Source organism: Halopseudomonas sp. 4NH20-0008 (genome assembly GCF_057548395.1).
Genome location: NZ_BAAJMD010000005.1, coordinates 115,343 through 171,359, shown reverse-complemented (window position 1 = coordinate 171,359; position 56,017 = coordinate 115,343). Strand labels below are relative to the sequence as shown.

The following is a 56,017-nucleotide window of genomic DNA, read 5'->3' as shown; positions in this document are numbered from 1 at the left end:
CTCGCCGCGCACAATCGGTGGCAAGTGCTGGCGCTTGAGCTCCTCGGAGCCAAACTTGAGAATCGCCGGGCCGATCATCCACACGCCAAAACTCGACAGGGCCGGCCGCGCACGCAGGCGCGCCAGCTCTTCACGCAAGACCTTGTGCTCGGCGGAACTCAGGCCGCCACCGCCGTATTCAACCGGCCAGTCCGGCGCCGTCCAGCCCTTGTCGGCCATGCGCTGCAACCAGAGTTTCTGGTCCTCACTCTGAAACTGAAAGCCGCGACCGCCCCAGCACTGATCGCCTTCGCTGGTCATCGGGGCACGCATGCTCTGCGGGCAGTTCTCTTCCAACCAGGCACGGGTCTGCTGGCGGAACGCATCCAGATCGGTCACGGGAGTATCTCCTCAGTTGAGCGGGTAAAGCGTCACAATACGCCGGCGCACGCCGCATGGCAGCGCCTTTGATTAACGGAATGATGATTCATTCAATATGCTAATGGAAATCCGGCGCCTGAATTGCCCGGAGTTATGAGCAAATTTATCTGCCGGCCATCCGGGGCTGTCACGTATCCCCCTGTGCATGGCCGTTCAGGCCACTATGCAGTAACCCTGGGTTGGCTATGATGATGCTCTTTCCCAGTCTCCCGTGGATAGATCAATGCACGCAAACAGGCCCGCGTCTGACCCGCTAGACGTACTGATCATAGGCGCCGGTTTTGGCGGACTGGGGCTGGGGATTCGACTGGATAAAGCCGGTATCAGCGATTTTCTGATCCTTGATAAAGGCCGTGACGTCGGGGGTACCTGGCGTGACAATCACTACCCCGGCGCCGCCTGCGATGTGCCCTCGCACCTCTACTCCTTCTCCTTCGAACCCAAGGCCGACTGGCACTGCCGCTACGCTGGGCAAGCCGAGATCCTTGAGTACATGCAGCATTGCGTACGCAAGTATCAGCTCGCTACCCGGCTGCGCCTGGGTCGCGAAGTCAGCCGTGCCGAGTTTGATGCGGCCAGCGGTCTCTGGCAGGTCAGTTGCAGCAACGGCGAGACGCTCAGCGCCCGCTGCCTGGTCAGTGCCTGCGGCCAGCTCAACCGGCCAATCTACCCACAGATTGATGGCCGTGACAGCTTCGCCGGACCGGCCTTTCACTCAGCCTGCTGGCAGCATGAGGTTGATCTGCAGGGCAAGCGCGTTGCGGTGATTGGCACCGGCGCCTCAGCCATCCAGTTCGTGCCGCCGGTCGCCGAGCAGGCCGCCGAGCTACTGTTATTCCAGCGCAGTGCCGCCTATGTCATCAGCAAGGATGACGCGCCCTACAGCCCCCAAAACCAACGCCTGTTCCAGCGCCTGCCACTACTCTTGAAGCTGAGTCGCAGCTGGCATTATCTGACCCACGAAATCCGCGCGCTGGCCTTTATCCGTTTTCCCGGCCTGATGAAGCTGCTGGAAAAAGGCTTTCACGCCCACCTGCGCAAGGGTGTCAGCAACCCGGAAAAACGCCGACTGTTGCTACCTGACTACCCGATGGGCTGCAAACGCATGCTGATCAGTGACGACTTCTATCCGGCCATCGATCAGGACAAGGTCCAGCTGGTGACCGAGCCGATTAGCCGCATTACTGCCGAGGGCATCGAGACCGCGTCAGGACAATGCCACCACGTCGATGTGATCATTTACGGCACTGGTTTTGCAGCCAGCGATTTTCTTGCGCCCATGCAGATTATCGGCCTGCATGGCAGTGAACTGAATCAGGCCTGGCAATCCGGCGCCGAGGCCTACAAGGGCATCAGCGTCAGTGGCTTCCCGAATCTGTTTCTGCTCTATGGCCCCAATACCAACCTGGGCCATAACTCGATCATTTATATGCTGGAGAGTCAGTTCAACTACGTGATTGACTGCATCGACCGACTGCAACGCCATGGCCTGCGTTATATGGATGTCAAATCCGCACGGCAGGACAGCTATAACCAAGGGCTGCAAAAAGCCCTGGGCAAGACCATCTGGAGTCGCGGCTGTCACAGCTGGTACCAGACCGCCGAGGGCAAGCACACCAATAACTGGCCCGGTTACACCTTCAGTTACCGGCACCTGACCCGTCACCCGACATGGACTGATTATGACTTCACAGGCTGATTACACTGCCCCGGACCCAGGCCAGGGACTGCTGCGCGGATTGCTGCGCTTTTTCATGAAGTGGCTGTTCCGCGGACTGATTCGCCCCGCCGTACCGATTGCTGTGCAACGCCTGGTGATTCGCCTGCTGACCGCCGCCATGCCGGTCAGTCGTGGCGTCAGCCGTACACGGGAGATCATCGCTGGACAGCACTGCGAATGGCATCGTCCGCATGCTGGCGGTCAGGGACGGGTCATGCTCTACCTGCACGGCGGCGCCTATCTGATTGGTTCGCCCGCCACCCACCGCTTGCTGTGCGCCAAGCTGGCCAGTCTGACGCAGATGGATGTCTGCGTGATTGACTACCGTCTTGCGCCGGAACACCGCCTGCCAGCCCCGCGAGAAGATGCGGTAGCGGCCTACCAGGCGCTACTGCAGCGCGGCTATGCTCCGGCCAGCATAGTGATCGCCGGCGACTCGGCCGGTGCGCACCTGACCCTGATCACCGCGCTCGAGCTCAAGGCCCGGCAACTGCCGCTGCCCGCTGCCCTGGTGTGTTTCTCGCCGGTCGTGGACTTTACTGCGGAGCACCTGAACAACCCGGTTGCCGGTGATCCGTTGTTGAACATGAGCTGGATAGAGCAGGCCGCCGACCTGGTTTGCGAACCCGGCATGAACCGCCGCGATCCGATGCTATCGCCGATCAATGCCGACCTGAGCGGCCTGCCACCCCTGTTGATCCAGGTGGCCGAAGAAGAACTGCTGCTGAATGACAGCCTGCGCTTTGCCGAGGCTGCCAGAGCAGCCGGAGTCAGGGTCCAGCTGGAGTTTTTTCCACGTCTCTGGCACGTCTTTCAGGCCAACACCGGCCTGCTGAAAATGGCCGATCTGGCCCTGCAACGGGTCGCCAACTTCACTGCACTGCACCTGCCTGCCACGCCTGTAGATGCGGCTCCAGCAACGCCGCCAGTGGCAGGCACACCCCAAGTCGAGTAAAGCTCCAGTAATGCCCTTCCAGCACCCGGTTGACCAGAATGGTCGCGGGTGCCGGTTGCAGGCTGCCAAGTCGTGCCAGCACGTCAGGTACCAGTGTCTGGACCTGAGCATGCAGCCCACTGGCGGCAAAATCCCACTGCGCTGCAGGCTGAATCAGTGGTCCCAACAAGTCCTGTAACTGACGATACAACGCCCATGGCACAGGCGTGCCCGGCTGACGCAGACCCAGGGCTTGAAAGCCATCTTCCAGCTGCTCCGCACTGCCCGCCTGCAAAGCGCGATAGCACTGGCTATAGGCCGCCAGCAGATCAGCACCCATGGATTGCATGCAGCCAAAATCATAGGCAATCAGCTGCCCCTGGGGTGTGTAGGCAAAATTGCCGGCATGTGGATCAGCGTGCAACTCACCGAATTCAAAGGCCTGACGGCACAACCAGTGCACAAGCGTCTGAGCCAACTGCTCGCGCAGTGCCGGCGATGCATCGGCGACCTTTGCAAAGGGCAGGCCCGGCAGGTAACTCAGCGCCAGCACACCGGGGCGGCAGAGCGCCGGCAGGGGCTCAGGCACCAGCACCCGATCACAGCCCTTGAAGTGCAGATGATAACGCTGCAGTCGTCGCATTTCCGCCGCATAGTCCAGCTCCTCGGCAACACTGCGAGCCAACTGGGCATGCACTGCCTCCAGTTGAGCGGCAGGCGCACGAAACAGACGGCCGAGCGGCAACAGACGCCGCAGCTGCTTGAGATCAGCCGCGCAGATGGCAGCAATGCCCGGATACTGGATTTTCAATACCAGATCCCGCCCCTCAGCGCTGACGGCACGGTGAACCTGACCCAGCGATGCGGCGGCAAAGGGTTCAGCCTCGATGTGCTGAAAATAAACGCCCAGGTCAGGACCATAAACCGCCTTGAGCTGCCCTTCTATGTCACTGAATGCCATTGCCGGTACGCGATTTTGCAGGCTCGCCAGGGCGTTGATGATCGGCGCAGGCAGAACGCCCTGCCACTGCGAAGCCATTTGCCCGAGCTTGAGCACAGGTCCTTTCATCTGCCCCAGAACCTCGGTCAGCAAATCACCAACAGGTTGCCAGTCGATGCCGGCACGGCCATGCAGCAGACGCTGCCCCAGCACGCCACCGGCAATACGGGTAGCCGTGGTGGAGAGGCGGATGAAACGACCCAGCGATGACGAGGATGGCGCTTTCAAAGGCAAATTCCACAAGAGGAAAGTTTGTCAGTGTGGTGCGCGGCCTGCCCAGGCAGCAAGCACCTTAAGGTAAGCAAAGATAACCCGCTCGGCGGGTTGGCGTGGAAAAGGTCGCAGGATGGTCGACGCACGCGCATACTTGTTGCGCATCCTCTTTAGCCAGACAATGCAGGCTCCGCATGTCCAACTTACAGCAGCTACGCCACTTCGTCGCCCTCGCCGAGCAAGGTCACTTTGCCCGTGCAGCGGAAACCGTCAACCTCAGTCAGCCCGCGCTGAGTCGCAGCATTCAAGCGCTGGAGGCCAGCCTTGATTGCAAGCTGCTGGATCGCCATACCCGCGGCATCAGCCTGACCGCACACGGCCAGTTGGTGCTGGAACATGCCCAGCGTCTGTTGGCCGGCAGCCGCGCACTGAAAAATGCCGTCAGCCAACTGGGCAACCTTCAGGCGGGGGAACTGCGACTCGGCGCCGGCCCCTATCCCGCAGCCCGCTTGGTGCCAGCCGCTTTGGGACAACTGGCCACTGATTATCCGGGGATTCGAGTCGCACTGTTGATTGATAACTGGCGCGATTTGCGCGCACGCCTATTGGCTGACGACATTGAGTTGTTTGTGGCCGATATCCGTGACTTTGTCGATGACCCACTACTCAACATAGAGCCGCTGGGCGTGCATCACGGCGTCATTTTTTGCCGCCCCGATCACCCGCTGACAGCGCTGACTGCAATCACATCCAGCGACCTCTGGGCCTACCCTCTGGCCGCAACTCAGATGCCTGAAGAGGTCGCCGAGGAGTTCAAGTCATTCAGCGGTAGAGAGAGTCCGGTGAGTATTCAGTGTGACAACTTCATGGTGCTCAAAGCACTGGTCGCGCAAAGCGATGTACTCAGCACCGCACCCTGGGATGTGGTTGCACATGAGGTCAATGCTGGTCGCCTGAGTGTTCTGACGTTAAGTGACAACAGTTTCAGACAACACTCGGCCTATGGGCTGGTCAGCCGTGCCGACCATAGTCTGTCACCAGCCGCGCAGGCCATGCGCCAGGTAATACTGCAGATCGATCAGCACCACAATTTTGCCCCGCCAGAACAGGATGTCGGGCAGGGCTGACGCCATGGATTTTAACGCGCGTCGATTGCTTCAAGATCCCGCATCAGGCGCTCAACCTCAGCCTGAATCTCGGCATCCGACATTTGTTCGATGTCTGGCTGTGGGGCACTCGGCATCGTGGACGCAAACAGATCGTCCAGCTCGTCAACCGCCACGGGATTGCCGTTGATCTCCAGTTGACCCTCGGCATACACCAGGTCGGTGCGCAGATCGTCGCCTTCTACACGGGCCAGTTTGCTGGCCTGGGCCATGTCTTCCAGCATGTCGATCAACACCTCGGCTTCCATGGCCAGTTCGTCACTGCTCAGCCCAGGCTGGAACAGCCCTTTATAGGACACCAGATCCCGGAGCATGGGCTTGGACAACTTCAGTTGCCCATCAACCCGCGCAATGATCTGACGCAGCAAGGTTTCATCTTCCAGCTCGAAGGACTCGGGTGCCGCCAGCTCAAATGCCAGACTCAGCCGGCTTTCACCATTGGCCGTTCGCACGTCAAGGGACTCCAACGCCAAACGGGGTTTGCCCGCAAGCAGTTGCGCCACAACAACTTGCATCTCATCCATGTGATCGTCGATATCAGCGTCGGTCTGGACCGAGGTCATGACCTGATTGTAGAAACGATTCAGCTCGGCCACCGCTTTGCCGTCAAGGCGAGAAAAGCGCCAGGCACTGCTCATTGAGCCCAGTGTCTGGCCGGCATAATTGACTGAACCCAGGTCAAAATCCATTTCGCTGGTCAGTTGCCCGTCCTGCTCAAGGAGCGTGTCACTCGAGCTTAGCGCCAGAACTTCCAGGGTCTTTTTGTTGCTCGCGGTAAAGGCCATACGCGCCAGATCAAGCTGGCTTGAACCCAGATAAAGGCCATCGGCGTTCTGCGTGCGATCCATATTGATGACCAGATCATTCATGCTCATCTGAACCGACAGCAGGCCATCCAGCTTCAGCGTCAGTGCCTCCATATTCCCGGACAGGACAATTTTTTCGCCCAGCTTGTCGGTACTCAGGTTGGCATTGAAGCCAGAAAAGGTCATGTCCAGATCTTCGTCCTGCAGTGTCATGGGCACCAGCGTCAATTGCGCATCAATGTGCTGGTCATAGCCCATGACACTGGTCATGTTCATAGGTGAGTGTCCACCCGTGGCATTGAACAGACCGCCCAGAACTTCACTGTCTTTCATGCTGGTCTGGCTGTAAGCCATGACCGGCATGAACTGCAAGCGACTCAAGCGTGACAGCGGAAAGGGACCATGTTCGATGCGGTCGGACAGCGCCAGCAAAAGGGTCTCGTCACCCTCGTCGTCAACGACAATGCGGTATTCCGCCTGGCTACTGAACAGGCCGCGCTCAAAGTGGGACAGCTCCATGCGCAGCTCACCATCCGGGAACAGCTCGAGGAACTTCTCGTTGGTGCGCTGCAGCGCTTCGGTCAACGCTCCTTCCACTCGACTGCCGGTATACCACGCGCCTGCAGTGCCCGCTGCCAGTAGCGCTACCAAGGCGGAGGCCGCAATCCCTGTCTTGTTCATCTTGTCGAAATCCTTGATCAAATCCACGTTAAAGAAGCCGAACTTTAGGCTATTCAACTGCAGCTGTCAGCCCTGAGACCGGACAATGACCCTGCATTCCTCCGACTTATCCACGCCAGTCAGCGGTTGCAGCCGATCAGCGACCGGCCCATGCTTACGCTCTATTCCGTTTACGCAGCCAGGAACAGCCAAGACCATGAGCGCCCCAAGTCACTTCGAATGCCACTTAACCCCGCGCTATACCGATCTCGACACCTGGCGACACGTCAACAACTCGCGCATCTATCAACTGCATCAAGAGGCGCGAATCCTGGCGCAGATTGACCTGCTCGGCAAGGACGCCTGGTTTTCTGACACAGTGCGTCTCAGACCCCTGCGCAGCATTACCCAATACCGCCAGGTCAGTTGGTACGGCAGCGATCTGACTGCTCGCCTAACCTATCTGGGCTGCGATCAGCATAGTTATCGGGTACGCAATGAGCTGTATCAGAACAGCGAGCTGGTGGGCACCCAGGACTGCCTGATTGGCGGCTACGAAAACGGCCAGCGGGTTGAGCTGCCTCAGGCAACGCATGAACTGATACAACAGCTAAGTGGCGAAAGTCCCGAGCCGCTGCCTGAAGCCCGCTACTTGAGCCTGCTGGATAGGGTAGAAGGGTTTCCGGTGCATCAGCAGCTGACACCGCGCTATGCCGACCTGGATGCCGATAGCCAGCGCAGTGAGGCGGCGCTGGCGCGCTATATTGAACAGGCCCGCTTTGGCGGCATCCGTCAGCTTGACCTGCAGGGTCTGGGCATACTGATTGCCTCAGCCGATATCAGCTTTGCGCATTTTCAGCCGGGCTGGCCGCCGGTTGATCTGGCGTCGGGCATCAGCCATATCGGTAATACGTCCTTTGTGTTTACCGCCTGTGTGCGCGCCAAGGGCGAGGTGCAGGCCGCTGCCAACAGCGTGATGGTGGTGATTGATCAACAAAGCGGACGCCCCGCGCCGATCCCTGCGCAACTACGTGAGTCTCTGCAGACCTGGCATATCGGCAGCGCCTGAGCGAACTAGGTATCCCTCTGTCAATCGGCGTCGCGCATCACCTTAAGCTCCGAATCAGCCTGGGCAAAACCATGCTCAAGCTTGGTCTTGAGCAACAGATCGGTGCGTGAGTCGGCATGGTGCAAGGCCTCATCCATGCTGATCTCACCCGCCTCCAGCAGCATGTACAGGTGCTGATCAAAGGTTTGCAGACCCAGCTCGCGGCTACGCCCCATGGCTGAGCGTATCTCACCCAATTCATCTCGTGCGATCAGATCGACGATATAGGGCGTGCGCAACAGCAGCTCTACTGCTGGCAATCGTTTCTTGCGCGTGCCACGCAACAATCGCTGACCAACCACCGCAGCCAGGTTCATGGAAATATCACCCAGCACCTGCTGGCGACTGTCCTTGGGAAACAGATTGATCATCCGCTCAATCGCCTGCACGGTATTGGTTGCATGCAGGGTAGCCAGTACCAGGTGACCGGTTTCACTGTAGTGCAGCGCATGCTGCATGGTTTCGCGATCACGGATTTCACCAATCATGATGACATCCGGCGACTCGCGGAGCACATTGCGCAGGGCCTCGGCAAAACTGAAGGTGTCCAGTCCGACCTCACGCTGATTGACGATCGACAGCTTGTGTTGATGCAGAAACTCCACAGGCTCTTCAATGCAGATGATATGCCCGGTCTGGTGGGTATTGCGGTAGTCAATCATGGACGCCAGGGTGGTTGACTTGCCGGAGCCGGCAGCGCCGATCACCAACACCAACCCGCGGTCGAGCATCACCAGCTCACGCAGTTTCAACGGCAAGCCGAGCGCTTCAATGCCAGGAATCACGTTATTGATATGACGGATGACCATGGCCACCTCGCCACGCTGGTAAAACACATTGATCCTGAAACGACCGGCGCCGGGGATACCGATACCCAGATTCATCTCCAGCGTGCGCTCGAACTCGGCAATCTGTTTCTGGTTCATCAACTGATAGGCCAGTTGCTTGACCATGCCACTTTCAAGCGGCAAGCCATCCAGCGCAACCACCTCACCATCGCGTTTCAGATTGACCGGCGCACCGACACTGAAATACAGATCCGAGCCAGACTGCTCAACCATGGCATGCAAGAAACTGAAAACATCCATAAGGATCCTTGTTATTTTTCCAAAACAAACACAGCTAACAGCAACCACTATAGCTGCGTACAGCCATCAGGCAGACGGCTTATTGTGACCAGGTAATTGGCTTCAGCTGCCATGTCTAACCAAGGCCCGTGTTTACTGCGTCCTAGCCCATATGGGCGATAGTTCTTTTCAGCCTTTTTAGTCCTAATCAAGTAAAGGTTGCGTGCATGCCGTTGGCAGCAACCACCTATAACAACAAGGCTTTCGTCAGCCTGCTGCACTGATTCAGGGACGGTCATGGGCTCCAAACGCGCACTGGTGGTAGACGACTCCCGCTCTGCCCGACTGGTACTAAAACGTCTGCTGCGGGAACACGGCATCGTTGTTGATGAGGCGGTTTCAGCCGAGGATGCGCTGGAATACCTGCTGTACAACAAACCCCACGCCATCTTCATGGACCATATGATGCCCGGCATCGATGGTCTGGAGGCCGTGCGCATTATCAAGAGCGACCCCGATACCGCCTTGATCCCGATCATGATGTATACCTCGCGCGACGGCGGCGAAGTCTATCTGAGCCAGGCCCGCGCTTTGGGTGCCGTGGGCGTACTGCCCAAGGAAATGAAGTCCGTTGACCTGTTGGCCGTCCTCAACTCGCTGCATTTGCTGGACGACCCCAGCTCCGCCATCAGCACAGCCAGCAGCCCCGCTGCCGAGCCGGTCATGGCCGAAGCGGAGCCGCTATCGGCCTCGCGGGAAATTGAAGCGCTGGCCCGTGATGCCGCCGATGAGGCCATGATCCGGCTGCTCAAGCCGCACCTTGACCAGCAAACGCAAAAACTCCGCGCCAGCATGGTCTCCGAACTGCGCACCATGGCCGACCAACTGAACAATATTGACCTGCGCCCAGCGCCCAGGCGCTGGCCAAGCCTGCTCGGTGGTGCATTGCTGGGCATGCTGCTGAGTCTTGGCTTGTACAATCTGCTGCTGGCTGACAACGGCGCCGCTGCGGGTCCAGGCGCCGTGATGGACAGCCCGACAGCTGATAGCCCACTCAATCGCCAGCTACAAGATGCGTTGGCACAGCAACGCAGCAGAACGGACAGTGAGAAGAACGCACTTCTGCGTGCGCTGGAATGGTCGCTGAGCCGTCAGGGGCAGTTCGGGTTTGCTGACGTGCCCTTCAATGACCAGAAGTTGAACGAGCTCACAGCACTGATTCAATCGCTGCACCAGGGCGGCTTTCAGGGTCGTATCCAGCTCACCGCGCACACGGGGCAATTCTGTCTGGTGCAGGATGAGCGTGGCAGCATGACCCTGGCCCCCGACGCCCTTCCAGCGGCCGACTGTGAAGTTATCAGCAGTGAGCTGGAGCGTCTGCAGCGCAGTGGCGCCCAGGAAACCCTGGCTTTTGCCAACTTTGCCAAGCGTCAGCCAGTGGTCGAGGGCAGCCGCATTCGCCTGGTGATCAACCCACCCCAGGATAACCGGCCGCAGGTGGACTATCCGCAGATCGACCGCTTCCTCACGGCTGGCGAGTGGAACGCCATTGCCCGGCAGAACCAGCGTATTGAAGTACGCCTGACACCCTGAGCCCTGCCCGCACTCGCTTCTACTCACCCAAGAGAGGCTGACGCTAGCCACGTGTGGTAGCTACGTACCATAACCGGCGAACCTGATTGCCTGCGTGACTGCGTGCAGCCTATGCTGTTGTGAAAAAATCCTGTTCCCGAACTCAGCGCAAGCCGTCCAAGCTGCCGCCGGTCTGGCAAGAACGGGAAAGCACAAGCACTCAGACTGCCACATGGAACAGCAATGACTGACAGCGCCGTCGCTACCTTGACCAACACCCTGAACAAGGACTGCTTTTGCATCAGCCTGGATCAGCAGGCTCTCCGCAGCGCAATCGAGTCCGGAGTAGGGCAACCTGATCTGTTCGAGCTGCTGCAGACACGTTGCCCAACCCTGTTTGCCAGCCGCCCGGTGTTTGTCTCAGACACCCACATGGCTCGCATGCAGGAATTGATCACGGCGATTGAATCGGTGCTGGCCATGCCGGCCTATCAACAGCACGTGCTGGCTAAAGCACCGGCTATCGCCCGCCATCCCAGCACCGCATCCGGGGTCTTCATGGGCTATGACTTCCATGTCACGGAGAGCGGTTTCGGGCTGATCGAAATCAACACCAATGCCGGCGGTGCCATGCTCAATACCCTATTGGCCCGCGCGCAACGGGCCTGCTGCATGGAAGTAGAAGGTCTGATACCGCCTCCGGCACTGGCCGAGGCCATGGAGCAGGCTATTGTTGCCATGTTCCGCCAGGAATGGGCGCAATCCGGCCACAGCCTGCCACTGCGCAGCATCGCGATAGTCGATAGCGCGCCGCAGGAACAATACCTCTATGGTGAGTTTCTGCTGTTCCAGCAACTGTTCGAAGCGCACGGCATTCGCAGTGTAATTACCGATCCAGCCGAGCTGACGCTGCGCGGCCAGCGTCTGATGCACGCCGATCTGGAGATTGACCTGGTCTATAACCGGCTGACTGATTTCCTGCTCGATGACCCGGCCCATGCGGTATTGCGTAGTGCCTATCTGGACGACCAGGTGGTGCTGTCGCCCAACCCGCGCGCCCATGCGCTCTATGCCAACAAGCATAATCTGGTGCTGCTCAGCCAGGCAGAGACGCTGACCGAGCTCGGTGTCCCTGACAGTACACAGGCCATCTTGCTGGCAGGCATTCCACGCACCCGCCAGGTCACTACCGCCAACTCAGACGCGCTATGGCAGGCACGCAAGGGGCTTTTTTTCAAACCCAGCGCAGGCTACGGCGGGCGCGCAACCTACCGTGGCGACAAGCTGACCCACAGGGTCTGGCAGGATATTCTGGCTGGCGACTACGTCGCCCAGGCACTGGTAGCACCCGGACAGAGGGCGCTATCAGCCGGACCTGATGGTCCAATACTCAAGTTCGACCTGCGCAACTACGTCTATCAAGGTCAGGTACAGTGGGTCGCAGCCCGCCTGTATCAGGGTCAAACCACCAACTTTCGCACGCCCGGAGGTGGTTTTGCGCCGGTCTATCAGGCCAGCAGCAACAGCGTCGGCTGCATGCCGCTGGCCTGACAGATGACGAGCTGTCTTACTCGGCCTTTTCCAGCGCGGTCACCACATAACTGCCGTCCTCATTTTCGGCCCGAAAGCGGACCTGATCACCGGCCGCCAGCCCCTTCAGATCCACACCCTCGGCCAGGCGAAACACCATGGTCATGGGGGGCATCTTCAGATTATCGATCGGCCCGTGGCGCAGGGTGACGCGCTGACCGGCCTGATCAATCCGCCGCAACTCGCCCTCGCTCATGGCCACCGGGCTGTCTGCCAGGGCAGAAACCGCGGTAATCAGACTCAACACACAGACTGCGAATAACTTTTTCATTTTCTGCTTCCTTGGATCATTGGTTGGAAAGAGGCTGAGCGTCCACCTGCACACTGCCCAGCATGCCGGCTTGAAAGTGCCCCGGCAGCAGACAGGCAAATTCAAAACGCCCGGCCCGATTGAAGGTCCAGAGCATGCTCTGGGTCTGACCCGGTTCCACATGCGCCATATAGGGTTCGTCGTGCTCCATGCCGGGGTATTTCGCCATCATGGCCGCGTGCGCCTCCAGCTCCTGCGCCGTACCCAGCACCAGTTCGTGGCGCATTTGCCCCTCGTTGATGATCACCAGTCGCAGTGTTTCCCCTTCTTCAGCCTCGATATAGTCAGGACTGAAGCGCATGTCATCGCCCATGCGAATGACCAGCTCACGGTCAACCCGATCCTCCTCAGCACCTATGCCCCAGGGCTTCTGCTCCGCTGGCAAGGCAGCCCGCTCACTGTTGTCGGCGGCGCCATGGCCCCAGGCGCTTAGAGATAGCGCGCCCAATGCCAGCGCAAAACCCAGCGCTGAAATCGATTTCTTATGCATCATATTTCTCTCCTGCAATCAGTGACCGGCATGGCCGCCAGGTTTGCGCACCTGTACTTCCACCGCAGGTGTGCCTGTTGCTGTCTCGGACTTGAAACGTGCCGGCTCAGCCAATGGTCCGGTCCATTCGAAGGCCTGGGTTCCGGGAGGCTGCCGGTACCAGCCGGGGTCGCTGTAATCCCCCGTCGGCTGGTTTTCCCTGACCTTGAGCATGGTGAACATGCCGCCCATTTCCACCGATCCGAAGGGGCCGTCACCGGTCATCATCGGCACCGTATTGTCCGGCAGCGGCATCTGCATTTCGGCCATATCGGCCATGCCGCGCTCACCCATCACCATGTAGTCGGGAATCAGATTGCTGATCTGGGTGACGACCTTGCGATGATCCACACCGACCATGGTCGGCACGTCATGCCCCATGGCGTTCATGGTGTGATGACTCTTGTGGCAATGCAGCGCCCAGTCCCCCGGCTCGCTGGCAATGAACTCGATCTGGCGCATCTGTCCGACTGCGACATCGGTGGTGACCTCCGGCCAGCGCGCGCTCCGAGGTACCGGCCCACCATCGGTGCCGGTCACTTCAAACTCGTGACCGTGCAGATGAATCGGGTGATTGGTCATGGTCAGGTTGCCGACCCGAATCCGCACCTTGTCATCCTTGCGTGCCACCAGCGGATCAATGCCGGGGAAAATCCGGCTGTTGAACGACCAGATATTGAAGTCGAGCATCTCCATGATCTTCGGCGTGTAGCTGCCCGGCTCGACGTCATAGGCGTTGAGCAGAAAACAGTAATCGCGGTCCACTTCATCGATATTCGGGTGGGCTTGCCGCGGATGGGTGACCCAGAAGCCCATCATGCCCATGGCCATCTGCACCATTTCATCGGCATGCGGGTGATACATGAAGGTACCAGGGCGCTTGGCCTCGAATTCGTAGACATAGGTCTTGCCCACCGGGATCGCCCGCTGGTTAAGTCCCGCAACACCATCCATACCGTTGGGCAGACGCTGGCCGTGCCAGTGAATACTGGTGTGTTCCGGCAGCTTGTTGGTAACGAACACCCGTACGCGGTCACCTTCCACCACTTCAATGGTCGGACCCGGCGACTGGCCGTTGTAGCCCCACAGATGGGCGTTGAATCCGGGCGCCATTTCCCGCACTACCGGTTCGGCCACCAGATGGAACTCCTTGACGCCGTTGTTCATGCGCCAGGGCAGCGTCCAGCCATTCAGGGTGACTACCGGCTTGTAAGGTCTACCGTTGGACGGCTCAAGCGGCGGCAAGGTGTTCGGGCTGGTCTGGATAACCGGCTCGGGCAGCCCGGCCATGGCCACACGGCTGACCGATGAAGCCGCCACCGCCGCGCTGATCGCACCCGCCCCCATAACAAAATCACGACGTGAAACCATGTTCAATGTCCTCCGGCGGGGGCAGCAGATGGGTTGGTAGCCGCGCTGATTTGACTCGCTTCAACCGGACCGAAGCGCACCAGATCCAGCTCGGATTGGGCAACCCAGAAATCACGCTGGGCCTGCAGATAGCGATTTACTGTTTGCACCTGTTCACGTGCGTCGGCGAGCAGATCAAAGACGCCAATAAACATGCCGTTGTAGCGCAGCAGGTTTTCTTCGCTGATGCGCTTGCGCAGGGGCACTATTTCGTCACGGTAATGGGCGGCGACATCCCAGGCACTGCGGTAACTCAGGTAGCGCTCACGCACCTGTGAGCGGGCATTGATCGCCACCTCGGCGGTGCGCTGCAGTTGCTGCTGGTAACGTGCTTCGTTGCCGGCCATGCGTGCACCGCTCCAATCAAACAGCGGCAACTCGACACTGAGTTCAACACCACGCTGCACCGGCTCCTCGTTGGAACTGTTGTTGCTCAGACCCAACTCCAGCACATTGATAAAGCGCGTCGCGCGACCCAGCTGCAGATTGCTAGCCAGCCTCTCGCTTGCCAGCTTCGCAGCCTGTACATCGAGACGGCTGGCCATGGCCTGTTGTTCGATATCCGGTTGATCCAGCGGATGATGTGGCAGATCCGGCAGCCGCTTGGGCAATATCAGCGCCGTCTGCTCACCCCAGAGCCCAAGCAGGCGGATCAGTTGCTCACGGCGCGCCATGAGGTCGCGGGTTGCCTGCAAATGCGCCAGTGCCGCCTCGGCATAAAAGCTCTGCTCACGGGCCTGTTGCAGGGCACTGTAATTGCCAACCTCGGCCATGCGCCGGGCCAACTCGGCGCTGGCTTCAGCGGCCTGCAATACCTGCTGGCTGTAATCCAGACTCTGCTGTGCGGCTACCGCCTGGTACCAGGCTATGCGGGTTTCCGTCGCCAGGCGCATGACCTCCAGACTGACCTCCTGCTGCACCTGCTCACTCTGACCCTCGGCCATGCGTCGAGTCAGAGGCAGCGCCAGCAGACTGGCCAGATTCAGGTGCAAGCCACGCTCCCACTCGACCTCGGAACCGCGGGTCGAGCGGCCGATAGAGAACCCCGGATTGGCCAGCCGACTGGCCTGCACCCGCTCGGCATCGGCAATACCCAGATCAAACAGGCGGGCCTGCAGTCCGGGATTATTCATCAGCGCAATATCCACTGCCGCGTCCAGCGTCAGTGGCGCCTGCAGCAGGGTGTCGATGCGCTCGCGCAACACCGCAGCCTGCTCTTCATCACGTACCCAGTGCAGCTGTTGCTGTCCAGTCAGCTCGGCACTCTGCTGCTGCACCTGATCAAGGCTGGCCTCCGGCGCCAGACTGGCACAGCCGGCCAATGTCAGCAGCAACAGGGGTGCCGTCATGCGCATGGGTAAACTCAATAGCCTATGCATGTAAGCCCCCTAGTGATGGTGGTGTGCAGGGGCTGCCGGCACATCGCTGCTCTCGGCGCCGTTACCATCAGCCTTCTGACTGGCCTCCCAGACCTCGGCAGCATAGGCCTGCCAGCCACCAATGCGCGCCACCGTATCGTTGGCTTCGCGCCAGTCAGCCGGGCTTTGTGGGGCGTAAGCCTGGTATTGGCGTAGCGGCGAGCTGTACTGAAGTGGCGGCACGGCCACCTGTGCAGACGGACTTGTCTGCGATTTGGGCAGTGAATTCGACTGGGCCTGTGCAGGCAAAGTCAGTGCGGCCAACAGGCCGAAAAGGGCATACTTTGGAAAGAACATGATCACCTCTGCGATCAGATCGGCATCAACCGATCAGGAACAGGTTCAGCTCGACAGGAGCCGTTGCAGATTCACAGAGTGTGGAGGCGGGGCGGTCGTTTAAGCGGTTCCGGGCTCTGCCCGGTAAAATCCTGGTAACCGACCAGCGCGCCAAGTACAGACGCTGGCACGGGCAGGCCCGGCAGACTATGGCTGGTCAGGGTACTAAGGGCATGGCAACTGCTGGCGCAGAGCGCACAGCCACTATGTGGCGAGTCGGAACGGGTATCAGATGCAGAAGCCTGTTCAACAGCATGGACGTGATTACCATGTTGCCCATGGTCGTGCTCAGCCTGGGGCTGATGGTGCTCTGCCGACCCGGTTGCACAGTTCACCGACAGCGCACCCGCAACCGCCTGGGCCGGGATGATCAGGATCATCAGCCAAAGCAGACAGGCACGAAACAGTGACTGGGTCATCGGGACTCGTCAGAGAATGGAGATGAAAAGACTATAGCGGCGGCGCCCTCGGATCACAACCGCAGGGCATGCGCCTGATAGGGATTCTGAACAAGTGATGACAGGGCATCGCGCCCGGTCATCCTTGAACTTAGCTGGCTCGAACAGGCAATCAGGCCTTATCGATACCGTCCTTCAGTTTGTTTTTGGCATCGCCCTTGAGGTTCTGCGCCTGGCCCTTGATTTTCTGCACAGCGCCTTCGGCTTCAAGCTGCTCGTTACCTATTGCTTGGCCAATTTTCTTCTTGCTCTCACCAACCACTTCGTTGGTTGTACCTTTGATCTTGTCTGTGGTGCTAGTCATGGTAAGCCTCCTGCTGACGATCGGGATTCGACCGGACAGTGGATTTGACTCGGCGCAACCAGTTAGGTTCAGACTGGGCTGAAAGCAGCTGGCAAGGGTGAGCAATCGGCCAAGCAGGGCAGGCCAAATCCAGCTGAACATCGCGCAACAAAAAAGGCCCGCATCGCTGCGGGCCTTTCGGGGTGTGGTGCCGGCACCAAGAGTCGAACTCGGGACCTACTGATTACAAGTCAGTTGCTCTACCAACTGAGCTATACCGGCATGGGCACGCATTATATAGCGCTGGCTCCGTCTGTAAAGCCACCCGGGGCATGAGATTGAAAAAAGGCGCATTTAGTCGCTTTGCAAGGGATTGATCGAGCTTGTGCACGAATGCTAGCGCAAGACTTGACAAAGACCATGCAAGCTCTTGTTTATGCTTAATTATCCACTTTGATTCATTTTTGATCGCAGGTCTGCAGGCCCTGTATTTCGTGGCATGCAGCCGCTTACCCCAAAAGCATCCACGTCTTTATGCACAGTAGTCGGGGATAACTTGAAACCGGGACTGCCTGTGGATAAGTCTGTGCGCAAGCCGTTCACAGGCTGGGTGTTAACGGTGCACTGTTGCGCTCGGCCAGCAGCAATAAATTCCGCGGCGTCAGGGCGCTGGGGCAAAAGGTGCCGAGTTGCACCTGGTAACCTGCCTGCTGCATGAACAGCGCGCGGTCGAGCAGCAACCAGATTTCCAGCGGACGCTGGAACAGGCCCTGCACCAGCTCGAGATTGCGCACCTCGGCCAGACGCTGCCAGCCATGCTTCTCCAGCACCTGCCAATCGGCCGGCTCGGGCAAGTGCAATTGATGATATGCAGCCAGATCCCGGCAGAACGCCGGCATACCCTGAGACAAAGCGCTTTCCGGTCGTGACGGTGTGGGCAGGTAGCTGTCCACACCGCGGGCTTCACGTTGCCACAGATCAAAGGCCAGACGCCAGGCCATCGACTGGTCGCGCAAGCGGCGACTGCGCTGTCCGGCGGTATGGGTACTCTGCAGAGGCAGACCCAGATCGTCGCGACTCAATTGCAGTTGTGCAGCGCGGCCCTCAGCTGAAAGCGGCTGGTAGTAACGAGTGGCGATGCGGTTATAGCAACAGGGGGACAGCGCTACTGCGGCACAGTCATGGGCCACAGCCTGCTGCAGCAGAGTCATATGCAGTTGCCCGCAGGCATGCAGGGCCAGCACGTGCTGGTCAGGCTGCAACACAGTCCAGGCTGACGGGTCGAGCACATCGGCTTGCAGATGCCGGGCATCGATGCCCAGGCCCTGACTGAGCGCCACACCCTGCTCACCCAGCAGTGGATCAATTTCCAGACAGGTCAGCGGTTGGCGGCCTTGCCAGGCCAGCACGCGGCCAAGATGGCCCTTGCCGGCACACCAGTCCAACCAGTGCTCCGGCTTGCTTTGCAACTGCGCCTGGGTCACCTGGGCAAAGCGCTGAACCTGTTGCCACTTGCGCCCCGGCATATGCCGTGAAAGCGCCTCGGGAAGACTGTCCGGCTCGCTAACACACCAGTCCGGCGTCCGGCTCAGGGCCTGGGCTTCAATGAGCAGACGGGCAAAGGGGTCGGGCGCGTCAAGCAGGTCCAGCCGGGTATGCGCCTGTTCGGCATGGGCCAGGCTCTGCTGGCGCAGCCAGTGCGCCAGCTGCGGCCAATCCTGCTCCCAGGGCAGTCTGTGCTCGACAAAGGGCCGGGCTCGCCAGACGCTGGCATGCTGCGCCAGCCAGCTGTCCAGCGCGGCAAAGCGCGCAGCAAGATCCATGATCAGCGCCTGCGGCTGGCCTCGATCTTGAGCCAGCGCTCGACCAGCTTGAATAGCTGGGTGAACACCAGGGTGATGACCAGATAGATCAGACCCGCGAGCAGGAAGAACATTTCGTACTGATAGGTCCGCGAGTTGATGGTGCGCACCACGCCCATCACGTCCATCAGGGTAACGGTGTAGATCACGGCACTGGCCTTGAGCATGAGGATCACTTCGTTACCATAGGCCGGCAAGCCAATGCGGATCGCCCTGGGCAGAATGATGTACTGCAACGCCTGACGCCTGGACATGCCCAGCGCCCGGGCGGCCTCGACTTCACCCGGTGGCACGGCCTGGATGGCACCGCGCAGAATCTCGGCGATATAGGCCGCGGTATGCAGCGTCATGGTAATCAGTGCGCACCAGTAGGGCTCGCGCAGATAGGGCCAGAACATACTCTCGCGCACCAGCTGAAACTGCGACAGGCCGTAGTAGACCAAAAAAAGCTGCAACAGCAAGGGCGTACCGCGGAAGAAGAAGATATAACTGAAGGGAACGGCACGGATATACCAGTGCCGCGAGGCTCGCGCCAATCCCAGCGGGATAGCCAGAATCAAACCAACGACCACGGCGATGGCAACAATCTGCAGCGTCAACAATGTCCCGTCCAGCAGATCAGGAGCCCAGCGTAACAGCAGCGCCCAGCGTTCTGCCCAGGTCATAGCTCGGTCCTCGTGAAGCCGCGATTGGCACGGCTTTCAAGCCACTGCAGGACAGCCATGATGATCACCGTCAGGCCCAGGTAGATCAGTGCGGCCATAAAGTAGAAGGTAAAGGGCTCCTTGGTGGCATTGGCTGCGACCTGAGCCTTACGCATGATTTCTTCCAGAGTGATAAGTGATACCAGCGCGGTATCCTTGAGCAGAATCAGGTACAAATTACCCAGACCAGGCAATGCCACTCGCCAGAGTTGTGGCAGGGTGATGCGCCAGAAAATGCGCATGGGCGACATGCCCAGCGCCAGTCCGGCCTCACGTTGTCCGGGTGCAATCGACAATAGCGCACCACGGAATACCTCGGCGGCATAGGCACCAAAACACAGCGCCAGGGCGATGGTGCCGGCGATAAAGGGTGACAGCGTCAGATAGGGGTTGCCGAAGAAGTTACCGATCCAGTTCATGGTCGAGACGGTGCCGAAGTAGGCCATCAGCACCCAGAGGGTCTCGGGGATGCCGCGCACCACCGAGGTGTAAAACCCGCCCATGCCACGCAACAGCAGGTTGTTGGAGGTCCGCGCGGTAGCACCGAGCAGTCCGAACAGCAAACCCAGGGCGACCGAGGCCAGGGACAGACGCAGGGTCATCCAGGTGCCTTCGATCAGAGCCGGGCCGAATCCGTGTAAATCAAGCATGGGTGCGTATCAGTTCCGGGCCCCGCACGGGGCCCGGCCAGTCAGGTCAATAGATGCTGAAGGGGAAGTACTTGGCGTTGATCTCGGCATAGGTGCCGTCATCAATAATGGCCTGCAGCGCTTCATTCAGACGTGTGCGCAGCGGGTCACCCTTGCGTACCGCAATACCGATCTTGTCGTTGTCGAATACCGGCTCGCCCTTGAACTCGAAGTTGGCGCCCGCTTCGCTCTGCAGCCATTCGTACTGCACGAAGTTGTCAGCCAGCACGCCGTCGATACGGCCGGCGTTCATATCCAGATAGGCGTTTTCCTGGGTGTCGTAAAGACGAATGTTGACCACATCACCCATATTGTCTTCCAGCCACTGACCGGCGATGGTCGCGCGCTGGGCGCCAATGGTCTTGCCCTGCAGACTGGCTTCATCAACCGGAAACTCCACCGACTTGGGCGCCACAAACTGCAGCTTGTTGGTGTAGTAGGGCTCGGTGAAGTCGACTGCCTGCTGGCGCTCTTCGGTGATCGACATGGAGGCCACAAGGAAATCAAAGCGGCGGGTATTCAGGGCCGGGATAATGCCGTCCCAGTCGGAGGTCACCACCGTGCACTCGACCTCCATCTTTTCGCACAGAGCATGGGCGATATCCAGATCGAAACCGACTACCTCACCACTGCTGTCGATCAGGTTGAAGGGGGGATAGGCGCCTTCGGTACCAATGCGCAGGGTTTCTGCCATGACTGCGGTACTGAACAACATGACGCCGGCAGTTGCCAGCAAAACCTGTTTGTAGCTTTTCATGGGTACTGCTCCTCAATTATGACTGGACATGAATTGTCTGCAGCGTTCTGACTTGGCATGCTCGAAAACCTGCTCCGGGGTACCGATTTCTTCAACCTGGCCCTGGTGCAGAAAAACCACTTCGCTCGACACCTGACGGGCAAAGCCCATTTCATGGGTAACCAACAGCATAGTACGTCCCTCCTCGGCCAGCGCACGAATGACGCTGAGCACCTCATTGACCATTTCCGGGTCAAGGGCCGAGGTGGGCTCATCAAAGAGGATGACCCGTGGCTGCATGGCCAGGGTGCGGGCGATGGCTGCGCGTTGCTGCTGACCACCGGACAGCTGCGCCGGGAAGGCATGGCGCTTGTCGGCAATGCCAACCTTTTCCAGAAACAGTTCGGCAGCGCCAACGGCGTCGGCCTTGGACTGGCCAAGCACCCGGCGCGGCGCCTCGATGATATTGTCGAGGATGCTCATGTGCGGCCACAGGTTGAAACTCTGGAATACAAAGCCCACCCGGGTGCGCAGGCGATTGATCTGCTTGCTGTCAGCGCCGACCAGAGCACCATCACGACCGGGCTTGAGTTTCATTTCTTCACCGGCAACGATGATCTGTCCGGCGTGCGGGTTTTCCAGCAGGTTGATGCAGCGCAGCAGGGTGCTTTTACCCGAACCCGAGGAGCCTAGAATGGAGATCACGTCGCCATCGCGAGCGACCAGATCGACGCCCTTGAGGACGTCGAGATCGCCATAACGTTTGTGCAGATTACGCACTTCAAGAGCCGGTGGTGTCACGTATCGTTGTCCATTCAGCATCGGGTGTTGGGAGGCGCCGATCGGGGCCGGCGGTCAACAGATCCGTCTGTCATTGTCCTGCTATGCAGCAAAACTAGCACAGCTCATGCACATGACCAAGAACGCTGTGCCGGTCATGCCCTGAATTGAAGGCAAACTTCGTTCCACAATCCAGCATTGCAGCCAACGCCGGAGCAAAAAACAAAAAAGCCCGCTGACGAAGCCAGCAGGCTTTTGCAATGATGGTGCCCAGAGACGGAATCGAACCGCCGACACGGGGATTTTCAATCCCCTGCTCTACCAACTGAGCTATCTGGGCAACGGGGCGCTATTAAACGGTTTCAACTGCCGAGTGTCAAGCGCCACCGGAAAATATAATTGCGTGCTTTCAGCCGCTTACCGCACTTACTCGGCGGGCGGCACATAGCCCTCGGCCTGGGCGTATTCCTCACCGGCCAGGAACTTGTCCATCTCGCCCTGGATATAGCGACGATCCTCCGGGTCCATCATGTTCAGTCGACGTTCGTTGATCAGCATGGTCTGGTGCGCCTGCCACTCATCCCAGGCTTTTTTTGAAACCTCATCAAAGATCAACTGGCCCTTGGGCCCCGGATACGGCGGACGCTCCAGCCCCGGCAACGATTCTTTGTATTTGCGACAGATCACCATACGGGTCATGGGCTACTCCTGAACGTGGCTTTCAGAGGACAGATTCCAGCTGGGCCAGCAGCTTTTTGACCGGTGCTGCCAGTCCCAGACGGGAAGGTTGCCGCAGGTTATACCAGACCTGCCCCCGCTCGGCCACGCCGCAGGTCGCGGCAATGCGCAGCAGCTGTGGGCGAATATCCAGATGGAAATGACTGAAGGTGTGGCGCAGTGACGGCAACGCCTGACTGTGCTCAACCTGCCAGCCCTGACGTATCAGCCAGTCGGCCAGTTGCTGTTCATCCTCCAACTGCGGCGGGCACCAGAGCCCGCCCCACAGGCCGCTGTCGGGTCGTCGCTCAAGCCATACCGCCTGCTCGGCATTGACCAGCAACGGCATCAGGCACTGGCGTACCGGCAAGCTCTTGCGCGGCTTGGACTGAGGAAAGGCCCCTTGCTCACCCAGCAGTCGAGCCTGACAGCCCGCCTGTAATGGGCAGTCTGTACAGCGCGGCTTGCTGCGGGTGCACAGGGTGGCGCCAAGATCCATCATCGCCTGGGTGTAATGATTGACCCTGTGCTGCGGAGTATGACTCTCGGCCAAAGCCCATAGCCGTTCCTGCACCGGCTTGTTGCCAGGCCAGCCCGGCACGGCGTGATAGCGGGCCAACACGCGCTTGACGTTGCCATCCAGGATGGGCGCGCGCAGCCCCATGCTCAGGCTGGCAATGGCGCCTGCCGTCGAGCGGCCGATGCCGGGCAGATCGATCAATTGCGCCAGATCGCGTGGGAATTCGCCGTCATGTTCGGCCACGATGCGCTGGGCGGTCTTGTGCAGATTGCGGGCGCGCGAATAGTAGCCAAGGCCGGTCCACAGGTGCATCACCTCGTCTGCGTCGGCCGCAGCCAACGCACCGACATCGGGCAGGCGGCGCATGAACTGCTCGAAATAGGGGATGACCGAAGCAACCTGGGTCTGCTGCAGCATGATCTCCGACACCCATACCCGATAGGGCGTGATGTCCTGCTGCCAGGGCAGGTCCTTGCGGCCATGCCGGTCATACCAGCTCAATACGGCCGCAGAAAGCCCACCCTCACTCACCGGTTGAAGAGTCCGCGAATGGCATCCCGTACCTCCGGGGCCTGATCACCCAGCCGATCCTGAATCGCCTCTTCAACCTTGCGCTGGGCTTCGTTGCCGAGCAGTTGAGCGGCTATCTGACCGACGCCCTCGGTATCCACGCCACAACTGCTGGCGGCGTTATGCAGAAAGCCCTGGCAACGTACCGGCCACTCGATGTTGGCATAGCGCGGATTGACCTCGCAGGCCGGATCAGGCATCTCGGTCTTGTCACCCTGCAGCACCAGACCCAGACGGTAGTCCATGCGCTGGATCGGCAGATTTACCTCACCCCGCCCCTTCAGCGCGATACCTGGCAGAGCCGCTACCAGATCGTTATTGGCAATCTTGCCATCGGTAATCCGGAAGCTACCGCTGAGGCTCTGGAAGGGTGTGTTCTCCGCACCACGTGGCTCGGCCAGGGTTTTGCGGTTGGCCAGCGCAATCGCCTGGCAGACCTTTTGCTCCAGATTGGTACCCAGCAAGGCGCCATCTGCCACGTTGAAGTTGGCCGAACCATTCAGGCTGCTCATCCAACTGCGCATGCTGTTGCCGCCGGCCCGCACATCCAGATTGAAGTCCAGCCGTCCGCGCATTTGTTCCGCCATGTCATAGGCCTGCTGGACGGCCAGCGCATCGACGCCGGTCAATTGCTTGTTGGCACTGACACTGATCGGCGTTCTACGGGTATCGATATCGGCAGTGGCGTTAAAGCGTCCGCCGAACATGCCGCCCTCGAATCGGGTCAAACGAATCCGCCCGTTACGGGCATTCAACGCTGTCTTGAAGTTGCTGATAGTCTGCCCGGTCAAAATGACTTCCTGCAGCTCCAGGCTGCCGTCGACATCCAGAACGGACATCAGCTCCAGTGGCAATACCGGCTCGTCACTCCACTCTGGCGGCGGGGAATCCGACGTACTGCCGCCGCTGGGTACCGAGCTGGCAGCAGAGGCTTGTTCCGAAGGTGGCGGCAAGTAGTCATCCAGACTCAACTGATTACCCGTGAGTTCAAAGCGCAACGCCTGACGCTCGAAGTCAGCCAGCCCGAGACTACCGCCGAGCTCTGCACCGTCCAGCACCAGTCGCAATTTTTCCAGCATCAGGCTGCTCGCCGAGCCACTGATATCACCCGACAAAGCAAGCTTTTCCAGCGCCCGCGGGTTGGCGGTTTCAGGCATGGCCTGCCCCAACGAGGCGAGGAGTTCGCGCGCGTTGAATTCGGCCACATCAAGACGCCCGCTGAGCACCATGTCCTGATCCAATTGACTGGCGCGGATCTGCCCGGTGGCACGGAGGTCTGCAATCGACAGGCGCAACTCGCTAAGCTCGGCAACCTGGGCGCTCAGATCAAGCAGGCTGTCGCCCTGCAACTGCATGGACAGCGCGCGGCCGGCAAGGGGCTCTCCGCTGGCATCAACATTCAGATTGATGGCGTTCAACTGATAGCGCTTGAGATCCAGATCGAATTGCGCCACAGCCGACAGGTCGATGCGCACGCGCATGACCGGCTGTTCACTGCTGAGCAGACCCAGAAACGCCACATCCACTGCCTGGCCCTCAATCAGAGCGCCGGTCCTGAGATTGGCATCCTCGACCAGATAGCGCTGGCCACTGGCTTGATCCTCATAACTGATACGGGCGTTGGTCAGGCTGAAGCTATCAATCGCAAAGTCCAGTTCGGCGCTGCTATCAGGCTGATCAGGCGCTGGCTCGGCATCCTCTGCGCTGGCGACAGTCTCATCCCTGGCACCCAGATTCTCCCAATTACCCGCGCCCTCGGCATCACGAACCAGATTGAGGCTGACGCTGTCGAGAATCACATCACTCATGCGCAATTGCCGACGCAGCAACGGCAGGACCTCGACACCCAGGCCCAGACTGCCGACTTCAGCCAAAGGCTGATCCGGCGTATCCAGCGGCGCGATGCTGACGTCCTTGAGTTCAATACCGAGCCAGGGGAAGAGTGACCAGCCGATGTCGCCAGCCAGGGTCAGCTCGATATTGGCCTTGTCACGTGCAGCCTGTTGGATATCATCCTTGTAGTCGTTAGGGTCAAAGAGTCTGGTAAGGAAGAACAACACCCCCACCCCGAGCAGAACGACGCCGAAAACGACCAGACCGATCAGTTTGGCAAAGGCCTTCATGGATACTCCTTGTCATGGTTGGCAGCATGGCTAGCTGTTGTCTCAGGGTAAAGCCTCTGCAGCCGGCTCGCCACCCTGCTGGCCAGAGCCAGGCTGGCAGTCAGGCCAGGCGACTCAATACCGTAGAGGTTGATCAGGCCATGCACACCGTGGGTGCAGTGATCTTGGATGACGAAATCCTCTGGCGGTTCCCCGGGGCCACTGAGCTTGGCGCGGATACCGCTGTAGGCCGGCTGCAGTCGCGCCGTATCACAGGCCGGCCAGTAGCGGCTGATAGCCTCGGCAAAACGCTCGCTCAGATCCTCGTTGACGCGGTAATCGATGCGGTCGCAATAAGCCACATCCGGACCAAAACGCAACTGACCGGCCATATCCAGCGTGGCATGAACGCCCAGCCCGGCGTTACCCGGCTCGGGCATAGGGTAGACCAGATGCTGAAAGGGCGACTGTCCTGCATAACTGAAATACCGGCCCTGGCACAGGTGCAGAGGGGGAATACTGGCCGCGGGCAAACCTTCAATGCACTGGGCCAGTTGCTGGGCAAACATACCGGCGGCATTGATCAGATAACGGCAACTCAAGCTGAAAGGCGACCCCGCACTGGTGCCATGCAGCCGCAGATGATGGTCCCGGGTTTCAACCCGCTCGAGTCGAGTCTGACACAGCACTTGGCCGCCCTGCTGCTGCAGGGCGGCCTCGTAGGACTGCATGAGTCCGTGACTGTCGACAATACCGGTCAACGGCGAAAACAGTCCGGCCACTGCGCGCAGCTGCGGCTCCCTGTCCGCCACAGCCGCGGCGTCCAGCCATTCCAGGTCGACACCATTGGCCGCAGCGCGCTGCTGCAACTGCCTCAGGGCGGGCACTTCTTCTTCATTTACCGCGACGACCAACTTGCCGATTTGCCGATGTGCCACACCCTTGGCTGCGCACCAGGCATACAGCTGGTCGCGCCCGCTGCGGCACAGCTCGGCCTTGAGCGAGCCCGCGGGATAATAGATACCAGCGTGAATCACTTCACTGTTGCGGCTGGAAGCATGCTGGCCGGGCCAGCTTTCCTGCTCCAGCACCAGCACCGACTGACCCCTCGCTGCCAATTGGGCGGCGATGGCCAGGCCGACCAACCCGGCACCTGCCACCACGCTATCGATATCTGTCATCGGCCTTATCCATCAATGTTCCAGGTTATTCTGCCGCATATCACACTGATATACACAAGCCATCAGCCGGTTGTAGCCCCGGAGCCTGTGCTGCACGTATAATGCTCGCCCTTGATAGATTATTCAGCGGAGAACAGCCATGGCTGAGCGCAAGGCCAGCGTCGAGCGCAACACCCTGGAAACCCAGGTCAAAGTCGAGATCAATCTGGATGGCACCGGCCAATCAGACTTTGACATAGGTGTCCCTTTCCTTGAACACATGCTTGATCAGATTGCCCGCCACGGGCTGATTGACATGAGCATCAAGTCGCGCGGCGATCTGCACATTGACGACCATCACACCGTGGAGGATGTCGGCATCACCCTGGGCATGGCCTTTGCCAAAGCCATTGGTGACAAGAAGGGTATCCGCCGCTACGGCCACGCCTACGTCCCGCTGGATGAGGCGCTGTCACGCGTGGTCATCGACTTCTCCGGCCGGCCGGGTCTGCACATGAACCTGGAGTACACCCGCGCCAGCGTGGGGGGCTTTGACGTCGATCTGTTTGCCGAGTTCTTCCAGGGTTTCGTCAATCACTCGCAAACCACCCTGCACATCGACAATCTGAAAGGGGCCAACACCCACCACCAGATCGAGACGGTGTTCAAGGCCTTTGGCCGCGCCCTGCGCATGGCCGCCGAGGAAGACCCTCGTATGAGTGGCATGATGCCGTCGACCAAGGGCTGCCTGTAATCCATGCCAAACAGCCATGTAGCCGTTATTGACTATGGCATGGGCAACCTGCACTCGGTCGCCAAGGCGCTTGAGCATGCCGGCGCCCTGCGGGTCGATGTCACCAGTGATGCCAGTCTGATCATGGCCGCCGACCGAGTGGTATTACCCGGTGTCGGCGCCATTCGCGATTGCATCAGCGAATTGCGTCAACTGGGCCTGGATCAGGTGGTGCGCGAGGTAGTCGCCGAGAAACCGCTGCTGGGCATTTGCGTGGGCATGCAGATGCTGTTCGAGCGCAGCGCCGAGAACGGCGGTGTCAACGGCCTGGGATTGTTTCCCGGGCAAGTCGATTTTTTCGGCAACGAGCTATTTGAAGGCGAGGGTCCGGACGCCCTGCGCCTGAAGGTGCCGCACATGGGCTGGAACCAGGTCACCCAGACCGTCGACCACCCAATGTGGCATCGCATCAAACAGGATGAGCGCTTCTATTTTGTGCACAGCTTCCACGCTCAGCCTGGCCATAAAAGCCATGTAGCCGGACGCTGCCACTACGGCAAGGACTTTGCCGCCGCGGTCATTCAGGACAATATTTTCGCCACCCAGTTTCACCCGGAAAAAAGCCACACCAATGGCCTGCAACTGCTGCAGAACTTTCTGGCCTGGGATGGGCGCTGGTAAAGAACTCAGAGCGGCAAGCTGCAAGTTGCAAGTTGCAAGCCATTCCGCTTGAAGCTTGCGGCTTGGAACTTGAAGCTCTTTTTCCAAAGGAAAAAGTTATGCTGATTATCCCCGCTATCGACCTCAAAGACGGCGCCTGTGTCCGCTTGCGACAGGGCCTGATGGACGATGCCACGGTGTTTTCCGATGATCCGGTAGCCATGGCTGCCAAATGGGTTGAGGCTGGCTGTCGACGGCTGCACCTGGTTGATCTGAACGGCGCCTTCGAGGGCAAGCCGGTCAACGGCGATGCAGTTACTGCCATTGCCCGTCGCTATCCGCATCTGCCAATCCAGATCGGCGGCGGTATCCGTTCGCTGGAAACCATCGAGGAATATGTGCGTGCCGGGGTCAGTTACGTGATCATCGGCACCAAGGCGGTCAAACAGCCGGAGTTCGTCGGCGAAGCCTGCCGCGCCTTCCCCGGCAAAGTGATTGTTGGCCTGGACGCCAAGGACGGCTTTGTCGCCACCGACGGCTGGGCTGAAGTCAGCACTATCCAGGTCATTGATCTGGCCAAGCGTTTTGAAGCCGACGGCGTGTCTGCGATTGTCTATACCGACATCGCCAAGGACGGCATGATGCAGGGTTGTAACGTCGAGGCCACCGCTGCACTGGCCAATGCCACCTCGATCCCGGTCATCGCCTCAGGCGGCATTCATAACCTCGGCGACATCCAGACCCTGCTCAACGCCCGCGCGCCCGGCATCATCGGCGCCATCACCGGCCGCGCCATCTATGAAGGCACGCTGGATGTGGCAGAGGCGCAATCACTCTGTGATCGCGCAGCGGCAAGCAGCAAGCTTTAAGCCTCAAGCATTTACTTGCAGCTTGAAGCTGATCGCTTGCAGCTGCTTTCGGAGAAAGCCGATGTCCCTCGCTAAACGCATCATCCCCTGCCTAGACGTCGATAACGGCCGCGTGGTCAAGGGCGTGCAGTTTGAAAACATCCGTGATGCCGGTGACCCGGTTGAGGTCGCCCGGCGCTACAACGAGCAGGGTGCCGATGAGATTACCTTTCTGGATATCACCGCCAGTCACCAGGAGCGTGATACCACCCTGCATACCGTGGAGCGCATGGCCAGTGAGGTCTTTATTCCTCTGACCGTGGGCGGTGGCGTACGAACCATCCAGGATATTCGCAACCTGCTGAATGCCGGTGCAGACAAGGTGTCGATCAATACCGCCGCCGTCTTCAACCCGGAGTTTGTTGGCGAAGCGGCTGACCGCTTTGGCTCCCAGTGCATTGTTGTGGCGATTGATGCCAAGCGGGTCTCTTTGCCGGGCGAACCCGGGCGCTGGGAAATCTTCACCCACGGTGGTCGCAAACCGACCGGGCTGGACGCGGTCGTCTGGGCGAAGAAGATGGAAGATCTGGGTGCCGGCGAAATCCTCCTGACCAGCATGGATCAGGATGGCGTCAAGAGTGGCTACGACCTGGGCGTGACCCGCGCCATCAGCGACACCCTGCATATTCCGGTGATCGCCTCGGGCGGGGTCGGCAATCTGCAGCATCTGGCCGATGGTGTGCTGCAGGGCGGCGCTGATGCGGTGCTGGCGGCCAGCATCTTCCACTTTGGCGAATACAGCATTGCCGAGGCCAAGCAGTATATGGCCGAGCGCGGCATCGAGATGCGGCTGTAGTTTTACCCTGCCCGCTGTACTGCTTACTGCTGGTCCAGCAGACTCTGGACCGACACCACCCTGACCCCCTCCCGACTTTCCAGCTCTGGCAACATCTGCTCCAGGTAAGCCAGGGTTACGCTGTGCGGGTGCCCGATCAGCAGGGCAAATCCCTGCTCCCGCGCCAGCTTGAGGCCGCGCTTGAAGGCCATGTCTATGGCCTGCGGATCACGCTGGTTATCCAGAAACACATGCCGCGACAGATGCGGCACACCTGCCGCTTCGGCGGCAAAGGCAGCCTGGGTCTCGGCGCTGGTACGGCTATCGATAAAGAACAGCTCGCGCGCCCTCAGGCTCTGCATCAGCCAATCCATCTGCGGCCGCTGGCTGGTCAGCAGGCTGCCCATGTGATTATTCACCCCGGCAATCGGCTGCAGACTGTCCAGCGTCTGCTCCAGCGTCGCCTTGAAGGTCTCGGCATCCATATGGGCATATAAACCGCCCGGGCCGATCGACAGACCCGCGGCATTTTCCATCGGCAGGTGCAACATGGCCGGGCGTCCAGCAGCCTGGGCCTCGGCGGCCAACTGCGTGGCATAACGGGTATAGGGCAGAATCGCCAGGGTGACCGGCACCGGCAGGTCGAGCAGGCGCCGGCCGGCCACATACTGATGACCGATGTCGTCTATGACAATCGCCAGTTGCGCTCGCGGGTCGGCTAGCGCAGCGGGCTGCTCGGGTTCAGCCGTTTGCCAGCCGGCATGCTCCTGCTGCAGCCAGGTACTGCGACGCTGGTCGGCTTCGGGGCTGGCTGGCAGGTGTAAAGGAAGAATGGTGCTGCGATCGGTCTCGCTCTCAGGATCAACAACTGAAGGCGCCGAGTCAGGCTCGCCGCAAGCTGCCAGCATCAGCGCCAGCAGCCCGATGACAACCGCTTTCATTGCTGGTTGCGAGTGATATTCAAGCCCTTGAGCAGGTTGAGCGCCTGGTTGAGCTGGTAGTCGCTATCCTGTGGCCGCTCGACCCGCTCAACAGCACGCTGGGTGGGGGTCTCATTGCCGCTGCTATTGTTAAGATGGCCCTGCAGATCAGCCTCACGCACACCGGCCACCTCATCCTCACGGGTCAGACGGGCGCGCTCAACACGGATATCCGGGACAATACCCTGGGCCTGAATCGAGCGACCGTTCGGGGTGTAATACAGCGCCGTGGTCAATTTCAATGCACGGTCATTGTTCAGCGGCAACACGGTTTGCACCGAGCCCTTGCCAAAGCTGTCGGTGCCCATGATCACCGCTCGGCGCTGGTCCTGCAGGGCGCCAGCAACAATCTCCGAGGCCGAGGCCGAGCCGCCGTTGATCAACACCACCACTGGAATATCACCACTGGGGTTGTTACTACTGGCATTGAAACGCATCTCGGAGTTGGCCATGCGGCCCTGGGTGTAGACAATCAAGCCACCATCCAGAAAGCTGTCAGCCACTTCGACGGCAGCCTGCAACACGCCGCCCGGGTTATTGCGCAAGTCCAGCACTATCCCCTTGAGCGCGTCACCGGTGGACAGGCTGGCCAACGCACGACGCACTTCATCACCGCTGTTGTTCTGGAACTGGGTAACCCGCAGGTAGGCAAAGCCGGGCTCGAGGATTTCCGAACGCACGCTGGCAACGCGAATGACCGCGCGGCGCAGTTCCAGCTCAAAGGGACTGCCCGTGCCGCGTACCAGGGTAAGAATTACTGAGGTACCGATCTCACCGCGCATTTTTTCCACAGCATCCATGATGCTCATGCCTTTGACCGGCTGATCGTCAATCTTGATGATCAGGTCGCCGGCCTCGATGCCTGCACGAGCGGCCGGAGTGTCGTCAATTGGCGAGATCACCTTGATGAAGCCGTCCTCCTGGCCAATTTCGATGCCCAGTCCGCCAAACTGGCCACTGGTGCTGTCCTGCAGCCCCTGGAAGGCTTCCGGTTCGAGGTAAGCGGAATGTGGGTCCAGACCTTCGAGCATGCCGCGAATGGCATTCTCCAGCAGCACCGAGTCTTCCACCGGCTCGACATAGGCGTTGCGAATTCGCTCCAGCACCTCGGCAAAGGTACGCAGCTCATTCAGCGGCAGCGGTGCCTGCGGCTCAGACTCGGGGGTCTGGGCATGGGCTATACCGAGCATCAGGCTCAGGCAGACAGCAAACAAGGTACGCACAGCGGTCATCTAACTCTCCCGAGGATGGGCAGAACAGGGTTGTGTACCAGATAGTCTCACCCGGACAGCATACACCAGGCAACCGGGTCCAGGGCACGCCCCTGATGGCGGATACCGAAATACAGTGACGGCGTGGACAGGCCACCGCTGTTGCCGACGGTGGAGATGGCCTCACCGGGCTGCACCCAGGTGCCCACTTCCTTTAGCAGGGTCTGATTATGCCCGTAGAGGCTCAGATAGCCGCTGCCGTGATCAAGAATCAGCAGTAGACCGGAGCCGCGCAACCAATCGGCAAAGACCACACGCCCGCCGTGAATGGCATGCACCTGCGTGCCTTGGTCCGCCGCAATCAGCAGTCCATCCCATTTCAGGCGGGCATCCTCACCGCGCTGGCTGCCAAAACGCGCGGCAATGCGGCCGCGCACCGGCAGCGGCAACTTGCCACGCGCCTCGGCAAAGGGGCTGTTGGCGGCAGGCGTGGGGATACTGACAATGGCTTCGTCAATCGAGCGAATCAGACGTTCCAGGCCGGCGCGTTCAGCCTCGGCGGATTCCAGGCGCTGTGCCTGGGTGCGACTGCGGCCCTGCAATCCGGCGAGCAATCGCGTGCGTTCAGCCTGTTGCCCTTGCAGGCTTTCACGGGTGGTCGCCAGTCGCTCGCGCTGGCTCTGCAAAGCGGCCTGCTCTTCAATGATGCGCTGACTGGCCTGCCGGACCTGTTCAAGGGTGCTGTTATAGCTGTTGATCTCAGCCACCCGGGCCAGACTGACGTACTCGTAATAGCGCATCATGCGCGCCAGGCGAGCCGGGTCATCCTGATTCAGCAGCAACTTGAGATAGTCCTGCTGGCCACCCATGTGGGCAGCGCGCAGTTGCCGAGCAATCTGCTCCTGCTGACTGTCCAGTGCCGCCTGCAGGGTCTGCGCTTGATCACGCAAATCACGCAGACTGCTCTCACCCTCGCGAATGCGCTGCTCCAGCTCGTCGCTCTCGCGGCGCAGACGGCCAATCTCGCTTTCACTCTTCTTCAGATCAGCTTCAAGACTGCCCATCTCCTGCTGAAAGTCCTCAAGCATCTCTTTCAGGCGGTCGATTTCGGCCTGGGTCTGACGCAATTCGGCACGGGCCTCACGGGAATCGTTAGGCTCGGCAAGGGCATCACCAACGCCAGCGAACAACACCAGACCCGCCATGAACAGCGTGCCGAACCGTGACCGGATAATGTACTGCCGCTGTCCCTTGGGCATGGGTCAGGTCAATCCAGCAGCGTCGCGATGGAGCGACCCGACATGTCTGCCGGCTGCGGTAACCCGAGCAGGGTCAGCATGGTCGGCGCCACATCGGAGAGTATCCCGCCCTCCCGCAAACTGACGCGCCGCGGGCCAACATAGACAAAGGGCACAGGCTCACAGGTGTGGGCCGTATGGGCCTGCCCGGTGTGCGCGTCAGCCATCTGCTCGACGTTACCATGATCAGCGGTAATCAGTGCCTCGCCGCCGACTTTGGCGAGCGCCTCATTGACCCGGCGGATGCATTCATCCAGGCACTCCACAGCCTGCACCGCGGCCGAGAAAACCCCGGTATGACCCACCATATCGCCGTTGGCATAGTTGACGATGATCACGTCATAGCGTTGCTGCTCGATGGCCTCGACGATACGGTCGGTCACCTCGGGCGCACTCATCTGCGGCTGCAGATCGTAGGTGGCGACCTGGGGTGAGGGGATCAGAATGCGCTCTTCTCCGTCAAAGGGCTGCTCTCGGCCGCCGGAAAAGAAGAAGGTGACGTGGGCGTATTTTTCCGTTTCGGCAATACGTAACTGGGTCTTGCCCTGTTTAGCCAGGTATTCGCCCAGCACGTTGTTCAGCGAGGCCGGGGGGTAAGCGCAAGGGGCAGGGATATCAGCGGCATACTGGGTCAGCATGACAAAGCCCGAGAGTTGCGGCACCCGTTGACGGGCAAAACCGGCAAAGGCGGGTTCAACAAAGGCCCGGGTCAGCTCCCGGGCGCGATCAGCACGGAAGTTCATGAAGATCAGTGCATCACCATCGGCCATGGGCTGAAGTGCACCAACGCGGGTTGCCTTGACGAACTCATCGCTCTCACCACGTTCGTAGGCAGCCATCAGGCCGTCAATGGCATTCCCGGCGATATAGTCTGCGGTACCATCAACCAGCAGATTGTAAGCTGTTTCGACCCGATCCCAGCGATTATCACGGTCCATCGCAAAATAGCGGCCGATCAGACTGGCCGTGCGCCCGGCACCCAGGCGAGCATAGGCCTTGTCGAGCAGATGCAGGGACGCCTCGGCGCTCTTCGGCGGGGTATCGCGACCATCCAGAAAGGCATGGACGAGAATCGTCGAGGCACCGCGACGCACAGCCAGATCAACCATGGCCACCAGATGCTCTTCATGGCTGTGTACGCCGCCCGGAGAAACCAGACCCATGATATGCACGGCCTTGTCTGCCGCTACCGCGCGATCGACCGCCTGACAGATTTCCGGGTTGTGGTAAAAGTCGCCATCGGCAATGGCCTTGGTCACGCGGGTAAAATCCTGATAAACCACCCGGCCGGCGCCCAGATTCATGTGTCCGACTTCGGAGTTGCCCATCTGACCGTCGGGCAAGCCGACATCCATGCCCGAGCCGGACACCAGCGTACGGGGCGCCTTGGCCCAGAGTGCGTCCCAAACCGGCGTATTGGCTGCCATGATCGCATTGGACTCGGGCGACTCACTGTAACCAAAGCCGTCGAGGATCATCAGAACCAGTGGTTTGGGCGCTACTGTCATGGCGATAGACTCGTAAAGTAATAGGTGTTCGAGTGGCCTCGACCGGCACCGCAGCGCAGCCACCTGACGAAGCAGAATGAGAATTGGACCAGTTTACTGTGCCAATCCCCCGCTGTCATGCCGCGGGCAAACTGCAGCAATGGTTCTGCCACTGCGCCGGCCTGTGTATACTGGCGCACTTTATCGACCCGGAAGCACCAACATGCAGCGCATTTTAGACTTTTTTGGCCAACTGACCGAGTTTGTGGGCAACCACTATCTGTTGAGCATAGCCTTTCTGGTGGTACTGACCTTGCTGATCGTGACCGAAGGCCGCAAGGCCGGTCGGGCACTGAGCACCCAGCAGGCCACCAATCTGATCAATCGTGAAAACGCCATAGTGGTCGACCTGCGCCAGAAGAAAGACTTTTCGGCTGGTCACATCATCGATTCGATCAATATTCCCTTCGATGCCTTGACCAAAAGGATGTCCGAACTGGACAAGCACAAGGGCAAGCCACTATTGCTGATCTGTGCCAACGGCCAGCATTCCGGGCCCTGCGCCAAGCAATTGAAAGCCGCCGGGCATGACAACGTCAGTCGCCTGAATGGTGGCATCAGCAGCTGGCGTGCAGATAGCCTGCCTCTGGTGAAATGATATGCAAAACGTCCTCATGTACAGCAGCAATTACTGCCCTTTCTGCATCCGCGCCAAGCAGTTGCTGGTCAGCAAAGGCGTAGAGTTCAAGGACATCAGCGTTGACGGGCAACCCAAGGTTCGGGCGGAAATGTCCCGCCTGGCCGGCGGCGCCACCTCGGTTCCGCAAATCTGGATTGGCAGCACCCACGTTGGCGGCTGCGATCAACTCATGGCTCTGCAACGTGCAGGCAAGCTGGACGCCTTGCTCGCAGCCGATGCCGGCACCCCTTAACAAGACCACAACATACAAGGATCCCCAAGATGGCCGACGACAACCAGACCAACCCAGGCGCGAATGGTGCCCAAGGCGACCAGCCACAGGTACAGTTCAGCCTGCAGCGCATTTACGTCAAGGACCTGTCCTTTGAATCCCCCAAGTCCCCTGACATTTTCCAGACCCAGTGGAACCCGCAGGTCAATCTGGACCTGAACACCCGCCACACCCAATTGCAGGAAGGTATTCACGAAGTCGTACTGAGCCTGTCTGCCACCGTGACCAACGGCCAGGACGACGTCAGCTTCATTGCCGAGGTTCAGCAAGCCGGTATCTTCGCCATTAACGGGCTGGATGAGGCCGCTATGCGCCATACGCTCGGCGCTTTCTGCCCGAACATCCTGTTCCCCTACGCCCGCGAAGCCATCGACAACCTGGTATTGCGCGGCAGCTTCCCTCCCCTGATGCTGGCGCCGGTCAACTTTGACGCGCTGTATGCTCAAGCCGAACAGCGCCGCGCCCAGGAAGGCACTGCCCAGGCCTGAGTTGCAAAAAGCGCTAAGCCCTACTGGCGCTTGTTCTATAGCCTGCCGGCAACCGGCGGGCTATATGCCTTCTCTGTTACAACCCGCCAGCGGTCTTTGCTTGTCAGCCAGAGCCCGCATGCTCTAATGTAAACCGCTTGCTACCAGAACAGATGGACATACCATGGCCCTGCCCGCATCACGCCCTTTTTACCTGCTTGCTCTGATCACCTGTGCAGCGCTGATCGCCATCGCCCTGTATATGGAGCATGTACTGCTGCTTGAGCCCTGCCCGCTGTGTATTATCCAGCGCGTGCTGGTGATCGTACTGGGGCTGATTTGCCTGGCTGCCGTATTGCATAACCCCTTGGCATCCGCGGATCAGCCGCGTCGACTGGCCGCTCGCCTGTATGCTCTGGCCGTCACATTGACCGCCATGCTCGGTGGCGCGGTCGCCGGTCGTCAGGTATGGCTGCAGCATCAGCCGGCCGATCAGTTGCCCTCCTGCCTGCCCAGCCTCGACTACATGCTTGATGTTCTGCCCTTGCAAGACATGCTCAGCCTGCTGTTCAGCGGTACCGCTGACTGCGCCAAGGTTGAATGGACCTTTCTCGGATTGAGCATTGCCGAAGGTACTCTGCTGGCCTTTATCTGCTTCAGCGTTTTCGGCTTGATGCAACTACTCCGCAGCACAGATTAAAAAGAGGCCGTTCATGCGTATTCTATTGCTGGCACTGATTCTTACCCTGACCGCCTGTGCCACACCCGAGGTCGAGCACTACGCCAGCGAAACCCCGACGCTGCGCCTGCAGGACTACTTCAATGGCGATCTAGAAGCCTGGGGTATGTTCCAGAAGCGTAACGGCGAGGTAGTACGTCGTTTTCACGTGCGAATGACCGGCAGCTGGGAAGGTGACACTGGTGTTCTTGATGAGCACTTCACCTACTCTGACGGCACGACCGAGCGACGGGTCTGGACGCTGGTCCAGCAAGCCGACGGCAGTTGGCGCGGCACAGCAGACGATGTCGAAGGTGAAGCCTGGGGCCAGGTATCCGGTAACGCTTTCCACTGGCGCTATACCTTGCGCCTGCCGGTGGATGGAAAGACCTGGCTGGTGGACTTTGATGATTGGATGTTCCTGATCGATGACAAGGTCATGCTCAACCGTGCAGCCATGTCCAAATGGGGCATTGAACTGGGCCAGGTAACCTTGAACTTCTATAAGCCTTGATGCCCTGACCTTGCCTGGCCTATGCTGTCGATTAACGAGAAAAAGGGCCTGGCCAAGGCACGCCTAACCGCCCGACGGAAAGCAGAGGTGGATCATGCTGGAAAGTTGCACAACAGCCCAGGAACGGTGGGGCGGCGTACACAAACTGATTGATGCCTGGCTTGCCGAGCGCAAACAACTCATTATCGAATACGACCAGCTGCATGACCGTAACGCTCCTGATCAGCACCCTGATACCGCGCTCGCGTCCTTTTGTGATGTGCTGGTGGACTACATGTCCGCTGGTCATTTCGAGATTTATGAACAACTGGTCCGCGAAGCCGAAGACTTCAAGGATCAACGCGGTCTGGATCTGGCCAAGCAGCTCTATCCGAGAATTGAAACCATCACTGAGCAGGCCGTCGCCTTCAATGACCTTTATGCTGACACCCAGGCGGTGGCTGATGAAGCTCAGATGCAGGCCCGGCTCAATAGCCTTGGCGCGATGCTGCATGAACGCTTTGAGCTTGAAGACTGCCTGATAGAAGTGTTGCACAACGCCCATCGCGACCTGCTCAGTACCCCCTGACCCTTTTGGGAGCCGCATGTGAAAAGCAAGGACAAGGTAGTTACCCCACTGCATCTGCTGCAGGGCCTGACTCAGACGCTCAATGCGCATCTGAGCGAAGCCTGCGACCAGGCATTGAAAGATGCCCGCAAGGCGCTGGAAAAGCTCAACAAGCAACAGTCCAAACTGGAAGAAAAGCGTGCCGAAGCCGAGTCCAGACTGGCGGTCAAGCAAGCCAGTGAACAAAAGGGCGTCAGCAAGGCGGCCGAGAAGCTGACCGCATTACGTCAGGCCGAGACTGAGCTGCTGGTCGTACGCAAATCGGTAGAGGCCTATACCCGGCAGTTACAGAGTGACGTACGCCAGACTCTGCGCATTGCCAAGGGCCTGCAACGTATTGAAGAGCAAGCCAGCGTAGCCATCGACAAGCGCAATAATCCCCCTGCGCCAGCACCGCGTCCACGCCGCAAGCCAAAGCCCACCGCTTAAGCGGCTTCAGAACAAACGCCCGGCTCAGCTACGGGCGTTTCGCTCCATCCATGCACTCAGTTGCTGCAAACCCGATCTCAACTCGCCACTCAATGGCGTATTGCCTGTCTGGCAGCATGCAATGAGATGCTCGAGAACATGGCAGTCACTGCGGTCATCCTGCGGCTCAATCCGGCAACCCGCCTGCAATTGCTCCAGGCAGCGCCACTCCAGCGCCTGCTCGAGCGCCTTGATTTCTGCATAAAATGTCGACTTTTCCGCCAGCGACTTGAGCCCACGGCGCGCCTGACGCAGCGGCTGAATAACCTGCTGATGCCAGGCACCCTGGATCTGATGCAGTGCCGGCCAATCGGTATGCGCCAGCGGCTGGCGCACAGACCCCAACCAGCAGGCCGTCAGCAGCATCAGCACATCCAGCCCATGTGCATCCTGCAGCCGCAGGAGCACGGGCTCGAGACCGGGTAACGGATAGCAGCGGCGAACAAAGTCGCACAGGGATTCATTGGTGTTAGTCATAGGTGCAGCATAGCGTGCTGCAATCGCTGATCACAGCCCGGCACGGCACTGATATACTCCGCCCCCATGATCAAGATCGAAGCCCTGACACTGCAGCGTGGCCCACTGCGCCTGCTTGAGAACGCCGACCTGACCCTGCACCCGGGCCAGAAGGTCGGCCTGCTTGGCACCAATGGTGCCGGCAAATCCAGCTTGTTCGCACTGCTGCGCGGTGAACTGAATGCCGATGCCGGGGACTGTAGCCTGCCGGCTGACTGGCGCATTGCCCATATGAAACAGGAGATCGAGCAGCTCGATCGCCTGGCGATCAATTATGTGCTCGACGGTGACCAGCAACTGCGCGACATCCAGCACCGCTTGGCGGCCGCCGAGGCCGCTCATGCGCCGGAACTGGGCAGCCTGTATGCAGAACTGGAAGCCCACGACGGATTCAGTGCCGACAGCCGGGCCCGCACGCTGCTGGCGGGCCTGGGCTTCAACAGTGAACAGTGTGTGGCGCGTATCGGCGATTTCTCGGGTGGGTGGCGCATGCGTCTGAATCTGGCCCAGGCGCTGATGTGCCCCTCCGACCTGTTACTGCTCGACGAGCCGACCAACCACCTGGATCTGGACGCCATTCTCTGGCTCGAAGACTGGCTCAAGGCCTATCAGGGCACCCTGTTGCTGATTTCCCACGACCGCGATTTTCTCGATGCCGTCGTTGAGCATATTGTGCATGTCGACAACCGTAAATTAACTCTCTATCGCGGTGGATACAGTCAGTTCGAGCGGACCCGTGCCGAGCGCATGACCCAACAACAGGCGGCCTTCGAGAAGCAGCAGGCGCAACGTGAGCACATGCAACGCTACATTGCCCGATTCCGCGCCCAGGCCAGCAAGGCCAAACAGGCCCAGAGTCGTCTCAAGGCGCTGGAGCGCATGGAAGATCTGGGGCCGGCGCATATCGACTCGCCATTTTCCTTCAGCTTTCGCGAGGCTGACCAGCAATCCAGCCCACTGCTCGACCTGCACGAAGGTCGCCTTGGCTATGACGGCACAGCCATCCTCGAACAGGTCAAACTGCAACTGGCGCCCGGTGCGCGCATCGGCGTACTGGGGCCGAACGGAGCCGGCAAATCCACCCTGATCAAAACGCTGGCGGGTACTCTGCCCTTGCTGGCCGGCGAGATGAAAACCGGTGAGAATCTGGCCATCGGCTATTTTGCCCAGCATCAGCTCGATAGCCTGGACCCCAAAGCCAGCCCCTTGCTGCACCTGGCGCGCATTGCCCCGGATGAGCGTGAACAAAGTCTGCGCAACTTTCTTGGCGGCTTTGATTTCCATGGCGCCCGCGCAGAAGAGCCGGTAGTGAACTTCTCAGGGGGCGAAAAGGCCCGTCTGGCACTGGCGCTGATTGCTTGGCAAAAGCCCAATCTGCTGCTGTTGGATGAGCCCACCAACCACCTCGATATGGATATGCGCCATGCGCTGACCCTGGCCCTGCAGCAGTTCGAAGGCGCCATGCTGCTGGTCTCCCACGATCGCGCACTGATCCGCGATACCACCGACGAGCTGTGGCTGGTCGCCGATGGCAGGCTGAGCGTGTATGCCGACGATCTGGATACCTACACCCGCTGGCTGGCACAGTTTCGCCAACAGCAACACCTGGCATTGCGCGCCAGCCAGACCACGATAGACAGCCGCGCCGATGCCGGCAAACCGGACGCCAAGACCCAACGCCGACAGGCAGCCGAGCAACGCCAACGGCTGGCCCCGCTGAAAAAACAGATTGAGCGCATGGAACAACAGCTGGCCCGCCTGCAGACAGAGTTGCAAGCCATCGAGCAGGAACTGGCTGACGCCGGCATATACAGCCCCGAGCGCAAGGTCGAGCTCAAGGAGCTGCTTAGCCGACAAACCCTGTGCAAACAACAGATTGGCGAACTGGAAGAGCAGTGGCTGGAAGCCAACGAAGAGCTGGAAGTCCTCAGCAAGGCTGAAGACTAGCCTTCACCAGGGAATCGGCTGACCATCCCAGGCAAAAAACTGCCCGCTGTCGGTCGGCGTGCGCTCGGCGATGACCGCCAGCAACCGTTCAGCTACAAAGTCTGCAGTGAACAATTTGCCCTCCGGCACATTCGCCTGGAACGGGGCGGACAGCTCGGTATCGGTGGTGCCAGGATGCAGCAGCAAGCAGATACTGTTGGTATTCAACCGCTGCCACTCGATGGCAAAGCTGCGCATCAACATGTTCTGCGCCGCCTTGCTGGCCCGGTAGGCATACCAGCCGCCCAGGCTGTTATCACCAATCGAGCCGACCCGTGCCGAGAGGGAAGCAAAGACACAACGATGCTTGCCGCGCAACAGGGGCAGCAAGGCTTTGGCCAGCAAGGCCGGTACGGCTGCATTAATGGACATACTGTGCAGCAACGCAGTAATGGATAACTGTCTGATGCTTTTTTCCGGTTGCTGACCACCCGGCTCATGCAGAAAGCCCACAGTATTGATCAGCATATCCAACTGCCCGCATTGCTTGGCAACCTTGTCGGCCAGCGCCTGTACCGCCAGCTCGTCAGTCAGATCCGCGCTCAAACAGATCAGCCTAGCGTCATCAGGCATGTCTTGCGACCAACTGCGTGCGACCGCAAACACTTGCGCCACATCGCTGCGCTGCAGCAGCTGCAACACCAAAGCGCGGCCAATGCCGCGACTGGCACCCGCCACCAGTACGGCCAGCGGCTGATCACCATTAAATCCAAGATGCATGCTGCAAGCCCCCTCGGTTTACGCGAAAATACCGCTTTGCCAGTGGAAGACCGACTATGACCCTGTGGATCGATGCCGATGCCTGCCCCCGTCCCGTACGCGATATCGTTGTGCGCGCCGCACGGCGCAGACAGATAGAACTGATACTGGTTGCCAACAGCCCACAGGTTCTGCCACCGGGACCGGGCGTGCGTCAGGTAACCGTCTCCAGCGGTGCCGATGTGGCCGACCAATACATCATCGACCATGCGCTGCCTGGTGACCTGGTCATCACTGCCGACATTCCGCTGGCGGCAGGCCTGGTTGACCGGAAGATCACCGCGATCAACCCGCGCGGTGAGATTTACAGCAAGGCCAACATGGGCGAGCGCTTGGCCGTACGCAACCTGATGGACGAATTACGTGGCGCTGGACTGGCCGGCCGCAGTGGCCCTGCACCCTACAGCGACCGCGACAAGCAGGCCTTTGCGAATGCGCTAGACCGTTTGCTGGCGCTGCACTAGATCGACCAGCACAGACTCAATGGCTGGTCACAAAACGCTGCACCCGCTGCTCCAACATGGTCCGCAATTGATCAAGCTCACGTGACAGGTCGGCCAGATCAACCGCCTGCGCCGCATTCGACTGTGCAATGTCATTGACGCCTTGCAGGTGCTGTGCAACATCCTCACCGACCGCTGACTGCTCAAGGGTAGCCGTGGCAATCTGGGTATTCAGGCGGGAAATATGAGCCACTTCGTCTACCATACCGGCCAGGGTCGTCACGCTGGCGTCCGCTGAACCGAGGCAACGCTGCACTGCATCCTGGCTGCGCAGCATGGCGCTCCGAGCCGACTCAGACGCGTGCTGCAAACGGCCGATAAAGTCCTGAATTTCAGCCGTCGATTTCGCCGTACGTTGTGACAGATTCCGTACCTCATCGGCCACCACCGCAAAGCCTCGCCCCTGCTCACCGGCCCGCGCCGCCTCAATCGCCGCATTCAGCGCCAGTAGATTGGTCTGCTCAGCCACACCCTTAATCACGTCAACCACCTGATGAATATCGTTGGCCAACTGAGCCGCTCCGTTGACCGCCTCACCAGTAAGACCCAGATCTCGGTCAAGCGATTCAATATCCTGCCGGATCTGCTGCATGGCGGCATTTCCCTGATGCGCATGGCTGTCGACATTTCTTGCAGCATCGGCTGCCTCCTCGGCACTGCGTGCAACATCGGCGGTAGCAGAGGTCATCTCCTGCATTGCTTGCGCCATATAGGCGGCCTCTCCAGCTTGACGATCCGCGCCATCACGGACCAGACCTGATCGCTCTGAAACCGACCCTGAAACCCGGCTTACCTCTTTCAGCGTCGTTTTGACGCCGGCGACCACTTCATCGAGCTCAGCGATAAAACTGTTGAAAATGTCCAGCATCGCGGTTCGCATTGCTGCACGTCGCGTCAGATCCAGCGCCTGCGGATCAGCAATCATCTCACTGGTCACTGCAGCCAGCATCTCACCCTCGCGGGCATCCACATAACTGGCTCGCGCCAGGTACACCAGCACGGCGGCCTCGACAACAACATACCCGGCATGAATCCAGACCAGCCCCCAGGTTGCATCGACCGCCAACCACACGCCACTGACGCGCGATTGCAGATAAAAAACATCAGATGGTGGACGGCAATCACCAGGGCGGCAACCACAATAGGCAGCCAATCACGGTAGTAAATAAGGAAAGCCAACAACACGAAAATCGAAAAATGCATTTCGATGGTGCCATGGCTCTGGTTGATATGCAGGGCTGCCATCACCATAAAAGCCGCACCCATGGCACAACGGAAAAGACGCTGACCACCGACAAGCGCCTGCAAGGCGTGCATGATCAGGATTGTACCGCCCCCGACCAGCAGGGCTTGGCCCCAGGTGCTGTACCAAGGTGCCAGTGCCAGGGCATAAATCTGGCAAACCCACAGCACCGCCAGCATGGCTTTGTCGGCCTTGCGATAATGGGCTTCAAGGCTTAACGGATTGACGATACGAGTAGTCAAGATTGATACCTCAGTGGATGGCGCACAGGCAGGCCACGGTGTCCTGGCTCAGGATACTGACAGGGCGACCCGCCAACAGCGCGCTGATCACCGGCTCGATAAAACTGCTGTCCCTGCTGCAATGCGCTCCATCACTATAAGGACCAACATAAGCCAGTTGGCCTGTAGCATCCCAAATTGCTACGGCCGGTGCACCTGGCCAGTTACTCCATGCACTGGGTATCGGCCAGAAGGGCAAAGCCTTTAATACCCCTGCCTTTATTTCATCGGCGCCAGAGCCAGAGCCCGAGCGGGCAAACTGCACGCCTTGCTCAGAGAAACGGTGTGTCATGTCTTCAATATAGTCCAGGTGCCCACCATTGCAGGGACAGCCCGATTGCCAAACATGTAACACCTGAACCTGTCCGGGCGGGAAAGGAGGAGCGACGTTTTCCGCGGCAAAAAAGGCTGGTCGCTCAAAGGCCTTGAGGTACTGCCCTTCATACCACCAGAACGCCCACGCCAGCCCTGCCAGCCACAGCATCAGCAATGCAGCCACCATCGCCCGGCGAAGCCAGATCCTCTCACGGAGATCAAACACAACCAGTACCTCTGTCGATGCGATGGAAGAATTATCTATTTATTTATACACAACTAAAGCATTGTACAACTTTTGCAGCGTGCTGCGGGATTTTCTGCAAACCTTTCCACAACTTCAATATTGTCTCGCGCTCGACCCTTTGCATGCCTTGATCCCAGGCGTATGCTCGTTGAAACCCATCTGATTTCGCATGCAAGGGAGCCGGCTGTAGTCTGCCGGACAAGGACGCACCCGCCAATGCCAGGAGAGTTAGATCTCGCTACCCTAGGTGTCGCCCTGTCTCTGGTGACTCTGAGCATGACCCTGCTGCTGACTCTGGCCGCCTGGCACGCAGGCAGCGACCAAGGATTACGACACTGGGCCTTGGGCAACTGTGCCCTCATGCTCGGCCTGCTGCTGAACGTCAGCCAGGACCATATTCACCACAGTCTGTCGGTGGTCCTTGCCAACGGCTTGATGACGCTGGGAATAGGGGTTACCTGGCTCGGCATCCGGGCTTTCAAGGGCATCAGCCAACCACAAACCGGCCCGATTCTGGCTGCAATATCCGTCATGCTACTGCTCTGGGTATTCCGCTTCCATATCGACAGCCTGCCAGCCCGCATGGGCATTGCATCCATCGTGCTGGCCAGCATGAGCCTGCTATGCGCCCGCGAGCTCCTTATCAAGGCTGAGCAACCCCTTCGCACCGGCTATTGGCTGACCGGCGGCATTGCACTGTTCTGCGGTATTGGGCTGACACTGCGGGCCATCGCCAGTATGACCAATCTGGTTCCTGCCAGCGCAATGAACAACAGTCCGCTGCAAAGCGCGACGCTACTGAGCGCCATGGTGGCGCAAATTGGTCTGGCCAGTGGTTTTATTCTGATGACTCACTACCGCACGACCATGGCCCTGCATCGGTTGTCCGAACGCGACGCCCTGACTGACACCCTGAATCGCCGCAGCCTGCAAGCCCAGGCTCAGCAAATCCTTGGTAAGGCCAGCGAGCAGCGCCTGCCCGTCACGCTGATCATGGTCGATGCCGATCACTTCAAGCGCATCAATGATGAATTCGGACACCAGACCGGCGATGCCGTGCTCTGTCATCTGGTCAGCCGAGTCCGCCAGCACCTGCGCAACAACGATCTACTGGGTCGATTTGGCGGCGAAGAATTCATTCTGATTCTGCCAGGCCTGGATACTGACAGCGCGCAACAGGTCGCCGAGCGCATCCGCATCGGGCTGTGCAGCCAGCCTTGGCTAACCCAGGAAACCCCGGTGCGACTATCGGCCAGCCTCGGCGTAGCCTGCTCCGAGCACCATGGCTACCAGTTCGACACCTTGCTGGGCGCTGCCGATGCAGCGCTTTATCAGGCCAAGAGCCTGGGCCGCAACCGGGTTGAGCTGGCCAGACCGCCCGGCGACAATGGCAAGGAACAAATGGCATTACGCTTGTTGTCGCAATTCCGTCATAATCTGGACGTATAACGTCAATCAGATTGGTGCTGTTTGTTCGGGCAATGGCTCTTGAACGGATGCGCCTCGGGAGTAACTGTGAGCCTAGATCTTGCCAATCGCGCCTTCCCCAACAGCCGCCTGCGCCGACTGCGCCGCGATGACTTTTCTCGCCGACTGGTTCGCGAGACCCACCTGAGTGCAGGTGATCTGATCTTTCCGGTCTTTGTGCTGGAAGGCAGTCAGCAGCGCGAGGCCATCGCTTCCATGCCGGGCATCGACAGATTATCCATCGATCTGCTACTGGAAGAGGCCGCCGAACTGGTTGAACTGGGGATCCCCGCCGTGGCACTGTTCCCGGTGACACCGCTGGAACGCAAATCCCTTGATGGGGCAGAAGCCTGGAACCCCGAAGGACTGGCGCAGCGCGCCACCCGTGCGCTCAAGGCCCGCTTCCCGCAACTAGGCGTGATTACCGACGTGGCCCTGGACCCCTTCACGACCCATGGCCAGGACGGGATCATTGACGAGCAGGGCTATGTCCTCAACGACATTACTGTCGAGGCGCTGGTCAAGCAGACGCTGTCCCACGCCGAAGCCGGCGCTGACATCGTCGCCCCGTCAGACATGATGGATGGCCGAGTTGGCGCCATGCGCCAGGCGCTGGAAGCCGCCGGTCACATCAATACACGCATACTGGCTTACTCGGCCAAGTATGCCAGTGCCTATTACGGACCATTTCGGGACGCGGTGGGCTCAGCCGGGAACCTTGGCAAAGGCAACAAGTCCACTTATCAGATGGACCCGGCGAACAGTAACGAGGCATTGCACGAAGTTGCCCAGGATCTGGCCGAAGGTGCGGACATGGTCATGATCAAGCCGGGCATGCCCTATCTGGATATCGTTCGCAGGGTCAAAGACAGCTTTGGCGTGCCAACCTTTGTTTATCAGGTCAGCGGCGAGTACGCCATGCACCAAGCCGCGATTGCCAATGGCTGGCTCAGCGATGCGGTGATTCTCGAGTCACTGATAGCCATGAAGCGGGCTGGCGCTGATGCCATCCTGACCTATTTTGCCAAAACCGCAGCACGTCAGCTGCGTGAACAGCATTAACCAACAGGAGCACTGAATACCGTCATGCAGGAGTCGAACAAGGTGGACGAAGAGCTGGTCATTTCCGAGAGCAAGGCCCTTCGCATTGTCACCGAGGCCCAGCCGGCCAGTGCACCCGAGCCACCCAGCAGCCCGGAAATCGTTGTGCCGGCTGCCGATATCAACGTGCCAGAGCTCTACATTCACCGCGAGCTGTCGCAGCTACAATTCAATATTCGCGTGCTGGAGCAGGTACTGGACGAGTCCTACCCCCTGCTTGAAAGGCTGAAATTCCTGCTGATTTTCTCCAGCAATATTGACGAGTTCTTCGAGATACGCGTTGCTGGCTTGAAAAAGCAGATCACCTTTGCCCGCGAACAAACCGGCCCGGATGGTCTGCAGCCGCAGCAGGTACTAAGCAAGATCAGCGAAATTGCCCACTTCCAGATCAGTCGCCAATATGCGCTGCTCAATGACGTGCTATTGCCGAGGCTGGCAGAAAGCGGCATCCGTTTTGTCCGCCGACACCAGTGGACACATAAACAGACCCTGTGGATTCGCCGCTATTTCCGCCAGGAAGTGGCGCCCATCATCAGCCCGATCGGCCTGGACCCCACGCATCCCTTCCCCTTGCTGGTAAACAAGAGCCTGAACTTTATTGTGCAGCTCGAGGGCGTAGACGCCTTTGGCCGCGATTCCGGCCTGGCGATCATCCCGGCACCGCGCTCGCTGCCGCGATTGATTCGAATGCCCGATGAACTCTGCTCTGGCGGCGACAATTTTGTCTTCCTGTCATCCATGATCCACGCCCATGCCGACGACCTGTTTCCCGGCATGAAAGTACTGGGCTGCTATCAGTTCCGCCTGACCCGTAACGCCGACTTGATCGTCGACCCCGACGAAGTCGATGACCTGGCTCGCGCCCTGCGCGGCGAGCTACTGTCACGCCGTTACGGTGACGCCGTGCGCCTGGAAGTGGCAGACAACTGTCCCAAGCCGCTGACCGACTTTTTGCTGCGTCAGTTTGGTCTGAATGAGTCCGAACTCTACGAAGTCAACGGCCCGGTAAACCTGACCCGACTGTTTTCCATCACCGGACTGGATCATCACAGCGACCTGCAGTTCCCGCCTTTCAGCCCGGGCATTCCGAAGCTCCTGTCGAGCAACGACACCCTGTTCCAGGCCATCAGCAAGCAGGACATCCTGCTTCAGCACCCCTACGAGTCCTTCAGTCCAGTGGTCGATCTGCTGCGCCAGGCTGCCCAGGACCCCAACGTGCTGGCCATCAAACAGACGCTTTACCGCACCGGAGCCAACTCGGAAATCGTCAATGCACTGGTTGATGCCGCCCGGAACGGCAAGGAAGTGACGGTGGTCATCGAGCTGCGCGCGCGCTTTGATGAAGAGTCCAACCTGCAACTGGCCAGCCGTCTGCAACAGGCCGGCGCCGTGGTCATTTACGGCGTGGTCGGCTTCAAGACGCACGCCAAGATGATGCTCATTCTGCGCCGCGAGGACAAGGTACTGCGCCGCTATGTGCACATGGGTACCGGCAACTACCACGCGGGCAATGCCCGCCTGTATACCGACTACAGCATTCTCAGTTCGGATCTGGCATTGACCGAAGATGTCCACAAACTGTTCAACCAGTTGATCGGCATGGGCAAGACCCTGCGCATGAAAAAACTGCTGCAGGCGCCATTTACCCTGAAAAAGCGCCTGCTCGAACTGATCAACCGCGAGACTCTGAATGCCCAGGCGGGCAAACCCGCGCATATCATGGCCAAGGCCAACGCGCTGACCGACGCCAAGATCATCAAGGCGCTGTACAAAGCCTCGCAGGCCGGGGTCAAGGTCGATTTGATCATCCGCGGTATGTGCTGCCTGCGCCCGGGCGTTCCCGGCGTGTCGCACAACATCACGGTGCGTTCGATCATCGGTCGCTTCCTTGAGCACAGCCGGGTCTATTACTTCCTCAACGAAGGCCAGGAGCAGGTTTGGATGTCCAGTGCCGACATGATGGAGCGAAACCTCGACAAGCGGGTCGAGACCTGTTTCCCGCTGGAAGGAAAAAAGCTGATTACCCGCGCCAAACAGGAACTGCAGGTCTTCATGACCGACAACACCCAGAGCTGGGTGCTGCAGCCGGATGGCAGCTATGTGCGCAGCAGCCCGACTGGAAACCAGATCGCCCGCAGCGCGCAAAGCACCTTGTTGGAAAAGCTCGCCAGTTCGCCTCAGCGCACCGTCAGCGTGTAACCGACCTTGGCCCAGCACTGTGCTTCCTGATCGAAGTCAGCCTGGGTCAAGGGATTAGCGTCCAGCCAGCCGTCTGGAAACTGCAGGTTGAGGAAGTTCTCGCCGGCCTCGACCAGCAATCCCGGCATATCCTGGTTACCACGAATATGATGATAGAGGATGGCCAGGCGCAGCAGCATGCACAGCCTGAGCAGAGAGCTGGCCTCATCGCCAAACTCTGACAGCTTGTCCGCATTCGGCAAGCTACGCCGATGACCGCGAACCAGTACCGCCATGGCCTGCTGCTCCTGACGCGAGAAGCCAGGCAAATCGGCATGCTCAATCAGGTAAGCACCGTGCTTGTGATACTGGTTGTGGGCGATATCCAGCCCAACCTCATGCACTCGGGCCACCCAGGTCAGCATATTCGCCGGTTTGTCACCTTCAAGCTGCCAGCTTGACGCCACCTTGCCAAGCAGACTCAAGGCCTTGGATTCAACCCGCGCTGCCTGCTCAACATCCACGTGACAGCGCTCCATCAAGGCTGTCAGCGTGCGCTCGCGCACGTCCTCATGCTGATGCCTGCCCAGCAAGTCGTACAACACGCCTTCACGCAGGGCTCCCTCGGAATGGCTCAGGCTGGTCACCCCAAGCGCATCAAAAATGGCCTCCAGAATAGCCAGACCGGCAGGCAGGGTGGCGCGGCGTTCCGGCTTCAGGCTGTCGATATCAATGCGCTCAACCTGCCCGGCCTTGAGCAGTTTGCGTTTGAGCCATTGCAACCCTTCCGGGGTGATATCTTCCTGACCTTTTCCAGCGGCCTGAATACACGAACGGATAGTCCTGATGGTCCCTGAGGCGCCTACTGCCTCCTGCCAGCCAAGCCGGTTGATACCCTGTTCTATATTCATCAATTCGAGGCGGGCAGCCGTATAGGCCTGGGCATAGCGATTGACGCTGATGCGCCCATCGGCAAAGTAACGCTGAGTAAAGGACACACAACCCATCTGCAAACTTTCACGCAAAATGGATTCAAAACGTTCTCCGATGATGAACTCGGTACTGCCACCGCCGATATCCATGACCAGGCGCTTGCCTTCATCATCGGATTGCGTGTGGGCAACTCCCAGATAAATCAGTCGCGCCTCTTCCCGGCCGGAGATCACGTCTACCCGGTGGCCAATGATTTGCCGCACCTGGCGCATGAACTGGGCGCGGTTTCGCGCTTCACGCAGGGCATTGGTCCCAACAATACGGACCGCGCCGTCAGGCAGACCGTTGGTCAGTTGGGCAAAGCGACGCAAGCAATCCAGCCCGCGCTGCATGGCTTCTTCACTCAACTCACCCTGATCATTCAGACCTGCGGCCAATTGCACCTTTTCGCCCAGGCGTTCGAGTATGCGAATTTCACCGTGATCAACCCGCGCCAGCACCATATGGAAACTGTTCGAGCCAAGATCAATCGCCGCTACCAGGGGAAAGTCCGGCTGTTGTGTCTGCACCATGCGCCTGCCTCGAATACGTGTGAGCTGATTCTACCACCCTGTCCGAGTCTTGTGCGCAGTTGCACCGGGCGACATCCCGTCGCCTTTCGCTGTCGTACAGGGTGGTGCTATAGTGCGCTTCATATAGCCCTTAGATCCCCCTGGAGAGACAAATGAGTGATTTGATCATGCATGTCACCGACAGCAGCTTCGACACCGACGTACTCAAGGCCGATGGCCCGGTACTGGTGGATTACTGGGCTGAGTGGTGTGGTCCGTGCAAGATGATTGCCCCGGTTCTGGACGAAATTTCCAAGGAATACGATGGCAAGCTGAGAATCTGCAAGCTGAATATTGATGAAAACCCCGACACACCGCCAAAATACGGCGTGCGCGGCATCCCCACGCTGATGCTGTTCAAGGATGGCAACGTCGAAGCAACCAAGGTCGGCGCCCTGTCGAAATCCCAATTGGCCGCCTTCCTCGACAGCAATATCTGAATCGAATCACCCCGGTGAGCAACTCCACCGGGGTTTTCTGCACTCAAGGTATGGACGTCACTTCCAAGCAGTGCTAGATTTGCTCATCAATTCCTTGTCGCACCCTGCGCCAGCGGCTTCCCTGTATCAGCCAAACCATCGCCCCATACTCAATGGCGGCATATCACTAACCCGTCCTGCCGAAAGACACCTACTCTTACCGACCCTATGAACCTGACTGAACTCAAACAAAAACCGATCACCGAACTGCTTGAAATCGCCGAACAGATGGGCCTTGAAAACATGGGCCGGTCGCGTAAACAGGACGTTATTTTCGCTACGCTGAAAAAACACGCCAAAGGTGGTGAAGACATTCACGGTGACGGTGTTCTGGAAATTCTCCAGGATGGCTTTGGCTTCCTGCGTTCCGCAGACTCCTCCTACCTGGCCGGCCCCGACGATATCTATGTGTCGCCAAGCCAGATCCGTCGTTTCAACCTGCGTACCGGCGATACCATTTCCGGCAAGATTCGTCCGCCAAAGGACGGCGAGCGCTACTTCGCTCTCTTGAAAGTCGATTCGATCAACTTCGACAGACCGGAAAATACCAAGAACAAGATCCTGTTCGAAAACCTTACGCCGTTGTTCCCCACCGAGCGGTTGACCATGGAAGCTGGCAACGGCTCCACTGAAGATCTGATGGCCCGCATCATCGATCTGTGCGCACCGATCGGCAAAGGTCAACGCGGCCTGCTGGTCGCCCCGCCCAAGGCGGGTAAGACGTTGATGCTGCAAAACGTGGCAGCCAACATTGCGCGTAACAATCCGGAATGTCACCTGATCGTACTGCTGATCGACGAGCGTCCCGAGGAAGTCACCGAGATGCAGCGCACCGTGCGCGGTGAAGTCGTGGCCTCGACCTTCGATGAGCCGCCGAGCCGTCACGTGCAGGTAGCGGAAATGGTTATCGAGAAGGCCAAGCGCCTGGTTGAGCACAAGAAAGACGTGATCATCCTGCTCGACTCCATTACCCGTCTGGCGCGCGCTTACAACACCGTTATCCCGAGCTCAGGCAAGGTATTGACCGGCGGTGTTGACGCCCATGCCCTGGAAAAGCCCAAGCGTTTCTTTGGCGCCGCGCGAAATATCGAAGAAGGCGGCAGTCTGACCATTATCGCCACCGCGCTGGTCGATACCGGGTCAAAAATGGACGAAGTGATTTACGAGGAATTCAAGGGCACCGGCAACATGGAGATCCACCTGGATCGCAAGATTGCCGAGAAGCGTGTATTCCCGGCCATCAACATCAACCGTTCCGGTACCCGTCGCGAAGAATTGCTGACCAGCGAAGATGAGCTGCAACGCATGTGGATTCTGCGCAAGATTCTGCACTCGATGGACGAAATCGCCGCGATTGAGTTCCTCCTTGATCGTCTGAAAGATACCAAGACCAATGATGAGTTCTTCCAGTCGATGAAGCGCAGCAAAAACTGAACCGCAGCGGCAAGCTACAAGCTTCAAGCGGCAAGCTGTTTGTAGAGGCTTGTAGCAATTTATCCGACTACCCCTCTTGGGGAGTCGGCATAATGCGCATCACATCAAACCCCCAGGCGGCAAACTTGCACTGACAACTTGCCGCTTGCCGCTTGAGGCTTGAAGCTCCGATGCAATACTCCGATCTACGCGATTTCATCAAGGGCCTGGAGCAGCGCGGCGAACTCAAGCGCATCCAGACACCCGTCTCACCCATTCTTGAAATGACCGAAATATGCGATCGCACCCTGCGCAAGGGCGGTCCGGCTTTGCTGTTTGAAAATCCCACAGGGTTCGACATGCCGGTACTCGGCAATCTGTTTGGCACCCCGCAGCGGGTCGCCATGGGCATGGGCGCGAACGACGTCAGCGAGCTTCGCGAGATCGGCAAGCTGCTGGCCTTCCTGAAAGAGCCTGATCCGCCAAAGGGGCTTAAAGACGCCTGGTCCAAGCTGCCTATTTTCAAGAAAGTGTTGAGCATGGCGCCCAAGGTGGTGCGCGATGCGCCCTGCCAGTCTGTAGTACTGGAGGGTGACGACGTTGACCTTGGAAGCATACCGGTGCAAACCTGCTGGCCCGGTGATGCCGGCCCGCTGATTACCTGGGGCCTGGTGGTGACCAAGGGCCCGAACAAGGAACGTCAGAATCTGGGCATCTATCGTCAGCAGGTGATTGGTCGCAATAAACTGATCATGCGCTGGCTGAGCCACCGCGGTGGCGCGCTGGACTTCAAGGAATGGTGCGACAAGCACCCCGGCGAGCCCTTTCCCATCGCGGTTGCCCTGGGCGCCGACCCGGCGACCATACTGGGCGCCGTTACACCGGTACCGGATAGTCTCTCGGAGTATGCTTTTGCAGGCTTGCTGCGCGGCCAGCGCACCGAGCTGGTCAAGTGCCGTGGTTCCAACTTGCAGGTTCCGGCCAGTGCCGAGATTGTCCTGGAAGGCGTTATTCACCCCGGCGAAATGGCCGATGAAGGCCCCTTTGGCGACCATACCGGCTATTACAACGAGGTCGATCGCTTCCCGGTCTTTACCGTTGAACGCATCACCCGTCGTGAAAAGCCGATCTATCACAGCACTTACACCGGCCGACCGCCGGATGAGCCGGCGATACTGGGCGTGGCACTGAATGAAGTCTTTGTGCCGATTCTGCAGAAGCAGTTTCCGGAAATCACCGATTTCTATCTGCCCCCAGAAGGCTGCTCCTACCGCATGGCGGTGGTATCGATCAAGAAACAGTATCCAGGTCATGCCAAACGGGTCATGCTCGGTGTCTGGAGCTTCCTGCGCCAGTTCATGTACACCAAGTTCGTGATTGTGGTGGATGATGACATCAACACCCGCGACTGGAGCGATGTGATCTGGGCCATCACCACCCGCATGGACCCCAAGCGCGATACCGTGATGATCGACAACACACCGATCGACTATCTTGACTTCGCCTCGCCGGTGTCCGGCCTGGGCAGCAAGATGGGTCTGGATGCCACCAACAAGTGGCCCGGCGAAACGACGCGCGAGTGGGGTACAGCCATTACCCAGGACGCCAGTGTAACCCAGCGCATTGATGCGTTATGGTCCGAACTGGGCATCGACTGAGGGCAACAACCAAGCATGAAAGTAACCTTGCAACCCGCCGGCCATGAACTTGAGCTGTTGCCCGGTGAGCGCATCATTGATGCGGCCAGACGCCTGGGGTTCGATGCACCGCAGAGCTGCCGGAACGGCAACTGTCACATCTGCGCGGCCAATCTGATCAGTGGCCGGGTGTCACAGCAGGGCGAGGAGCGCACCAGCGGCGAATTTTTCACCTGCATTGCCGAGCCACTGCAGGACTGCGAGCTGATCTGGGATGGCGTGTTGGCACCCGGCGAACTGCCCCTGCAACGCCTGGCCTGCCAGGTTATCGACTGCACCGAGATGGGCGCTGATGTATGGCGGCTGCGAATGCGCACGCCGGCTGGCAAGGCCCTGCGCTACCATGCCGGCCAGTATCTGCTGTTGACCCGTCCGGACGGCGAGGCGGCGGCGTTCTCGATTGCCTCATCGCCCGATCAGCAACGCGAACTGGAGCTGCATATTCTCAACCGCGACAGCATCACTGCCGCGCTGATCAACCAGCTACTACAGAAGCGCATGGCGCAGTTGCAGCTGCCCTTTGGTCACTGCCACATCGCTGATTTGCCGACACGGCCGATGGTGATGATCGCCGCTGGCACCGGTTTGGCGCAGATGCAGAGTCTGATTCAGGACGCCAGTCGCAGAGGCTTCAATCAGCCCATGCATCTGTACTGGGGGGCACGCCAGGGCGACGATCTCTACCAGCCGCCTTACTGGTCTGAATGGCAGCAGCTATCAGACTTGACGCTGCACAAAGTGATCAGCCATGACCCGGACTGGAGCGGACGCAACGGCCTGCTGTATCAAGCGATCATTGATGATCTGGGGGATTTGAGCCGCTATGAGTTTTATGTCAGCGGCTCACCGGCGATGGTCTACGCCACCTTTGATGCACTGATCGAAGGCGGCATGCCGGCCGCGCAGATGCACGCCGACGCCTTTGCCTATGCGCCGCGCGATTGAACGCGGCGGCGCCCTGCTCAGGGCGTTGTCAGGCCCTGAGTAGCGGGTAATGGCATCTCGGGCAAATCCTTGACCATCAGCCCAAAACCCTGACGCAGCATGGCCTGACTGGCCGTCTGTTCGCCCAAGTGCTCCAGTAGACGCACCAGCTCGGCACAGGTCTGGATATCGCGCTTGCTGGCAAAACTCGCTTCCAGATATTCACGCGCCTTGCCCCACAGGCTGTTTTGCAACGCCAGACGACCCAATGCCAGCAATAACGCCGCATTGTGCGGATGCTCAGCCAACCAGTGTTCGGCGGTTTGCAGTTGCCGCGCCGGATCCTTGCCCAGCGTCATGCCATACAGGTGCACCAGCCGTTCGTTGAAGGCATGACGCAGTGCCTGACGCAGGGTTTCCTCGCAACGCTCGAGCTTGCCCAGACCACGCAATTGCAGACAATAGGCTTCTATCAGCGCAGGCTCCTGGCGAGCCAGTTTGGGCAAGCGCTCCCAGACCGCTGTCACGGCATCAGTCTGGCCCGGCTCCTGATGTTTGCCGCGTTGCCCGGCCTGCACCAGCAACGCGATATAGACCCGTTGCTCCATGCCTTGTTGTTCAGCCTCGTGCAGCAGCTTGTGCCGGCGTAACTCCGGCAGCAGCTGCTCAAGACTGTTCCAGTCCTCCAGCTTGGCATACAACTGACCCATCAACTTCAGTGCATAGA

General features: G+C 59.4%; 57 protein-coding genes and 2 tRNA genes (2 of these 59 cut by a window edge). 26 read left to right on the top strand and 33 right to left on the bottom strand.

Annotated features, from left to right (window positions below; genetic code table 11):
- On the bottom strand, positions 1–378 hold the beginning of the coding sequence (locus tag AC27HQ_RS07220) for an acyl-CoA dehydrogenase family protein (protein ID WP_487155469.1). Its footprint begins 801 nt before the window's first position; 378 of the gene's 1,179 nt are visible here — the first part of the coding sequence; it begins with the start codon at positions 376–378; its stop codon lies beyond the left edge, outside the window.
- 265 nt (positions 379–643) lie between these two features.
- Here AC27HQ_RS07220 and AC27HQ_RS07215 point away from each other — a divergent pair, with 265 nt between their 5' ends.
- Both AC27HQ_RS07215 and AC27HQ_RS07210 read left to right on the top strand, forming a co-directional pair.
- Positions 644–2,119, top strand: coding sequence for a flavin-containing monooxygenase (locus tag AC27HQ_RS07215; RefSeq protein WP_487155468.1), 1,476 nt, complete (start codon positions 644–646; stop codon positions 2,117–2,119).
- The gene (locus tag AC27HQ_RS07210; RefSeq protein WP_487155467.1) at positions 2,103–3,095 is read left to right on the top strand and encodes an alpha/beta hydrolase; all 993 of its coding nucleotides are present in this window, start codon (positions 2,103–2,105) and stop codon (positions 3,093–3,095) included. The genes AC27HQ_RS07215 and AC27HQ_RS07210 overlap by 17 nt, the downstream gene beginning before the upstream one ends.
- On the opposite strand, the gene AC27HQ_RS07205 is transcribed toward AC27HQ_RS07210, so the two are convergent.
- Complete coding sequence (locus tag AC27HQ_RS07205; protein ID WP_487155466.1) at positions 3,013–4,302, bottom strand: ABC1 kinase family protein; 1,290 nt, start codon at positions 4,300–4,302, stop codon at positions 3,013–3,015. The genes AC27HQ_RS07210 and AC27HQ_RS07205 overlap by 83 nt on opposite strands.
- 179 nt (positions 4,303–4,481) lie before the next feature.
- Between AC27HQ_RS07205 and AC27HQ_RS07200 the strand changes: the two genes are divergently transcribed.
- Positions 4,482–5,414: a LysR family transcriptional regulator gene (locus AC27HQ_RS07200; protein ID WP_487155465.1), complete on the top strand. Its 933-nt coding sequence runs from the start codon at positions 4,482–4,484 to the stop codon at positions 5,412–5,414.
- A gap of 11 nt (positions 5,415–5,425) precedes the next feature.
- On the opposite strand, the gene AC27HQ_RS07195 is transcribed toward AC27HQ_RS07200, so the two are convergent.
- Complete coding sequence (locus AC27HQ_RS07195; RefSeq protein WP_487155464.1) at positions 5,426–6,940, bottom strand: YdgA family protein; 1,515 nt, start codon at positions 6,938–6,940, stop codon at positions 5,426–5,428.
- A 196-nt stretch (positions 6,941–7,136) separates the two neighbouring features.
- On the opposite strand from AC27HQ_RS07195, the gene AC27HQ_RS07190 reads away from it, so the two are divergent.
- A complete protein-coding gene (locus AC27HQ_RS07190) occupies positions 7,137–7,988 on the top strand; it encodes an acyl-CoA thioesterase (RefSeq protein ID WP_487155463.1) in 852 nt (283 codons plus the stop codon).
- Between the two features lie 20 nt (positions 7,989–8,008).
- On the opposite strand, the gene AC27HQ_RS07185 is transcribed toward AC27HQ_RS07190, so the two are convergent.
- Positions 8,009–9,115, bottom strand: coding sequence for a PilT/PilU family type 4a pilus ATPase (locus AC27HQ_RS07185; protein WP_487155462.1), 1,107 nt, complete (start codon positions 9,113–9,115; stop codon positions 8,009–8,011).
- A gap of 276 nt (positions 9,116–9,391) precedes the next feature.
- On the opposite strand from AC27HQ_RS07185, the gene AC27HQ_RS07180 reads away from it, so the two are divergent.
- Complete coding sequence (locus AC27HQ_RS07180) at positions 9,392–10,687, top strand: response regulator (RefSeq protein WP_487155461.1); 1,296 nt, start codon at positions 9,392–9,394, stop codon at positions 10,685–10,687.
- A gap of 222 nt (positions 10,688–10,909) precedes the next feature.
- Complete coding sequence (locus AC27HQ_RS07175) at positions 10,910–12,217, top strand: hypothetical protein (protein WP_487155460.1); 1,308 nt, start codon at positions 10,910–10,912, stop codon at positions 12,215–12,217.
- A gap of 16 nt (positions 12,218–12,233) precedes the next feature.
- On the opposite strand, the gene AC27HQ_RS07170 is transcribed toward AC27HQ_RS07175, so the two are convergent.
- The 18 genes from AC27HQ_RS07170 to AC27HQ_RS07085 form a co-directional block, all read right to left on the bottom strand.
- Positions 12,234–12,527 carry a copper-binding protein gene (locus AC27HQ_RS07170; RefSeq protein WP_487155459.1) on the bottom strand — a complete coding sequence of 98 codons (294 nt, stop codon included), beginning with the start codon at positions 12,525–12,527 and terminating at the stop codon, positions 12,234–12,236.
- A 16-nt stretch (positions 12,528–12,543) separates the two neighbouring features.
- A complete protein-coding gene (locus tag AC27HQ_RS07165; protein ID WP_487155458.1) occupies positions 12,544–13,059 on the bottom strand; it encodes a cupredoxin domain-containing protein in 516 nt (171 codons plus the stop codon).
- Between the two features lie 15 nt (positions 13,060–13,074).
- Entirely contained in the window at positions 13,075–14,466 is a 1,392-nt protein-coding gene (locus AC27HQ_RS07160; RefSeq protein ID WP_487155457.1) for a multicopper oxidase family protein, read from the bottom strand.
- 2 nt (positions 14,467–14,468) lie between these two features.
- Complete coding sequence (locus tag AC27HQ_RS07155) at positions 14,469–15,884, bottom strand: TolC family protein (protein WP_487155456.1); 1,416 nt, start codon at positions 15,882–15,884, stop codon at positions 14,469–14,471.
- A 9-nt stretch (positions 15,885–15,893) separates the two neighbouring features.
- The gene (locus tag AC27HQ_RS07150; protein ID WP_487155455.1) at positions 15,894–16,220 is read right to left on the bottom strand and encodes a hypothetical protein; all 327 of its coding nucleotides are present in this window, start codon (positions 16,218–16,220) and stop codon (positions 15,894–15,896) included.
- A gap of 71 nt (positions 16,221–16,291) precedes the next feature.
- Positions 16,292–16,678, bottom strand: coding sequence for a hypothetical protein (locus AC27HQ_RS07145; RefSeq protein ID WP_487155454.1), 387 nt, complete (start codon positions 16,676–16,678; stop codon positions 16,292–16,294).
- A gap of 151 nt (positions 16,679–16,829) precedes the next feature.
- Entirely contained in the window at positions 16,830–17,021 is a 192-nt protein-coding gene (locus tag AC27HQ_RS07140; protein WP_487155453.1) for a CsbD family protein, read from the bottom strand.
- A gap of 185 nt (positions 17,022–17,206) precedes the next feature.
- Positions 17,207–17,282, bottom strand: a tRNA-Thr gene (locus AC27HQ_RS07135).
- A gap of 317 nt (positions 17,283–17,599) precedes the next feature.
- Positions 17,600–18,823 (bottom strand): methyltransferase, encoded by a 1,224-nt coding sequence (locus AC27HQ_RS07130; protein ID WP_487155452.1) that lies wholly within the window; start codon positions 18,821–18,823, stop codon positions 17,600–17,602.
- Between the two features lie 2 nt (positions 18,824–18,825).
- Positions 18,826–19,527, bottom strand: a complete 702-nt coding sequence (locus AC27HQ_RS07125) for an ABC transporter permease (RefSeq protein ID WP_487155451.1) — start codon at positions 19,525–19,527, stop codon at positions 18,826–18,828.
- Complete coding sequence (locus tag AC27HQ_RS07120) at positions 19,524–20,216, bottom strand: ABC transporter permease (protein ID WP_487155450.1); 693 nt, start codon at positions 20,214–20,216, stop codon at positions 19,524–19,526. Before AC27HQ_RS07120 ends, AC27HQ_RS07125 begins: the two co-directional genes overlap by 4 nt.
- Before the next feature lie 46 nt (positions 20,217–20,262).
- Positions 20,263–21,012, bottom strand: coding sequence for an ABC transporter substrate-binding protein (locus AC27HQ_RS07115; protein WP_487155449.1), 750 nt, complete (start codon positions 21,010–21,012; stop codon positions 20,263–20,265).
- Positions 21,013–21,024: 12 nt separating this feature from the next.
- On the bottom strand, positions 21,025–21,792 hold the full coding sequence (locus AC27HQ_RS07110; protein WP_487155448.1) for an ABC transporter ATP-binding protein: 768 nt from the start codon (positions 21,790–21,792) through the stop codon (positions 21,025–21,027).
- A gap of 243 nt (positions 21,793–22,035) precedes the next feature.
- Positions 22,036–22,111 (bottom strand) — tRNA-Phe (locus AC27HQ_RS07105).
- 86 nt (positions 22,112–22,197) lie between these two features.
- Positions 22,198–22,470, bottom strand: a complete 273-nt coding sequence (locus AC27HQ_RS07100) for an oxidative damage protection protein (RefSeq protein WP_487155447.1) — start codon at positions 22,468–22,470, stop codon at positions 22,198–22,200.
- Between the two features lie 22 nt (positions 22,471–22,492).
- Complete coding sequence (mutY, locus tag AC27HQ_RS07095) at positions 22,493–23,539, bottom strand: A/G-specific adenine glycosylase (protein ID WP_487155446.1); 1,047 nt, start codon at positions 23,537–23,539, stop codon at positions 22,493–22,495.
- A complete protein-coding gene (locus AC27HQ_RS07090; RefSeq protein ID WP_487155445.1) occupies positions 23,536–25,701 on the bottom strand; it encodes an AsmA family protein in 2,166 nt (721 codons plus the stop codon). Before AC27HQ_RS07090 ends, mutY begins: the two co-directional genes overlap by 4 nt.
- Positions 25,698–26,861, bottom strand: a complete 1,164-nt coding sequence (locus tag AC27HQ_RS07085) for an NAD(P)/FAD-dependent oxidoreductase (RefSeq protein WP_487155444.1) — start codon at positions 26,859–26,861, stop codon at positions 25,698–25,700. Before AC27HQ_RS07085 ends, AC27HQ_RS07090 begins: the two co-directional genes overlap by 4 nt.
- 139 nt (positions 26,862–27,000) lie before the next feature.
- Here AC27HQ_RS07085 and hisB point away from each other — a divergent pair, with 139 nt between their 5' ends.
- From hisB to hisF, 4 genes are all read left to right on the top strand, one after another.
- Positions 27,001–27,594: an imidazoleglycerol-phosphate dehydratase HisB gene (gene hisB, locus AC27HQ_RS07080; protein WP_487155443.1), complete on the top strand. Its 594-nt coding sequence runs from the start codon at positions 27,001–27,003 to the stop codon at positions 27,592–27,594.
- A 3-nt stretch (positions 27,595–27,597) separates the two neighbouring features.
- Positions 27,598–28,254: an imidazole glycerol phosphate synthase subunit HisH gene (gene hisH / locus AC27HQ_RS07075; RefSeq protein WP_487155442.1), complete on the top strand. Its 657-nt coding sequence runs from the start codon at positions 27,598–27,600 to the stop codon at positions 28,252–28,254.
- 98 nt (positions 28,255–28,352) lie between these two features.
- Positions 28,353–29,102, top strand: coding sequence for a 1-(5-phosphoribosyl)-5-[(5-phosphoribosylamino)methylideneamino]imidazole-4-carboxamide isomerase (gene hisA / locus AC27HQ_RS07070; RefSeq protein WP_487155441.1), 750 nt, complete (start codon positions 28,353–28,355; stop codon positions 29,100–29,102).
- Between the two features lie 61 nt (positions 29,103–29,163).
- A complete protein-coding gene (gene hisF, locus AC27HQ_RS07065) occupies positions 29,164–29,937 on the top strand; it encodes an imidazole glycerol phosphate synthase subunit HisF (protein ID WP_487155440.1) in 774 nt (257 codons plus the stop codon).
- A 23-nt stretch (positions 29,938–29,960) separates the two neighbouring features.
- Here the strand turns inward: hisF and AC27HQ_RS07060 are convergent, their stop codons facing one another.
- The 4 genes from AC27HQ_RS07060 to gpmI are packed head-to-tail and all read right to left on the bottom strand — an operon-like array spanning position 29,961 to position 34,913.
- Positions 29,961–30,857, bottom strand: a complete 897-nt coding sequence (locus AC27HQ_RS07060; protein ID WP_487155439.1) for a divergent polysaccharide deacetylase family protein — start codon at positions 30,855–30,857, stop codon at positions 29,961–29,963.
- A complete protein-coding gene (locus AC27HQ_RS07055; RefSeq protein WP_487155438.1) occupies positions 30,854–32,128 on the bottom strand; it encodes a S41 family peptidase in 1,275 nt (424 codons plus the stop codon). The genes AC27HQ_RS07060 and AC27HQ_RS07055 overlap by 4 nt, the downstream gene beginning before the upstream one ends.
- Before the next feature lie 47 nt (positions 32,129–32,175).
- Positions 32,176–33,366 (bottom strand): murein hydrolase activator EnvC family protein, encoded by a 1,191-nt coding sequence (locus AC27HQ_RS07050; protein WP_487155437.1) that lies wholly within the window; start codon positions 33,364–33,366, stop codon positions 32,176–32,178.
- Between the two features lie 8 nt (positions 33,367–33,374).
- A complete protein-coding gene (gene gpmI / locus AC27HQ_RS07045; RefSeq protein ID WP_487155436.1) occupies positions 33,375–34,913 on the bottom strand; it encodes a 2,3-bisphosphoglycerate-independent phosphoglycerate mutase in 1,539 nt (512 codons plus the stop codon).
- A 202-nt stretch (positions 34,914–35,115) separates the two neighbouring features.
- Here gpmI and AC27HQ_RS07040 point away from each other — a divergent pair, with 202 nt between their 5' ends.
- The 7 genes from AC27HQ_RS07040 (at position 35,116) to AC27HQ_RS07010 (ending at position 38,598) form a co-directional block, all read left to right on the top strand.
- Complete coding sequence (locus AC27HQ_RS07040; RefSeq protein ID WP_487155435.1) at positions 35,116–35,550, top strand: rhodanese-like domain-containing protein; 435 nt, start codon at positions 35,116–35,118, stop codon at positions 35,548–35,550.
- A 1-nt stretch (position 35,551) separates the two neighbouring features.
- Positions 35,552–35,824 (top strand): glutaredoxin 3, encoded by a 273-nt coding sequence (grxC, locus tag AC27HQ_RS07035; protein ID WP_487155434.1) that lies wholly within the window; start codon positions 35,552–35,554, stop codon positions 35,822–35,824.
- A gap of 29 nt (positions 35,825–35,853) precedes the next feature.
- Positions 35,854–36,351, top strand: coding sequence for a protein-export chaperone SecB (gene secB, locus AC27HQ_RS07030; RefSeq protein WP_487155433.1), 498 nt, complete (start codon positions 35,854–35,856; stop codon positions 36,349–36,351).
- A gap of 163 nt (positions 36,352–36,514) precedes the next feature.
- Positions 36,515–37,030, top strand: coding sequence for a disulfide bond formation protein B (locus AC27HQ_RS07025; protein WP_487155432.1), 516 nt, complete (start codon positions 36,515–36,517; stop codon positions 37,028–37,030).
- A 13-nt stretch (positions 37,031–37,043) separates the two neighbouring features.
- Positions 37,044–37,562: a DUF3833 domain-containing protein gene (locus AC27HQ_RS07020; RefSeq protein ID WP_487155431.1), complete on the top strand. Its 519-nt coding sequence runs from the start codon at positions 37,044–37,046 to the stop codon at positions 37,560–37,562.
- A gap of 94 nt (positions 37,563–37,656) precedes the next feature.
- On the top strand, positions 37,657–38,130 hold the full coding sequence (rsd, locus tag AC27HQ_RS07015; RefSeq protein WP_487155430.1) for a sigma D regulator: 474 nt from the start codon (positions 37,657–37,659) through the stop codon (positions 38,128–38,130).
- A gap of 18 nt (positions 38,131–38,148) precedes the next feature.
- Positions 38,149–38,598 carry a hypothetical protein gene (locus tag AC27HQ_RS07010; protein ID WP_487155429.1) on the top strand — a complete coding sequence of 150 codons (450 nt, stop codon included), beginning with the start codon at positions 38,149–38,151 and terminating at the stop codon, positions 38,596–38,598.
- A gap of 24 nt (positions 38,599–38,622) precedes the next feature.
- Here the strand turns inward: AC27HQ_RS07010 and AC27HQ_RS07005 are convergent, their stop codons facing one another.
- A complete protein-coding gene (locus AC27HQ_RS07005) occupies positions 38,623–39,114 on the bottom strand; it encodes a TIGR02444 family protein (RefSeq protein WP_487155428.1) in 492 nt (163 codons plus the stop codon).
- Positions 39,115–39,180: 66 nt separating this feature from the next.
- Here AC27HQ_RS07005 and AC27HQ_RS07000 point away from each other — a divergent pair, with 66 nt between their 5' ends.
- Entirely contained in the window at positions 39,181–41,100 is a 1,920-nt protein-coding gene (locus AC27HQ_RS07000; RefSeq protein ID WP_487155427.1) for an ATP-binding cassette domain-containing protein, read from the top strand.
- 3 nt (positions 41,101–41,103) lie between these two features.
- Here the strand turns inward: AC27HQ_RS07000 and AC27HQ_RS06995 are convergent, their stop codons facing one another.
- Positions 41,104–41,859 carry an SDR family NAD(P)-dependent oxidoreductase gene (locus tag AC27HQ_RS06995; RefSeq protein ID WP_487155426.1) on the bottom strand — a complete coding sequence of 252 codons (756 nt, stop codon included), beginning with the start codon at positions 41,857–41,859 and terminating at the stop codon, positions 41,104–41,106.
- Between the two features lie 56 nt (positions 41,860–41,915).
- Here AC27HQ_RS06995 and AC27HQ_RS06990 point away from each other — a divergent pair, with 56 nt between their 5' ends.
- Positions 41,916–42,362, top strand: a complete 447-nt coding sequence (locus tag AC27HQ_RS06990; protein ID WP_487155425.1) for a YaiI/YqxD family protein — start codon at positions 41,916–41,918, stop codon at positions 42,360–42,362.
- A gap of 16 nt (positions 42,363–42,378) precedes the next feature.
- Here AC27HQ_RS06990 and AC27HQ_RS06985 read toward each other — a convergent pair whose 3' ends face one another.
- From AC27HQ_RS06985 to AC27HQ_RS06975, 3 genes are all read right to left on the bottom strand, one after another.
- Positions 42,379–43,089, bottom strand: a complete 711-nt coding sequence (locus AC27HQ_RS06985; RefSeq protein ID WP_487155521.1) for a methyl-accepting chemotaxis protein — start codon at positions 43,087–43,089, stop codon at positions 42,379–42,381.
- A 245-nt stretch (positions 43,090–43,334) separates the two neighbouring features.
- Entirely contained in the window at positions 43,335–43,886 is a 552-nt protein-coding gene (locus AC27HQ_RS06980) for a hypothetical protein (RefSeq protein ID WP_487155424.1), read from the bottom strand.
- Between the two features lie 10 nt (positions 43,887–43,896).
- Positions 43,897–44,466: a DUF6436 domain-containing protein gene (locus AC27HQ_RS06975; RefSeq protein WP_487155423.1), complete on the bottom strand. Its 570-nt coding sequence runs from the start codon at positions 44,464–44,466 to the stop codon at positions 43,897–43,899.
- 237 nt (positions 44,467–44,703) lie between these two features.
- Here AC27HQ_RS06975 and AC27HQ_RS06970 point away from each other — a divergent pair, with 237 nt between their 5' ends.
- The 3 genes from AC27HQ_RS06970 (at position 44,704) to ppk1 (ending at position 49,254) form a co-directional block, all read left to right on the top strand.
- Positions 44,704–45,936, top strand: coding sequence for a GGDEF domain-containing protein (locus AC27HQ_RS06970; RefSeq protein WP_487155422.1), 1,233 nt, complete (start codon positions 44,704–44,706; stop codon positions 45,934–45,936).
- A gap of 66 nt (positions 45,937–46,002) precedes the next feature.
- Positions 46,003–47,016: a porphobilinogen synthase gene (gene hemB / locus AC27HQ_RS06965; protein WP_487155421.1), complete on the top strand. Its 1,014-nt coding sequence runs from the start codon at positions 46,003–46,005 to the stop codon at positions 47,014–47,016.
- Between the two features lie 24 nt (positions 47,017–47,040).
- A complete protein-coding gene (gene ppk1, locus AC27HQ_RS06960) occupies positions 47,041–49,254 on the top strand; it encodes a polyphosphate kinase 1 (RefSeq protein ID WP_487155420.1) in 2,214 nt (737 codons plus the stop codon).
- On the opposite strand, the gene ppx is transcribed toward ppk1, so the two are convergent.
- The gene (gene ppx, locus AC27HQ_RS06955) at positions 49,233–50,738 is read right to left on the bottom strand and encodes an exopolyphosphatase (protein ID WP_487155419.1); all 1,506 of its coding nucleotides are present in this window, start codon (positions 50,736–50,738) and stop codon (positions 49,233–49,235) included. The two genes, ppk1 and ppx, sit on opposite strands and share 22 nt — an antisense overlap.
- 152 nt (positions 50,739–50,890) lie before the next feature.
- Here ppx and trxA point away from each other — a divergent pair, with 152 nt between their 5' ends.
- The 4 genes from trxA to AC27HQ_RS06935 all read left to right on the top strand — a co-directional run bounded on the left by trxA (position 50,891) and on the right by AC27HQ_RS06935 (position 55,311).
- A complete protein-coding gene (gene trxA / locus AC27HQ_RS06950) occupies positions 50,891–51,217 on the top strand; it encodes a thioredoxin TrxA (RefSeq protein ID WP_487155418.1) in 327 nt (108 codons plus the stop codon).
- A 207-nt stretch (positions 51,218–51,424) separates the two neighbouring features.
- The gene (gene rho, locus AC27HQ_RS06945) at positions 51,425–52,690 is read left to right on the top strand and encodes a transcription termination factor Rho (protein ID WP_487155417.1); all 1,266 of its coding nucleotides are present in this window, start codon (positions 51,425–51,427) and stop codon (positions 52,688–52,690) included.
- 170 nt (positions 52,691–52,860) lie between these two features.
- Positions 52,861–54,327 carry a 4-hydroxy-3-polyprenylbenzoate decarboxylase gene (gene ubiD, locus AC27HQ_RS06940; RefSeq protein ID WP_487155416.1) on the top strand — a complete coding sequence of 489 codons (1,467 nt, stop codon included), beginning with the start codon at positions 52,861–52,863 and terminating at the stop codon, positions 54,325–54,327.
- Positions 54,328–54,342: 15 nt separating this feature from the next.
- On the top strand, positions 54,343–55,311 hold the full coding sequence (locus AC27HQ_RS06935) for a 2Fe-2S iron-sulfur cluster-binding protein (protein ID WP_487155415.1): 969 nt from the start codon (positions 54,343–54,345) through the stop codon (positions 55,309–55,311).
- A gap of 17 nt (positions 55,312–55,328) precedes the next feature.
- On the opposite strand, the gene AC27HQ_RS06930 is transcribed toward AC27HQ_RS06935, so the two are convergent.
- Positions 55,329–56,017 carry the 3' portion of a heme biosynthesis HemY N-terminal domain-containing protein gene (locus AC27HQ_RS06930; RefSeq protein WP_487155414.1) on the bottom strand. The gene runs 562 nt beyond the window's last position, so 689 of the gene's 1,251 nt are visible here — the last part of the coding sequence; the start codon falls outside the window, past its right edge; it ends in the stop codon at positions 55,329–55,331.

Excerpts from the sequence above, each read along its gene's own strand:
- AC27HQ_RS07215 (WP_487155468.1), top strand. The coding sequence starts at position 644 with ATGCACGCAAACAGGCCCGCGTCTGACCCGCTAGACGTACTGATCATA.
- AC27HQ_RS07210 (WP_487155467.1), top strand. The coding sequence starts at position 2,103 with ATGACTTCACAGGCTGATTACACTGCCCCGGACCCAGGCCAGGGACTG.
- AC27HQ_RS07200 (WP_487155465.1), top strand. The coding sequence starts at position 4,482 with ATGTCCAACTTACAGCAGCTACGCCACTTCGTCGCCCTCGCCGAGCAA.
- AC27HQ_RS07195 (WP_487155464.1), bottom strand. The coding sequence starts at position 6,940 with ATGAACAAGACAGGGATTGCGGCCTCCGCCTTGGTAGCGCTACTGGCA.
- AC27HQ_RS07190 (WP_487155463.1), top strand. The coding sequence starts at position 7,137 with ATGAGCGCCCCAAGTCACTTCGAATGCCACTTAACCCCGCGCTATACC.
- AC27HQ_RS07185 (WP_487155462.1), bottom strand. The coding sequence starts at position 9,115 with ATGGATGTTTTCAGTTTCTTGCATGCCATGGTTGAGCAGTCTGGCTCG.
- AC27HQ_RS07180 (WP_487155461.1), top strand. The coding sequence starts at position 9,392 with ATGGGCTCCAAACGCGCACTGGTGGTAGACGACTCCCGCTCTGCCCGA.
- AC27HQ_RS07175 (WP_487155460.1), top strand. The coding sequence starts at position 10,910 with ATGACTGACAGCGCCGTCGCTACCTTGACCAACACCCTGAACAAGGAC.
- AC27HQ_RS07170 (WP_487155459.1), bottom strand. The coding sequence starts at position 12,527 with ATGAAAAAGTTATTCGCAGTCTGTGTGTTGAGTCTGATTACCGCGGTT.
- AC27HQ_RS07165 (WP_487155458.1), bottom strand. The coding sequence starts at position 13,059 with ATGATGCATAAGAAATCGATTTCAGCGCTGGGTTTTGCGCTGGCATTG.
- AC27HQ_RS07160 (WP_487155457.1), bottom strand. The coding sequence starts at position 14,466 with ATGGTTTCACGTCGTGATTTTGTTATGGGGGCGGGTGCGATCAGCGCG.
- AC27HQ_RS07155 (WP_487155456.1), bottom strand. The coding sequence starts at position 15,884 with ATGCATAGGCTATTGAGTTTACCCATGCGCATGACGGCACCCCTGTTG.
- AC27HQ_RS07150 (WP_487155455.1), bottom strand. The coding sequence starts at position 16,220 with ATGTTCTTTCCAAAGTATGCCCTTTTCGGCCTGTTGGCCGCACTGACT.
- AC27HQ_RS07145 (WP_487155454.1), bottom strand. The coding sequence starts at position 16,678 with ATGACCCAGTCACTGTTTCGTGCCTGTCTGCTTTGGCTGATGATCCTG.
- AC27HQ_RS07140 (WP_487155453.1), bottom strand. The coding sequence starts at position 17,021 with ATGACTAGCACCACAGACAAGATCAAAGGTACAACCAACGAAGTGGTT.
- AC27HQ_RS07130 (WP_487155452.1), bottom strand. The coding sequence starts at position 18,823 with ATGGATCTTGCTGCGCGCTTTGCCGCGCTGGACAGCTGGCTGGCGCAG.
- AC27HQ_RS07125 (WP_487155451.1), bottom strand. The coding sequence starts at position 19,527 with ATGACCTGGGCAGAACGCTGGGCGCTGCTGTTACGCTGGGCTCCTGAT.
- AC27HQ_RS07120 (WP_487155450.1), bottom strand. The coding sequence starts at position 20,216 with ATGCTTGATTTACACGGATTCGGCCCGGCTCTGATCGAAGGCACCTGG.
- AC27HQ_RS07115 (WP_487155449.1), bottom strand. The coding sequence starts at position 21,012 with ATGAAAAGCTACAAACAGGTTTTGCTGGCAACTGCCGGCGTCATGTTG.
- AC27HQ_RS07100 (WP_487155447.1), bottom strand. The coding sequence starts at position 22,470 with ATGACCCGTATGGTGATCTGTCGCAAATACAAAGAATCGTTGCCGGGG.
- AC27HQ_RS07090 (WP_487155445.1), bottom strand. The coding sequence starts at position 25,701 with ATGAAGGCCTTTGCCAAACTGATCGGTCTGGTCGTTTTCGGCGTCGTT.
- AC27HQ_RS07085 (WP_487155444.1), bottom strand. The coding sequence starts at position 26,861 with ATGACAGATATCGATAGCGTGGTGGCAGGTGCCGGGTTGGTCGGCCTG.
- hisB (WP_487155443.1), top strand. The coding sequence starts at position 27,001 with ATGGCTGAGCGCAAGGCCAGCGTCGAGCGCAACACCCTGGAAACCCAG.
- hisH (WP_487155442.1), top strand. The coding sequence starts at position 27,598 with ATGCCAAACAGCCATGTAGCCGTTATTGACTATGGCATGGGCAACCTG.
- hisA (WP_487155441.1), top strand. The coding sequence starts at position 28,353 with ATGCTGATTATCCCCGCTATCGACCTCAAAGACGGCGCCTGTGTCCGC.
- hisF (WP_487155440.1), top strand. The coding sequence starts at position 29,164 with ATGTCCCTCGCTAAACGCATCATCCCCTGCCTAGACGTCGATAACGGC.
- AC27HQ_RS07060 (WP_487155439.1), bottom strand. The coding sequence starts at position 30,857 with ATGAAAGCGGTTGTCATCGGGCTGCTGGCGCTGATGCTGGCAGCTTGC.
- AC27HQ_RS07055 (WP_487155438.1), bottom strand. The coding sequence starts at position 32,128 with ATGACCGCTGTGCGTACCTTGTTTGCTGTCTGCCTGAGCCTGATGCTC.
- AC27HQ_RS07050 (WP_487155437.1), bottom strand. The coding sequence starts at position 33,366 with ATGCCCAAGGGACAGCGGCAGTACATTATCCGGTCACGGTTCGGCACG.
- gpmI (WP_487155436.1), bottom strand. The coding sequence starts at position 34,913 with ATGACAGTAGCGCCCAAACCACTGGTTCTGATGATCCTCGACGGCTTT.
- AC27HQ_RS07040 (WP_487155435.1), top strand. The coding sequence starts at position 35,116 with ATGCAGCGCATTTTAGACTTTTTTGGCCAACTGACCGAGTTTGTGGGC.
- grxC (WP_487155434.1), top strand. The coding sequence starts at position 35,552 with ATGCAAAACGTCCTCATGTACAGCAGCAATTACTGCCCTTTCTGCATC.
- secB (WP_487155433.1), top strand. The coding sequence starts at position 35,854 with ATGGCCGACGACAACCAGACCAACCCAGGCGCGAATGGTGCCCAAGGC.
- AC27HQ_RS07025 (WP_487155432.1), top strand. The coding sequence starts at position 36,515 with ATGGCCCTGCCCGCATCACGCCCTTTTTACCTGCTTGCTCTGATCACC.
- AC27HQ_RS07020 (WP_487155431.1), top strand. The coding sequence starts at position 37,044 with ATGCGTATTCTATTGCTGGCACTGATTCTTACCCTGACCGCCTGTGCC.
- rsd (WP_487155430.1), top strand. The coding sequence starts at position 37,657 with ATGCTGGAAAGTTGCACAACAGCCCAGGAACGGTGGGGCGGCGTACAC.
- AC27HQ_RS07005 (WP_487155428.1), bottom strand. The coding sequence starts at position 39,114 with ATGACTAACACCAATGAATCCCTGTGCGACTTTGTTCGCCGCTGCTAT.
- AC27HQ_RS07000 (WP_487155427.1), top strand. The coding sequence starts at position 39,181 with ATGATCAAGATCGAAGCCCTGACACTGCAGCGTGGCCCACTGCGCCTG.
- AC27HQ_RS06995 (WP_487155426.1), bottom strand. The coding sequence starts at position 41,859 with ATGCATCTTGGATTTAATGGTGATCAGCCGCTGGCCGTACTGGTGGCG.
- AC27HQ_RS06990 (WP_487155425.1), top strand. The coding sequence starts at position 41,916 with ATGACCCTGTGGATCGATGCCGATGCCTGCCCCCGTCCCGTACGCGAT.
- AC27HQ_RS06985 (WP_487155521.1), bottom strand. The coding sequence starts at position 43,089 with ATGACCTCTGCTACCGCCGATGTTGCACGCAGTGCCGAGGAGGCAGCC.
- AC27HQ_RS06970 (WP_487155422.1), top strand. The coding sequence starts at position 44,704 with ATGCCAGGAGAGTTAGATCTCGCTACCCTAGGTGTCGCCCTGTCTCTG.
- ppk1 (WP_487155420.1), top strand. The coding sequence starts at position 47,041 with ATGCAGGAGTCGAACAAGGTGGACGAAGAGCTGGTCATTTCCGAGAGC.
- ppx (WP_487155419.1), bottom strand. The coding sequence starts at position 50,738 with ATGGTGCAGACACAACAGCCGGACTTTCCCCTGGTAGCGGCGATTGAT.
- trxA (WP_487155418.1), top strand. The coding sequence starts at position 50,891 with ATGAGTGATTTGATCATGCATGTCACCGACAGCAGCTTCGACACCGAC.
- rho (WP_487155417.1), top strand. The coding sequence starts at position 51,425 with ATGAACCTGACTGAACTCAAACAAAAACCGATCACCGAACTGCTTGAA.
- ubiD (WP_487155416.1), top strand. The coding sequence starts at position 52,861 with ATGCAATACTCCGATCTACGCGATTTCATCAAGGGCCTGGAGCAGCGC.
- AC27HQ_RS06935 (WP_487155415.1), top strand. The coding sequence starts at position 54,343 with ATGAAAGTAACCTTGCAACCCGCCGGCCATGAACTTGAGCTGTTGCCC.